The 56,922-nt window shown below is 69.6% G+C and carries 52 protein-coding genes (1 of these 52 only partly in view); 21 read left to right on the top strand and 31 right to left on the bottom strand.

Annotated elements, in window-relative coordinates:
• The 9 genes from LVJ59_RS11920 to LVJ59_RS11880 all read right to left on the bottom strand — a co-directional run.
• Positions 1-1,043 carry the 5' portion of an ABC transporter ATP-binding protein gene (locus tag LVJ59_RS11920; protein WP_134352388.1) on the bottom strand. The gene continues 586 nt to the left of window position 1, outside the view, so 1,043 of the gene's 1,629 nt are visible here — the first part of the coding sequence; the start codon lies at positions 1,041-1,043; the stop codon falls past the left edge of the window.
• Positions 1,040-2,125 (bottom strand): serine hydrolase, encoded by a 1,086-nt coding sequence (locus LVJ59_RS11915; protein ID WP_232763220.1) that lies wholly within the window; start codon positions 2,123-2,125, stop codon positions 1,040-1,042. Before LVJ59_RS11915 ends, LVJ59_RS11920 begins: the two co-directional genes overlap by 4 nt.
• Entirely contained in the window at positions 2,122-3,297 is a 1,176-nt protein-coding gene (locus LVJ59_RS11910; protein ID WP_232763219.1) for an enolase C-terminal domain-like protein, read from the bottom strand. Before LVJ59_RS11910 ends, LVJ59_RS11915 begins: the two co-directional genes overlap by 4 nt.
• Positions 3,294-3,797, bottom strand: coding sequence for a GNAT family N-acetyltransferase (locus LVJ59_RS11905; protein ID WP_232763218.1), 504 nt, complete (start codon positions 3,795-3,797; stop codon positions 3,294-3,296). The genes LVJ59_RS11910 and LVJ59_RS11905 overlap by 4 nt, the downstream gene beginning before the upstream one ends.
• Entirely contained in the window at positions 3,794-4,984 is a 1,191-nt protein-coding gene (locus LVJ59_RS11900; RefSeq protein ID WP_232763217.1) for an anhydro-N-acetylmuramic acid kinase, read from the bottom strand. Before LVJ59_RS11900 ends, LVJ59_RS11905 begins: the two co-directional genes overlap by 4 nt.
• Positions 4,984-5,889, bottom strand: a complete 906-nt coding sequence (gene murQ / locus LVJ59_RS11895; RefSeq protein ID WP_232763216.1) for an N-acetylmuramic acid 6-phosphate etherase — start codon at positions 5,887-5,889, stop codon at positions 4,984-4,986. Before murQ ends, LVJ59_RS11900 begins: the two co-directional genes overlap by 1 nt.
• On the bottom strand, positions 5,886-6,773 hold the full coding sequence (locus LVJ59_RS11890) for an ABC transporter permease (RefSeq protein WP_232763215.1): 888 nt from the start codon (positions 6,771-6,773) through the stop codon (positions 5,886-5,888). Before LVJ59_RS11890 ends, murQ begins: the two co-directional genes overlap by 4 nt.
• The gene (locus LVJ59_RS11885; RefSeq protein WP_232763214.1) at positions 6,770-7,741 is read right to left on the bottom strand and encodes an ABC transporter permease; all 972 of its coding nucleotides are present in this window, start codon (positions 7,739-7,741) and stop codon (positions 6,770-6,772) included. The genes LVJ59_RS11890 and LVJ59_RS11885 overlap by 4 nt, the downstream gene beginning before the upstream one ends.
• A 67-nt stretch (positions 7,742-7,808) precedes the next feature.
• Entirely contained in the window at positions 7,809-9,353 is a 1,545-nt protein-coding gene (locus tag LVJ59_RS11880; protein WP_047521081.1) for an ABC transporter substrate-binding protein, read from the bottom strand.
• Positions 9,354-9,517: 164 nt separating this feature from the next.
• Here LVJ59_RS11880 and LVJ59_RS11875 point away from each other — a divergent pair, with 164 nt between their 5' ends.
• From LVJ59_RS11875 to LVJ59_RS11865, 3 genes are all read left to right on the top strand, one after another.
• Positions 9,518-10,420, top strand: a complete 903-nt coding sequence (locus LVJ59_RS11875) for a MurR/RpiR family transcriptional regulator (protein WP_232763213.1) — start codon at positions 9,518-9,520, stop codon at positions 10,418-10,420.
• The gene (locus LVJ59_RS11870; protein WP_232763212.1) at positions 10,417-11,562 is read left to right on the top strand and encodes an MFS transporter; all 1,146 of its coding nucleotides are present in this window, start codon (positions 10,417-10,419) and stop codon (positions 11,560-11,562) included. The genes LVJ59_RS11875 and LVJ59_RS11870 overlap by 4 nt, the downstream gene beginning before the upstream one ends.
• Positions 11,563-11,683: 121 nt before the next feature.
• Positions 11,684-12,085 (top strand): apolipoprotein A1/A4/E family protein, encoded by a 402-nt coding sequence (locus tag LVJ59_RS11865; RefSeq protein ID WP_232763211.1) that lies wholly within the window; start codon positions 11,684-11,686, stop codon positions 12,083-12,085.
• A gap of 17 nt (positions 12,086-12,102) precedes the next feature.
• Here the strand turns inward: LVJ59_RS11865 and LVJ59_RS11860 are convergent, their stop codons facing one another.
• Entirely contained in the window at positions 12,103-13,005 is a 903-nt protein-coding gene (locus LVJ59_RS11860) for an ROK family protein (protein ID WP_232763210.1), read from the bottom strand.
• Positions 13,002-13,562 carry an orotate phosphoribosyltransferase gene (pyrE, locus tag LVJ59_RS11855; protein WP_232763209.1) on the bottom strand — a complete coding sequence of 187 codons (561 nt, stop codon included), beginning with the start codon at positions 13,560-13,562 and terminating at the stop codon, positions 13,002-13,004. The genes LVJ59_RS11860 and pyrE overlap by 4 nt, the downstream gene beginning before the upstream one ends.
• 37 nt (positions 13,563-13,599) lie before the next feature.
• On the opposite strand from pyrE, the gene LVJ59_RS11850 reads away from it, so the two are divergent.
• Positions 13,600-14,460, top strand: a complete 861-nt coding sequence (locus tag LVJ59_RS11850; protein WP_047521093.1) for an exodeoxyribonuclease III — start codon at positions 13,600-13,602, stop codon at positions 14,458-14,460.
• An 11-nt stretch (positions 14,461-14,471) separates the two neighbouring features.
• Positions 14,472-15,281 carry an HAD family hydrolase gene (locus LVJ59_RS11845; protein WP_232763208.1) on the top strand — a complete coding sequence of 270 codons (810 nt, stop codon included), beginning with the start codon at positions 14,472-14,474 and terminating at the stop codon, positions 15,279-15,281.
• 3 nt (positions 15,282-15,284) lie between these two features.
• Here the strand turns inward: LVJ59_RS11845 and LVJ59_RS11840 are convergent, their stop codons facing one another.
• From LVJ59_RS11840 to LVJ59_RS11830, 3 genes are read right to left on the bottom strand one after another with little or no spacing between them, the layout of a single operon-like run.
• Positions 15,285-15,938 (bottom strand): dihydrofolate reductase family protein, encoded by a 654-nt coding sequence (locus LVJ59_RS11840; RefSeq protein WP_232763207.1) that lies wholly within the window; start codon positions 15,936-15,938, stop codon positions 15,285-15,287.
• Between the two features lie 10 nt (positions 15,939-15,948).
• Entirely contained in the window at positions 15,949-16,626 is a 678-nt protein-coding gene (locus LVJ59_RS11835; RefSeq protein WP_232763206.1) for a helix-turn-helix domain-containing protein, read from the bottom strand.
• Position 16,627: 1 nt separating this feature from the next.
• Positions 16,628-17,065, bottom strand: a complete 438-nt coding sequence (locus LVJ59_RS11830) for a VOC family protein (protein ID WP_047521098.1) — start codon at positions 17,063-17,065, stop codon at positions 16,628-16,630.
• Between the two features lie 182 nt (positions 17,066-17,247).
• Here LVJ59_RS11830 and LVJ59_RS11825 point away from each other — a divergent pair, with 182 nt between their 5' ends.
• The 5 genes from LVJ59_RS11825 (at position 17,248) to LVJ59_RS11805 (ending at position 22,472) form a co-directional block, all read left to right on the top strand.
• A complete protein-coding gene (locus tag LVJ59_RS11825) occupies positions 17,248-18,513 on the top strand; it encodes a sensor histidine kinase (protein WP_232763205.1) in 1,266 nt (421 codons plus the stop codon).
• A complete protein-coding gene (locus tag LVJ59_RS11820) occupies positions 18,510-19,196 on the top strand; it encodes a response regulator transcription factor (protein WP_232763204.1) in 687 nt (228 codons plus the stop codon). The genes LVJ59_RS11825 and LVJ59_RS11820 overlap by 4 nt, the downstream gene beginning before the upstream one ends.
• A 36-nt stretch (positions 19,197-19,232) precedes the next feature.
• The gene (locus tag LVJ59_RS11815; RefSeq protein ID WP_232763203.1) at positions 19,233-20,405 is read left to right on the top strand and encodes a benzoate/H(+) symporter BenE family transporter; all 1,173 of its coding nucleotides are present in this window, start codon (positions 19,233-19,235) and stop codon (positions 20,403-20,405) included.
• Positions 20,406-20,502: 97 nt separating this feature from the next.
• Complete coding sequence (locus tag LVJ59_RS11810) at positions 20,503-21,387, top strand: ABC transporter ATP-binding protein (protein ID WP_047521115.1); 885 nt, start codon at positions 20,503-20,505, stop codon at positions 21,385-21,387.
• Entirely contained in the window at positions 21,384-22,472 is a 1,089-nt protein-coding gene (locus LVJ59_RS11805; RefSeq protein ID WP_232763202.1) for an ABC transporter permease, read from the top strand. The genes LVJ59_RS11810 and LVJ59_RS11805 overlap by 4 nt, the downstream gene beginning before the upstream one ends.
• Positions 22,473-22,569: 97 nt before the next feature.
• Here the strand turns inward: LVJ59_RS11805 and LVJ59_RS11800 are convergent, their stop codons facing one another.
• The gene (locus tag LVJ59_RS11800) at positions 22,570-26,040 is read right to left on the bottom strand and encodes a bifunctional proline dehydrogenase/L-glutamate gamma-semialdehyde dehydrogenase (protein WP_232763201.1); all 3,471 of its coding nucleotides are present in this window, start codon (positions 26,038-26,040) and stop codon (positions 22,570-22,572) included.
• Between the two features lie 134 nt (positions 26,041-26,174).
• Here LVJ59_RS11800 and LVJ59_RS11795 point away from each other — a divergent pair, with 134 nt between their 5' ends.
• The gene (locus LVJ59_RS11795) at positions 26,175-27,083 is read left to right on the top strand and encodes a LysR substrate-binding domain-containing protein (protein WP_232763200.1); all 909 of its coding nucleotides are present in this window, start codon (positions 26,175-26,177) and stop codon (positions 27,081-27,083) included.
• Between the two features lie 28 nt (positions 27,084-27,111).
• Here the strand turns inward: LVJ59_RS11795 and LVJ59_RS11790 are convergent, their stop codons facing one another.
• A complete protein-coding gene (locus LVJ59_RS11790) occupies positions 27,112-28,821 on the bottom strand; it encodes an amidohydrolase (RefSeq protein WP_232763199.1) in 1,710 nt (569 codons plus the stop codon).
• Positions 28,818-30,275 (bottom strand): APC family permease, encoded by a 1,458-nt coding sequence (locus LVJ59_RS11785; RefSeq protein ID WP_232763198.1) that lies wholly within the window; start codon positions 30,273-30,275, stop codon positions 28,818-28,820. The genes LVJ59_RS11790 and LVJ59_RS11785 overlap by 4 nt, the downstream gene beginning before the upstream one ends.
• Positions 30,276-30,375: 100 nt before the next feature.
• Between LVJ59_RS11785 and LVJ59_RS11780 the strand changes: the two genes are divergently transcribed.
• The 3 genes from LVJ59_RS11780 (at position 30,376) to LVJ59_RS11770 (ending at position 33,239) form a co-directional block, all read left to right on the top strand.
• A complete protein-coding gene (locus tag LVJ59_RS11780; RefSeq protein ID WP_232763197.1) occupies positions 30,376-30,978 on the top strand; it encodes a TetR/AcrR family transcriptional regulator in 603 nt (200 codons plus the stop codon).
• A gap of 102 nt (positions 30,979-31,080) precedes the next feature.
• Positions 31,081-31,668 carry a nitroreductase family protein gene (locus LVJ59_RS11775; protein ID WP_047521123.1) on the top strand — a complete coding sequence of 196 codons (588 nt, stop codon included), beginning with the start codon at positions 31,081-31,083 and terminating at the stop codon, positions 31,666-31,668.
• Between the two features lie 83 nt (positions 31,669-31,751).
• Complete coding sequence (locus tag LVJ59_RS11770) at positions 31,752-33,239, top strand: glycosyltransferase (protein ID WP_232763196.1); 1,488 nt, start codon at positions 31,752-31,754, stop codon at positions 33,237-33,239.
• A gap of 239 nt (positions 33,240-33,478) precedes the next feature.
• On the opposite strand, the gene LVJ59_RS11765 is transcribed toward LVJ59_RS11770, so the two are convergent.
• Both LVJ59_RS11765 and coaBC read right to left on the bottom strand, forming a co-directional pair.
• Complete coding sequence (locus LVJ59_RS11765; RefSeq protein ID WP_232763195.1) at positions 33,479-35,695, bottom strand: ATP-dependent Clp protease ATP-binding subunit; 2,217 nt, start codon at positions 35,693-35,695, stop codon at positions 33,479-33,481.
• A 98-nt stretch (positions 35,696-35,793) separates the two neighbouring features.
• Positions 35,794-36,993, bottom strand: coding sequence for a bifunctional phosphopantothenoylcysteine decarboxylase/phosphopantothenate--cysteine ligase CoaBC (gene coaBC, locus LVJ59_RS11760; protein ID WP_232763194.1), 1,200 nt, complete (start codon positions 36,991-36,993; stop codon positions 35,794-35,796).
• 67 nt (positions 36,994-37,060) lie between these two features.
• Here coaBC and LVJ59_RS11755 point away from each other — a divergent pair, with 67 nt between their 5' ends.
• Positions 37,061-37,762 (top strand): NRDE family protein, encoded by a 702-nt coding sequence (locus LVJ59_RS11755; RefSeq protein ID WP_232763193.1) that lies wholly within the window; start codon positions 37,061-37,063, stop codon positions 37,760-37,762.
• Positions 37,763-37,944: 182 nt separating this feature from the next.
• Here the strand turns inward: LVJ59_RS11755 and LVJ59_RS11750 are convergent, their stop codons facing one another.
• Entirely contained in the window at positions 37,945-38,919 is a 975-nt protein-coding gene (locus tag LVJ59_RS11750; RefSeq protein ID WP_047523817.1) for a GlxA family transcriptional regulator, read from the bottom strand.
• An 87-nt stretch (positions 38,920-39,006) separates the two neighbouring features.
• Here LVJ59_RS11750 and LVJ59_RS11745 point away from each other — a divergent pair, with 87 nt between their 5' ends.
• On the top strand, positions 39,007-39,168 hold the full coding sequence (locus LVJ59_RS11745) for a hypothetical protein (protein ID WP_165875520.1): 162 nt from the start codon (positions 39,007-39,009) through the stop codon (positions 39,166-39,168).
• A gap of 58 nt (positions 39,169-39,226) precedes the next feature.
• Positions 39,227-39,793 (top strand): hypothetical protein, encoded by a 567-nt coding sequence (locus tag LVJ59_RS11740; protein WP_232763192.1) that lies wholly within the window; start codon positions 39,227-39,229, stop codon positions 39,791-39,793.
• 74 nt (positions 39,794-39,867) lie between these two features.
• Here the strand turns inward: LVJ59_RS11740 and LVJ59_RS11735 are convergent, their stop codons facing one another.
• Both LVJ59_RS11735 and LVJ59_RS11730 read right to left on the bottom strand, forming a co-directional pair.
• Positions 39,868-41,097: a glycosyltransferase gene (locus LVJ59_RS11735; protein ID WP_232763191.1), complete on the bottom strand. Its 1,230-nt coding sequence runs from the start codon at positions 41,095-41,097 to the stop codon at positions 39,868-39,870.
• Between the two features lie 5 nt (positions 41,098-41,102).
• Positions 41,103-42,335: a glycosyltransferase gene (locus LVJ59_RS11730; protein WP_131494462.1), complete on the bottom strand. Its 1,233-nt coding sequence runs from the start codon at positions 42,333-42,335 to the stop codon at positions 41,103-41,105.
• Between the two features lie 125 nt (positions 42,336-42,460).
• On the opposite strand from LVJ59_RS11730, the gene LVJ59_RS11725 reads away from it, so the two are divergent.
• Positions 42,461-43,048 (top strand): hypothetical protein, encoded by a 588-nt coding sequence (locus tag LVJ59_RS11725; RefSeq protein ID WP_131494463.1) that lies wholly within the window; start codon positions 42,461-42,463, stop codon positions 43,046-43,048.
• Here LVJ59_RS11725 and LVJ59_RS11720 read toward each other — a convergent pair.
• The 6 genes from LVJ59_RS11720 to LVJ59_RS11695 form a co-directional block, all read right to left on the bottom strand.
• Positions 43,016-44,734 carry an amidohydrolase gene (locus LVJ59_RS11720; RefSeq protein ID WP_232763190.1) on the bottom strand — a complete coding sequence of 573 codons (1,719 nt, stop codon included), beginning with the start codon at positions 44,732-44,734 and terminating at the stop codon, positions 43,016-43,018. The two genes, LVJ59_RS11725 and LVJ59_RS11720, sit on opposite strands and share 33 nt — an antisense overlap.
• 2 nt (positions 44,735-44,736) lie before the next feature.
• Entirely contained in the window at positions 44,737-45,582 is an 846-nt protein-coding gene (locus LVJ59_RS11715) for an ABC transporter permease (protein WP_047523802.1), read from the bottom strand.
• On the bottom strand, positions 45,579-46,463 hold the full coding sequence (locus tag LVJ59_RS11710) for an ABC transporter permease (RefSeq protein WP_232763189.1): 885 nt from the start codon (positions 46,461-46,463) through the stop codon (positions 45,579-45,581). The genes LVJ59_RS11715 and LVJ59_RS11710 overlap by 4 nt, the downstream gene beginning before the upstream one ends.
• Entirely contained in the window at positions 46,456-47,634 is a 1,179-nt protein-coding gene (locus LVJ59_RS11705; RefSeq protein WP_131494466.1) for a spermidine/putrescine ABC transporter substrate-binding protein, read from the bottom strand. Before LVJ59_RS11705 ends, LVJ59_RS11710 begins: the two co-directional genes overlap by 8 nt.
• On the bottom strand, positions 47,631-48,791 hold the full coding sequence (locus LVJ59_RS11700; RefSeq protein ID WP_232763188.1) for an ABC transporter ATP-binding protein: 1,161 nt from the start codon (positions 48,789-48,791) through the stop codon (positions 47,631-47,633). Before LVJ59_RS11700 ends, LVJ59_RS11705 begins: the two co-directional genes overlap by 4 nt.
• Before the next feature lie 148 nt (positions 48,792-48,939).
• A complete protein-coding gene (locus LVJ59_RS11695; RefSeq protein WP_017202671.1) occupies positions 48,940-49,212 on the bottom strand; it encodes a metal-sensitive transcriptional regulator in 273 nt (90 codons plus the stop codon).
• A 69-nt stretch (positions 49,213-49,281) separates the two neighbouring features.
• On the opposite strand from LVJ59_RS11695, the gene LVJ59_RS11690 reads away from it, so the two are divergent.
• Positions 49,282-50,559 carry a DUF445 domain-containing protein gene (locus LVJ59_RS11690; protein ID WP_232763187.1) on the top strand — a complete coding sequence of 426 codons (1,278 nt, stop codon included), beginning with the start codon at positions 49,282-49,284 and terminating at the stop codon, positions 50,557-50,559.
• 2 nt (positions 50,560-50,561) lie between these two features.
• Positions 50,562-51,494: an agmatinase family protein gene (locus LVJ59_RS11685; protein WP_232763186.1), complete on the top strand. Its 933-nt coding sequence runs from the start codon at positions 50,562-50,564 to the stop codon at positions 51,492-51,494.
• 115 nt (positions 51,495-51,609) lie between these two features.
• Here LVJ59_RS11685 and hutI read toward each other — a convergent pair whose 3' ends face one another.
• The 3 genes from hutI to hutH are packed head-to-tail and all read right to left on the bottom strand — an operon-like array spanning position 51,610 to position 55,996.
• Positions 51,610-52,785 carry an imidazolonepropionase gene (gene hutI, locus LVJ59_RS11680; RefSeq protein ID WP_232763185.1) on the bottom strand — a complete coding sequence of 392 codons (1,176 nt, stop codon included), beginning with the start codon at positions 52,783-52,785 and terminating at the stop codon, positions 51,610-51,612.
• A gap of 12 nt (positions 52,786-52,797) precedes the next feature.
• Positions 52,798-54,462 carry a urocanate hydratase gene (gene hutU / locus LVJ59_RS11675; RefSeq protein WP_232763184.1) on the bottom strand — a complete coding sequence of 555 codons (1,665 nt, stop codon included), beginning with the start codon at positions 54,460-54,462 and terminating at the stop codon, positions 52,798-52,800.
• The gene (gene hutH, locus LVJ59_RS11670) at positions 54,455-55,996 is read right to left on the bottom strand and encodes a histidine ammonia-lyase (protein ID WP_232763183.1); all 1,542 of its coding nucleotides are present in this window, start codon (positions 55,994-55,996) and stop codon (positions 54,455-54,457) included. Before hutH ends, hutU begins: the two co-directional genes overlap by 8 nt.
• A gap of 52 nt (positions 55,997-56,048) precedes the next feature.
• On the opposite strand from hutH, the gene LVJ59_RS11665 reads away from it, so the two are divergent.
• The gene (locus LVJ59_RS11665; RefSeq protein WP_374199074.1) at positions 56,049-56,822 is read left to right on the top strand and encodes an IclR family transcriptional regulator; all 774 of its coding nucleotides are present in this window, start codon (positions 56,049-56,051) and stop codon (positions 56,820-56,822) included.
• The last annotated feature ends 100 nt before the right edge of the window (positions 56,823-56,922 follow it).

Here is a 56,922-nt window from a genome sequence, read left to right as displayed (position 1 = left end):
GATCCCGACGTGGCGTCTTCGAGCCCGAGCACCATGTTCGCGGTGGTCGACTTGCCGGACCCCGACTCCCCCACGATCGACACCGTGGTGCCCCGCCGGATCTCGAAGCTCACCCCGTCGACCGCGGTGAACGTCTGCGGTTCCCCCGCTTTGGGGGCGCGGAGCGCGAACTCCTTGCGGAGGCCACGGATCTCCACGAACGGAGTGCCCGTGGCGGCCTCGCGCTGCGGCAGGGCATCCCGGCGGGACGCGAGGCTGGGTGCCGCGGCGAGCAGCTGCTTGGTGTACTCGTGCTGCGGGGCGCCGAGAACCTGGGCGGACGTCCCCTCCTCCACCACCCGGCCACGGAACATGACGACGATGCGGTCGGCGCGCTCGGCGGCGAGGGCCAGGTCGTGGGTGATCAGGAAGACCGCGGTGCCGAGCTCATCCGTGAGCGTGTCGAGCTGGTCGAGGATGCGTCGCTGGACCGTCACGTCGAGAGCGGAGGTGGGCTCGTCGGCGATGAGCAGGCGCGGCTTGCAGGCGAGGCCCATCGCGATCAGCACGCGCTGCCGCATACCCCCGGAGAACTCGTGCGGGTACTGGTGAGCGCGCTGCGCGGCGTCCGCGATCCCCACCATCTCCAGAAGCTCGACGACCCGAGCCTTCGTGGCGTCTCCGTGCGTGTGACCGTGCACCTCGAGGGCCTCGCCGATCTGCTCGCCCACGCGCATGAGCGGGTTGAGGTTCGACATCGGATCCTGCGGCACGAGACCGATCCCCGCGCCGCGCAGCGAGATCATCGCGTTCTCGGGCAGATCGGTCAGCTCGCGCCCGTCGAAGCGGATGCTCCCGGCTGTGATCGCGCCGTTCTCCGGCAGCAGGCGGTTGACCGCCGCGGCGGTGGTCGACTTGCCCGATCCCGACTCCCCGACGACCGCGACGGTCTCACCGGCGGCGATGTCGATGTTGACGTCGCTGATCGCGGTGACCAGCTCGGAACCGGTCCGGAAGGCGACGGCGAGACCGCTGATGCTCAGCACGGGCTCGGTGATGCTCATGATGTTCTCGTTCCTTCGTTATCGTCCAGGAGGGCGGGGAGCACCGTGCGCCAGAGCGCCTCGGTCGGTGCGGGTTCGGGGGCGAAGAGGCGGGTGCTCAGCAGCACCGCGGCGGTGCCGGTGTTCGGGACGATCCCGAGGGCACAGCCCGTGAAGCCGGGGTGCCAGAGCACGCGGGTCGGCCGGCCGGCGACGGCGACCGTGTCGCTGCGCCACCCCAGCGCCTGTCCGGCGTCCGGTCCGTCGCGGAAGAGCTCGGCGACGTCGTCCGGGCCCCACAGCGCGGGATGGCGCTCGGGTGCGGCGAGCGCCGCCCCCAAGGTCAGCAGGTCGGTCGCGGTGCTGAACAGCCCCGCGTGGCCGGAGACGCCACCGAGAGCATGGAAGCAGTTGCCGTCGTTCACGACGCCGGTGATCTCCTCCTCGCGCCAGGTGAAGTCCCGCGCCGCCGTGAGGATCGGGTAGGGCTCCCCCGTGGCGACCATGCGGCGTTCGGCGACGTCACCGATCGCGGACGAGGCGACGGGCTGGCCGACGGGTCCGTATGCCGTGCGATCCAGGCCGAGGGGCGCGGTGACGAGCTCGCGGACGGCGGCGTCCAGAGGCAACCCGGTGACCGCCGCGACGATGCGGCCCAGGAGCATGAAGCCGAGGTCGGAGTAGTGGCGGGCGTCGTCGAGGGCGTATCGCAGCGGGATCGCATCTGCCGCGGCGGCGGGGTCGCCGGCGTGCGCTCGGTCGAGGTAGAGAGGCTGCCACTCCCACAGGCCCGTACGGTGCTGCAGGAGGTGGCGCACGGTCGTTCCCGGAGCGCACGCGGTCCCGGAGACGAAGCGGTCGACCGGATCATCGAAGCGCAGGTCGCCCCGGCTGACCAGTCTGAGGATCGCTGTCGTCGTCGCCGCGACCTTCGAGACCGAGGCGATATCGAACGCGGTCTCGGTGGTCATCGGGGTTCCGGCGAGGTCGGCCAGGCCGCCGGCCGTGACATCACGTCCCGCATCGGTCACGACGCCCGCGACGACTCCGCGCGGGGCGGCCTCCATCCCGAGGACGGTGGCGACGGCTGCGGCGGCGGTCATACGCGCACCTCCGTACCGCGGCCGAGGTCGCGATCGAGGTCGAGGTCGCGGTCGAGGAGGATGTTGGTCTGCGCGTCGGATGCGAGCCCGAGGATGCCCAGTCCCGTGCCCGCCCCGAGCGTCAGCACCTCACCGGACGGGGCGACCCCGCCCACCACGGGCGAGCGACGCAGCCAGGACGCCGCGTCCAGGTCGTGCACGACATCGGGGGCGACGGCCGCTGCGAGGTGGGCTGCGGCACTCACTCCGACGTGGGACTCCATCATGCAGCCGATCACGACCCCCAGACCCGCCTCTCGTGCGGCCTCCGCGGCAGCGAGCGCCTCGGCCGGACCGCCCGTCTTGGCGAGCTTGATGTTCACGAGGGCGGCGGCTCCCCGATCGGCGATCACGCGCACGTCCTCGGCCGTCCGTACCGACTCGTCGGCCATGATCGGGGTGTCGACGGCCGCCGTCACCGCGGCGAGCGCGACGAGATCATGGGCGGCGACCGGCTGCTCGACGAGTTCGAGCCCGAGATCCGCGTCCTCGGCGGTACGGATCACGCGGATCGCGGTCTCGGCGTCCCAGGCCTGGTTCGCGTCGATGCGCAGGGTGATGTCGGGCCCGACAGCCGCGCGGACGGCCCGCAGTGCGGCCACGATGTCGTGCGCGGCCGAGGCCTTGAGCTTGAGGCAGCCGAAGCCTGCGGTGACGTACTCCTCAGAAAGCGTCGCCACCGCCTCCGGCTCTCCCACGGACAGGGTCATGTCGGTGCGGACGTGCGACGTTCTTGAGGAGTTGTGCACCGCGTGCGCGCGAGACAGCTCGGCCACGAGCGAGACCTTCCGCTGCTGGGCGGCGAGATCGGCGACCGCGCACTCGACAGCGCTGCGGGCGGCCGCATTGCCCCAGATCGACCGCGCGATGTCCCCCGGGAGCCCGGCGTCGCCGGCATCGCGACCGAGCACGGCGTCGGCGAGCGGACCTGCGACCGCGGCGGCGACGCTCTGCGGACTCTCCCCCGTGACGCGCCAGCTCGTGGCGGCTTCCCCGTATCCTCGGCGCCCCTCCGCATCGGTCGCCTCGACCAGCACGACGTCGAGACGGTCCGTCTGCCGCACGGCGGTGATGAAGGGGCGCACCAGCGGTGACGACACCCGGAGCACGCGCAGACGCACCACGGCGCTCATGTCCACTCCTTGCGCATGCGCTGCTCGGGCTCGCCGAACTCCGGCTGCGTGCGGGTGGCCCCATCCGGATGCCAGCCCTTCGCCTCGTAGAAACCGATCGACGGCGCATTCGCTGCGAACACCCACAGTGTCGCGGCTTCGGCCCCGGCCTCCCGCAGCTCTGCCGTCGCCCGGGTCAGCAACGCTCCACCGATGCCGCCGCCGTGGGCACGGGGCGACACGTACAGGGAGTGCACGGCCCCGTCGATCCGCCCGTCGGTGTTCGACGTCGCCGCGTACCGGGTGATCCCGACGATCCCGCCGTCCCGCTCGGCCACGAGCACGATGCCCACCGGGTCGGAGAGCACCCGCCGCCACAGCGTCTCCGCGCGCGCGTCGGTCATGGCGTCGATCGCCGCATCGGGGAGGACGCCGCGGTAGCTCTCCCGCCAGCAGGCGAGGAACACCTCGAGCACCCCGGACAGGTCGTCCGGGGTGGCGGGGCGCACCTGGAGGGTCACGATGTCGCGGCCTCCGTGAGCACGAGGGAGTCGATGGCGGCGACGGGTTCCGGCATCTGCAGCGGACCGTCGCCCGGGGTGATCGTGCCCAGGATGCGCGGCTCGCGAGCACCGGTGCCGCCCGGGACGATCGCGGGGACGCCGTGCATCGTGGACCAGCCGATCAGGGCGAGGAGGAGCGCCTCCTTGCTGTCGGCCGCAGCCCCCAGCTCGTCGGCCAGCACGACCTCGGTCGCGGGCAGGGCGGCGCGCAGTCCGTCGAGGATCAGCGGATTGCGGCAGCCGCCGCCCGACACGGCGAGGAACCCGATGCCCGCGGCCTCCACGTCGCGTGCGACCGTGCGGACGGTGAGTTCGGTCAGTGTCCGCACGACATCCGCCACCGCGATCTCGCGCCCCTGCGCGGCGAGGTGCTCGTGCACGTAGCCGAGGTGGAAGTGCTCCTTGCCTGTGCTCTTGGGCGGGGTGAGCGCGTAGTAGGGGTCTTCGAGCAGAGCGGCCAGCAGCGTCTCGTCGACCTGTCCGGTGCGGGCGATCGCGGCGTCGTCGTCGTAGCCGAGCGGGTTGAGGTCGTGCTCCACGATGACCGCGTCGACGAGTGCGTTCGCGGGGCCGATGTCGTAGGCGACCAGGCCGTCCTGCCGCACCACCGTCATGTTCGAGATGCCGCCCAGGTTCAGGGCGGCGGACACCCCGGCGCGTGAGCGCAGCAGCAGCTCATCGAGGAACGACACCAGCGGCGCACCGTGGCCACCGACCGTGATGTCGCGGATGCGGATGTCGGAGACCACGGGGGCACCCACCTTCTCCGCGATCCAGGCGGGCTGCCCGATCTGCAGGGTGCCCCGCGCGTGCGCGCCGTCGACCCAGTGGTACACGGTCTGTCCGTGCGAGCAGACCGCGTCGATGCCGCCCACTTCTGCGGCGATGTCGGCCGCGACGTCGGCGAACGCCTGACCGATGAGCGTGTCGAGCTCCGCGACCTCGGCGAGCGTCGTCTGCGCCGGTGGCAGCGCCGCGATCAGCCGTGACCGCAGTTCGGGGGCGTAAGGCACACTGGTCGCCGCGAGCACCGTGCCGCGCAGGTCTACGCCGTGCGCGGTGAAACCGCCACTGGTCGTGAAGTCGACGACGGCGGCATCGATCCCGTCGTGCGAGGTGCCGGAGATCAGTCCGAGGACGCGCATCAGTTCTCCTCCAGTGCGGTGCGCAGCCGGCCGTCGGCGGCATGCAGTCGTGCGGTCGCCGCCGCGAGATCCTCCCCGCGGCGGATCATGATCGACGCGAGCTTCACGTCGTAGGCGGCCGATTCCAGAGCGGCCAGCGCCGCGTCCCGGTCGACCGCCGCGATGGTCTGCACCATCCGGATGGCCCGCTCACGCAGCTTGTGATTGGTGGCCTTCACATCCACCATCAGGTTGCCGTACGCCTTGCCGTTTCGCACCATCGAGATGGTCGAGAACATGTTGAGCACGAGCTTCTGGGCCGTGCCCGACTTGAGCCGGGTCGAACCGGAGAGCACCTCGGGGCCGACCTCGACCTCGATCCCGTGCTCCGCCGTGGCACTGAGCGCGGTGCCGACGTTGCACGAGAGACCGATGCTGAGCGCTCCGAGCTCGCGCGCACGGCGGACGGCCGCGATCACATAGGGCGTGCGTCCGCTGGAGGCGATGCCGATCACGGTGTCGAGCGGACCGATGCCGGCCGCGTCGATCGCTGCAGCGCCCGCGTCCGCGTCATCCTCCGCACCCTCGACGGGGTTCACGATAGCGCCGGGGCCCCCGGCCATGATCGCGAAGACGAGCTCCGGCGCAGTGCTGAACGTGGGCGGGCACTCCGAGGCGTCGAGCACACCGATGCGTCCGGGGGTTCCCGCGCCGACGTAGACCAGGCGGCCACCCTGCGCCATGCGAGCGGCCGTCTCCTCGATGGCGGGCACGATCTGCGGCAGGGCGCGCTGCACTGCGGCGGGCACTGTGGCGTCCGCCTCGTTCATGGTCTGCGCGAGTTCCGCCACGCTCATCAGGTCGAGTTCCGCATAGCGCGGATCGCTGGCTTCCGTGGCCAGTCCGCCGAGATCCTCCCGGGTCATCGCTTTCCTCTGTTCCGGGGGTCGAGACTGTCGCGCAGCCCGTCACCGAGCAGGTTCAGGCCGACGACGAGGAGCACCACGATCACACCGGGCGCGATCATCGTCCACGGCGCGATCGCCACGAGCGTGCGCGCCTCGAAGATCATCGAGCCGAGCGAGGGTGCCGGCGGCGGTGTGCCGAGACCGAGGAAGCTCAGCGAGGCCTCGGTGAGCACGGCCCACGACAGGGAGAGCGTGACCTGCACGATGATGATCGACGTGATGTTCGGCAGCACGTGCCGGAACATGGTCGCCATGCGACTCTGACCCGTGCTCTTGGCAGCCTTGACGTACTCGACCTCGCGCAGCGACAGCACGGGCCCTCGGGTGACGCGGATGAAGATCGGCACGTACACGATCGCGATGGCCACGGCGATGGTGAACCAGTTGCGGTCGAACACCGACGCGAGCGACAGGGCCAGCAGCAGCGGCGGGAACGCGAACAGCACGTTGGTCACCGCCGTGATCGCGCCGTCGGAGATGCCGCGGTAGAAGCCGGCGATGAGTCCGCACACGGTTCCGACGACGGTGGCGAAGGCCACCGCGACCACCGAGATCAGCGCCGAGTTGGCGACACCGGCGGCCACGCGGGAGAATACGTCGCGACCGAACTGATCGGTGCCGAACCAGTGCACGGCGGACGGCGGCTGCAGGCGGGACGGCGGATCCTGCGCGAGCGGGTCGAACGGCAGCAGCCCGAACGCCGAGACGAGGCTCAGCACCGCGAGCAGGACGACGATGATGAGGCCCGTGAGTCCACTGCGACTGCGCAGCAGGAGACGCACGCGCTCCATGCTGCGCCCGCCGCCGGGGGCGAGGGTCGGAGTCTGAGAGATGTCGGTCATGCGGCACGCACCCGAGGATCGATGACCCGGTAGAGCAGGTCGGTGAGCAGGTTGACGATGACGAAGGCGAGCGCGATCACGAGGACGGTGCTCTGCACGAGTGCGTATTCCTTCTGCTGGATGCCGAGGAGCACCTGTCGCCCGATGCCGGGGAGCGAGAAGATCTGCTCCACCACCACGGCGCCGCCGAGGAGGTAGCCGAACTGCAGGCCGGTCATCGTGACGATGGGAACCAGGGCGTTGCCGAGCACGTGATGCACCTGCAGCCGCCGCGGCGGGACGCCCTTCGCCCTGGCCGTGCGGATGAAGTCGTTGGCGCGGATCTCGAGCACCGCGGTGCGGGTCGTGCGCATGATCGGCGCGGCGATGCCGAAGCCGAGCACGATCGAGGGCAGCAGCATCTGCTGGAGGTTCAGCAGCGGGTCCTCGAACAGCGTGGCGTAGGCCTGACCGTTCGGGTTGAAGCCGAACGAGGAGGCGAGGATCGCCAGGAGCGCCGTCCCGAGCAGGAACGCGGGGATCGAGAGACCGGCGAGGCCGACGACCTGTCCGACGCCGTCGCGGAACGAGTCGGGCTTCGAGGCGGAGAGCATTCCGAGGGGGATGCCGATGGCCAGGGCGATCACGATCGAGAAGATCGCGAGCTCGAAGGTGACGGGAAGAGCGGCGGCGGTGAGATCGAGGACGCTGGTCTGTGCTCGAGAGGAGAAGCCGAGGTTGCCGGTGAAGATGTTGCCCAGCCAGGAGAAGAACTGCACGAAGAGCGGCTGGTCGAGGCCGTAGTAGGCCTCGAGGGCTGCGCGTTGCGACGGCGTGAGGGCGGCCGCCTCCGTGCCGAGGCCCGAGCTGATCTGATCGCCGGGGATGGCCCGCAGCATCAGGAAGACGAAGATGGCGACGCCGAGGAGCGTGCCGAGTGCGGCGACGATGCGTCGCAGCACGCTGTTGCGGAGGAGCTGTCTGAACATGCGCGTGTGGGGGTGCCTGTCGTCGGGGAGGGAGGGGGCGCGGGGTGGCCGCGCCCCCTCCGATCCGCTACTTGATGGAGGTGGTCCGCAGGTACTGCAGCGAGCCGTTCGCCATCGGGACGAAGCCGTCGACGGTCGCGGAGGTCGCGGTGTAGGTGTAGCTCGTGAACAGCCAGATCCACGCGGCGTTGTCCTCGAGGTTCTCGGAGACCTGCGCGTAGATGTCCTTGCGCTTCTCCGGGTCGGCCGTCTGGCGACCCTCGGCGAAGAGCGCGTCGAGCTCGGGCGAGGAGTATCCGGCGACCTTGTTCAGGTTTCCGGTGCTGGTGAAGTAGCGGCCGTACATGCCGTCGGGGTCGGGACGACCGCCGTTGAGGGCGACGGCGGCGTCGAAGTCGGCCGCGATCCAGCGGTCGACGAACGCGCCGGACTCGAGCACCTCGAGGTCGAGCGTGATGTTCGCGTCGGCCAGCTGCGCCTTGAGGTTCTGGGCCTCGTTCACCGACGTCGCGTACTCACCCTGGGAGACGATCGTCTTGATGGTGACGCCGTCCTCCTTGCCCGCCTTCTTCAGGTACTCGGCGGCCTTGTCGAGATCGCGCTCGGGGCACGGACGCGCCTCCGGGTCGGACTTGTACGCGGGAGAGGTGATGGGACCGGTGACTTCGCCCTCGCCGAGAGCTGCCGTGTCGAGCACCTCCTGGCGGTCGATCGCGCACTGCATCGCGAGTCGCACGTTGACGTCGGTCAGGTCACCGCGCGTGGCGTTCAGCTGCAGCGCGTGGTAGCTCAGCTGCGGGGTCGTGGCGACCTCGACGTTCGCGCCCTCGGCGGTCTGCGCGACCAGCGGGTCGTCGAAGACGGCCAGCTGCACGTTGCCGGACTGCATCGCCGACACGATCGATGACTCGTCGGGGATCACCCGGAACTCGACCGTGTCGAGCAGCGCCGCGTCGCCCCAGTAGTCCTCGTTCTTCGCCAGCGTGATCGACTGGCTCGCCTTGCGGTCGTCGAGGATGAAGGGACCGGTGCCGTTGGGCGTGGTGTTCAGCCCCTCTTCGGTGTCGTCCGAGGAGAGCATCGCCATGTTGATCACGGCGAGGTTCGCGGGAAGCGCGGCGTCGGGAGCGCTCAGGGTGAGGGTGACGGTGTTCTCGTCGGTGGCCTCCACCGCGGTGACGGAGGCGAGAGAGCTCGCTGCGACGGCCGCCGTCTCCTCGGCGGCGATGGCGTCGAGCGAGTACTTCACGTCTTCGGATCCGAAGGTGCTGCCGTCCGCGTAGGTGACGCCCTCGCGCAGGTGGAAGGTCACGGTGAGACCGTCTTCCGAGACGTCCCACGACTCGGCGAGGCCGGGGACCACGTTGAGGTCCTCATCGAACTCGGTCAGCGTGCCGTACAGGTTCTGCAGGACGTTGACGGCCTGGAACTGCGTCGCCTTCCAGGGGAAGAGCGTGTCGGGATCGCTCGTGACGCCGATGACGAGGTCGCCGCCGGCCTCACCCGTCGACGGAGTGTCGGACGCGGGTGCGGAACAACCGGTGATCACGAGCGCCAAAGCGACACCCGTGGCTGTGAGAGCGCCGAATGACGCCCGCCGTGCTGTGCTCATTGCTGATTCCTCCTGGCTGGGACGCGTCGCCGTGGCGTCGGGTCAGGCTCTGTTGCCTGCCGCCCGCGAACATCGTCGGTCTGGGTTGGTACTAAAAGTACACGACAGACACTACTGATGTAACAGAAGTTCCTCTACTGTTATGAACAGCGATCGGAGACCCTATGCCCCACGAAGCCGCCCGCGACGATGCCGGCGCACACCCCGTGCTCGTCCGCATGCGTGCGATCCGTCCCGAGCTGCGTCCGAGCGAGCAGCGCATCGCCGACCTCTTCCTCTCCGATCCGGCGGGGACCGCCGGACTCTCCATCGCCGAACTCGCCCAGCGCTGCGACACCTCGACCACCTCGGTGGTGAGGTTCTGCAAGCGCCTCGGCTACGAGCACGTGCGCGAGCTGCGCAACCACGTGCTGCGCGACGTCGAACGCGAGACGTTCGACACGGCCGCGCTCCCTGCCGTCTCCGGCGACATCGACCGCAACGACACGCTGTCCGACATCGTCGCGAAGGTGTCGCTGGCCGAGACCCTCTCGCTCGCGGACACCGCCAAGGTGCTCGACACGGAGTCACTGCGCGCTTCCGTCGACGCCATCACGTCCTCGACCAGGGTCGACATCTTCGGTGTGGGTGCGAGCTCCATCGTCGGACTCGACCTGCAACGCAAGCTCACCCGGATCGGGCGCACGGCACTGGACTGGTCGGACCCGCATGCTGCCTGGACCTCGGCGGCGACGCTCGGCCCCGGCAACGTCGCGATCGCGGTGTCGCACACCGGCACCACGACCGACACGATCGAGTTCCTGCTGCTCGCCCGCCAGACCGGGGCGACGACGATCGCGATCACGAACCATGCCGGCGCTCCACTGGCCGACCAGGCGGACATCGTACTGACGACCGCCGCGCGCGAGACCGGCTTCCGGTCGGGTGCCCTCGGCAGCCGGATCGCCCAGCTGATGGTGGTCGACTGCATCTTCATCGGCGTCGCACAGTCGAACTACGACCGCTCGATGGAGGCTCTGCGCGACACCTTCGCCGCCGTCCACCGCGTGCGGAAGACGGGGGCGTGACCGCCCGCACGCGGCGAGCGCGAGCGGGGCTGTTCACCGCCTTCGCGGGCCTCGGGGTCACGGCCGCCTTCGTCCCCGCGGTCCTGCCCTCCACCGAACGCGCGATGGCGACCGACCTCAGCGCCGCGGTCCCCGCTCTCTTCGGCGGGCTCTTGATCGGAGTCTTGACCTCGGGCCCGCTCTTGGTGCGCCGTCCACCGCGCACCACGCTGATGCTCGGCAGTGCACTCCAAGCCGTGGCGATCATCGCCGCATCCGTGGCAGACGCCCCCGCCGTGTTCATCGCCGCGGCCGCCGTCGCCGGATTCGGGTTCGGTCTGGTGGAGGCCTCGGGATCCGTGGCGGCGAAGTCCGCGGCCGCCGGCAGCGCGACGGGGCTGCTCAGTGCTCTGCTCGGCACGGTCGCGGTGTGCGCCGCGGTCACGCCCCTGCTCGTCGCCGTGGGGTCCGGGATGCGTCCGCTGCTCGGCATCCTGGCGATCGTGCCGCTCCTGGCTCTGGCGATGCTCGCGGGACCGGCGGCCCCGACCTCCCCCGCCGAGACTCCCGCGCATCGGGACGTTCGCGGGCTTCTCACGCTCCTGCCCTTCGCCGTCGCACTCCCCCTGTACGTCGGCGTCGAGACCGTGCTCTCCGGGTGGTCGGCGGTGATCCCGGAGCGGATCCTCGCGGTCGATCCGGGCCTCGCCGCGCTGGGGACCTCGGCGTTCTGGACGCTCATGGCCGTCGGGCGGTTCAGCGCAGCGGGACTGCGCCGCCTCTTCATCTCACCGATCGTGATCCTCGTGTCCGCGACGGGTGCCGCGGCGGTCCTGATGGCGACCGCGGGGATACTGGTGGAGTCCGCGCCGGGAGTGGCGCTCGGTGCGCTGGCCGCCGTGGTCGTCCTTCTCGCACCCAGCTACGGCCTCATCCTGGGACTCGCCCTCGATCATCTCGATCCCGCGCGCAGCGCTGCGGTGACCGGCGCGCTCGTCGCCTGCGGGGCCGTCGGGGGGACGTTCGTGCCGACGGTGATCCTCCTGATCGGACGGGATCCGGCATCGAGTACGACGTTCCTCGTGTCCGCCGGGCTGTGCGCGCTCATCCCGGTGCTGATGCTGGTCGCCGCACGTTCCCCTCGTCGGGCTTCCGTACGCTGACACCTCCTGCACACCCGCCGATATCGTCGATCCCTTCACGGATGCCGGAATACCGGAGCACCCACCCGCGAGTCCGGCGTAACGTCGACGACACACCCATCCGCAGCGAGGAGAGCACGCGTTGTCCACCGAGGTCCTGGCGATCATCATCAGCGCGATCGGCGTCGTGCTGACGATCACCGCGAGCCTCTTCGCTGCTGGCGCCTGGATGGTCCGCCGCATCGATGACCGCATCGATGCCGTCGACGAGAAACTCAGCACCCGCATCGACGCCGTCGACGAGAAGCTCAGCACCCGTATCGATGCCGTCGACGAAAAGCTCAGCACCCGCATCGACGCCGTCTCCGAAACTCTGACCGCCCGCATCGACGCCGTCTCCGGAACTCTGACCGATCGCATCGATGCCGTGTCCGGAACTCTGACCGCCCGGATCGATGCGGTCGCGGCCGATGTCACCGACCTGAAAGTCGCCGTCGCCCGGCTCGAAGGACCACCCCGACACCTGCTCACTGCGCGCCGGTGAGCCGGGCGTGCGGGGGCCTACCGGAGCACGAGAGCAGCGGCGCCGATGAGCGGCCCTTCGTCGCCGAGCCCCGAGCGCACGACGCGGGTACGGCGCGAGTACTCGTGGGCCGCGCTCGCGGTGAGTGCCTGCTGCACGAGGTCGATGTAGTCCGCCGACACGCGCGAGAATCCGCCGCCGATGGCGACCACGTCGAGGTCGACGAGGGTCGCGGCATCCGCCAGCGCCTCCCCCACTTCGCGGGCCGAACGCTCGATCGCCGCCCGCGCGAGGGGATCGCCGGCCGCCGCGTCCCGCGCGAGGTCTTCGCCGGTGGCGCCGGTCCACCCCTGTTCCTGGGCCCACGCTGCGCTCGCGGGACCCGAGGCGATCTCCTCGAGCGTCAGGCCGCCTTCACGACGCACCTGACCGAGGTGACCAGCATTGCCGGTGGCTCCGGGAATGTAGGCGCCGTTCGCGACGAAGCCGCCGCCGACACCGGTCGAGACCACGATCGACAGCGAGGCGCCGGCGCCCTGCGTGGCGCCGAGCCACGATTCCGCGAGCGCGAGGGCACCGCCGTCGTGGCCGAGCACGGTGCGCACGTCGCCCCCGAGGACGGTGGACGCCGCGGCGCGGACCGCCTCTTCCAGGACGAAGCCGCGCGCGAGCGGCATGTTCACCGGCATGATCGCGCCGAGGGAGCGGTCGACGGGACCGGCACTGCCGATACCCGCACCGACGAGCTCCGCGTCGGCCGGAAGCGCAGCGAGCGCGTGCTCGACGATCGCGACGACGGCCGCGTCCAGAGACTCGAACGTGGCGTCCCGACCGGTCGGCTGGCGACTGCGACTCCCGGGGAGCAGCCGGCCGTCCTCCGCGACGAGTGCGGCCTCCATCTTCGTGCCGCCCACATCGACGGCGAGCGCGTAGCGCGTCACTGGGGGTCGAGCCCGAGGTCGTCGAGGTCGAAGGCCGCGCGCCATTCCAGACCCTCGGCTTCGATCGCGGACTGTGCGCCGGTCTTCCGGTCGACGATCACGGCGACCGCGACGATCTCGGCGCCTTCTTTGCGCAGGGCCTCGACGGCCTTGAGCGCGGACTGGCCCGTGGTCGAGGTGTCTTCGAGCACCACGACGCGCTTGCCCTTGACGTCTGCGCCCTCGATCTGACGACCGCGACCGTGGTCCTTGGGCTCCTTGCGCACGACGAAGGCGTCGAGCGGGGTGTCGGTGGCGACCGACGCGTGCAGCACCGCGTTCGCGATGGGGTCGGCGCCGAGTGTCAGCCCACCGACCGCCACGACGTCGAGGTCGCCGATCAGGTCGAGCATGATGCGGCCGATCGCGGGAGCGGCACGGTGGTCCAGGGTGAGCTTGCGCATGTCGACGTAGTACGTCGCCTGCTTGCCGCTGGAGAGGGTGAAGTCGCCGTGGAACACCGCCTCATCTTTGATGAGGTCGAGGAGTGTCTGGCGGTCTGCGTCGAGTGCGGTCACGGCATCCAGTGTAGGAGGCACACCCTAGGCTTGAGGCATGCGCTTGGCCACCTGGAACGTCAACTCCATCCGCACCCGCGTCACCCGCACCGTCGAATTCGCCGTCCGCGAAGACATCGACGTGCTGGCGATGCAGGAGATCAAGTGCAAGCCGGAGCAGTTTCCCTACGCGCCGTTCGAGGAGGCCGGGTACCACGTCGAGGTGCACGGGCTGAACCAGTGGAACGGGGTCGCGATCGCGAGCCGCCTGCCGATCACCGATGTGCGCACTGCCTTCGACGGAATGCCGGGCTTCGCCAAGGGCCATGAGGGTCCGGATGCTCCTCTCGAGGCGCGCGCGCTCGGCGTCATGGTCGACGGAGTCAGGGTGTGGAGCCTCTACGTACCCAACGGCCGCTCCCTGGAAGACCCCCATTACCTGTACAAGCTGCACTGGCTGGAGCAGCTCAAGAAGTCGACGGCGGCCGAGCTCTCGGCGAACCCCGACCTCCCGCTCGCCCTGGTCGGCGACTTCAACATCATCCCGTTCGATCACGACAACGGCGACCCCGACATCGTGATCGGCCGCTCCACCCACGTCTCCCCGCAGGAGCGCGACGCGTTCTTCGCGTTCCAGGATGCCGGGGTCACCGATGTGGTGCGCCCGCTGATCCCCGAGGGCTTCACCTACTGGGACTACCAGCGGCTGAAGTTCCCCCGCAACGAGGGCGTCCGCATCGACTTCGTCCTTGGCTCGCGCACGCTGGCCGAAGCGGTCACCGGAGCCTCCATCCACCGTGACGAGCGCAAGGGCGAACAGCCCAGCGACCACGTACCGGTGGTGGTCGACCTCGATGGGCGCCGGTTGGGCACCGGTGGCGCTGAGGACGACGACGACCTGCCGATGATCTTCTCCTGAATGCCGATCCGATGAGCGTGCGGCTGATCGCCACCGACCTCGACGGCACCCTCCTGGACTCGACGTCGTCGGTCAGCACGCGCACCCGCGCGGCGCTCGACGCGGCACGGGAGCGCGGCATCCACGTGGTCCCCGTGACGGCCCGCCAGCCGATCGGGCTGCGAGCCATCGCCGCGGATGCGGGTTTCGACGGATGGGCCCTGTGCAGCAACGGCGCCTACGCCGTGCGCCTCGACGACGGACGGATGCTTTTCGCGGAAGAGCTTCCGCCCGAGACGATCCGTGCCCTCGCCGAGGCCCTGCGCGCGAGCATCCCTGGCCTGTTGTTCGCGAGCGTGCGCGAGGCCGGCGAGACGTTCGTGGCCGAAGACGGTTACGCCGCGATCGCTGCACTCACCGACCACAAGCGCGACCCCGCCACGATGGGCGGTGTGCCGTTGGAGCAGGTGCTCGCCGCCCCCAGCCTGAAGTTCGTGATCCGCCACCCCGAGCTCGCGCCCGACGCGCTGTTCGACACGGTACGTTCCCTCGGGCTGACCGGCTTCGAGGCGACGCTCTCGGGCGCTCCGTTCGTGGAGGTCATGGCCGAGGGCGTCACCAAGGCCACCGGCTTGGCCCGACTCTGCGAGCACCTCGGTATCGACCGCACCCATGTGGTGGCCTTCGGCGACGCGCTCAACGACGTCGAGATGCTCCGCTGGGCAGGGCGCGGCGTCGCGATGGCCGACGCCGAAACCCTCGTGCAGGATGCGGCCGACGAAACGACCTCCTCCAACGATCAGGACGGTGTGGCGCGTGTGATCGAGCGGCTTCTCGGCTGAGACTCACTCGAACGTCCCGACCTGCGGCACCCGATCGGTCCGCGCGTAGCGGAGCAGCATCACTCCGGCCTCGTCGGCGATCGGCGGCTCCGACAACCGCAGCACCGAGGGAAGCGCATCGTCGTCGAACACCTTCTTGCCCGCGCCGAGCAGCAGCGGATACACCCAGAGGTTCAGCTCGTCGAAGAGCCCCTGGGTGAGCAGCGTGTGGACGAAGTCGATGCTGCCGATCACGTGCACTTCGCGGTGGGCCGCCCTCATCGCGGCGACCTCCGCGGCGAGGTCGGCGCCGACGCGCGTGCTGCCCTCCCAGTCGAGCGTGAGATTCGCATCCCGGGTCGCGACGTACTTGGGCACGCGGTTGAAGAGCCTGCCGATGTCGCCCGACTCGCCCGAGGTGTGATGCGGCCAGTATGCGGCGAAGATGTCGTACGTGCGCCGGCCGAGCAGCAGCGCGTCGAGCCCGCGAATTCCCTTCTCGATCTCGGGCCCGACACCGGACGAGGGGTATCCGGCCTGCCAGCCGCTGAACCGAAAACCGCCGGAGGTGTCCTCATCGGTGCCGCCCGGCCCCTGAGCGACGCCGTCGAGGGAGGTGAAGAGATCGATCAGGATGCGGCCGGATGCCTGTTGTTCATCGGGATACGGGCTGTTCATGTCGTGCTCCCTAGGTCAGTCGTGCGATGCGGAAGGTGTCGGCGAACGAGTCCAGCAGCGATTCGTCGCCCCGGACGACCGCGACGATGTCCTGCGCGAGGGCCTCTGCCGGAGTGACATCGCCGCCGATGAGGCGACGGATGCCGGGTCCGGCGACGATCACCGCGTCCGGCGCACCGTCGGGAAGACGTCCGCCGACCGGCGGCGCCGGAGGTGCGATCTGCGCGACCCGGAGCTCGCCGTCGTGCACGGACGCGCGGAGGGCGACGTCGCCGACATGCAGCTCGTACTCGGCATCCACGGCGGATTCCGCCTGGAACGCCGTGCGCAGGGCCATCGTGAGCGAGTCGGGCGTGACGACCTCACCCTCTGCGGGATCCCCCATCGCCTGGAACCCCCATCGTCCGAGGGCGAGCATGATCGGCTCGAACGAGCGCCCGTACGGGGTGAGTTCGTACACCAGCCCGCAGTTGAGCAGCGGCACCCGCCGTACGACCCCGCCCTCCTGGAGGTCCTTCAGCCGGGTGGACAGGATGTTGGTCGGAATGCGCGGCAGGCCCTGCTTGAGGTCGGTGTAGCGACGGGGTCCGACGAGCAGATCACGGACGATGAGCAATGCCCACCGCTCCCCGATCAGCTCGACCGCCGTCGTCACACCGCAGTATTGGCCGTAGCTGCGCGCCGCCATGTCAGGCCGACGCGGCGGTATCGGCCACGTGGTCCGGCCCGTTCTCGACGGCTTCGGGGGTCATGTAGAGGAAGCCGAGGGAGTTGCCGTCCGGGTCATCGAGGTCGCGCGAATACATGAAGCCGTAGTCCTGCGCGGGCTTCGGCTCGGATCCACCGGCGGCCAAGCCCTTGGCGAGGATCGCGTCGACCTCCTCGCGCGAATCCTGGCTGAACGCGACCGACACCTGCAGAACGTCGTTCGGGTCGGCGATGGGCTTGTCGGTGAACGTCTCGAAGTACTCACGCCGGAGGATCATGAAATAGATGTCCTCGCTCCACACGACGCACGCGGCGTTCTCGTCGGTGAACGGAGGGCTGATCTCACAGCCCAGCGCCACATAGAAGGCCTTGGCGCGTTCGAGGTCACGGGTGGGCAGATTCACGAAGACCTTGGTCATGTCGACTCCCTTGTCGGTGTGGATATCGGTGTTGACCCATCGATCGTGAGCCCCTGTCGACAAGCTTGTAAAAAACAACTGTGCTTGTCAATAGCAAGTGATCGTTAGCAAGCAATCGTTCCTACCCACCGATCCGCCCTGCGGGGGATGCCGCGGCGGACGCCCCGCCCTACGGTGGAGGGATGGCCGCCGAACCGTTCACCCGCACGCCGACCGAACGCGAACGGCGCAACGACCTCTTCCTGGCGCTCGCACTCTTCGTCGGCGCGATCCTCAGCGCAGCCCTGTCGTCGATCGCGCAGGTGTACGGCGACGAGCAGGCCGACCTGTGGACCGCGCTCGTGTACGCGGTCGTCGTCGCCATTCCTCTCGCGTTTCGTCGTCGTTGGCCCGGCACCGTCGCGGTGGTCGTCTCCGTCGCCTACTTCGCCGCCGTCACCGTGCGGGTTCCCGAGATCTATGTCGGGAACATGGCGATGTTCATCGCCCTGTACACGGTCGGCGCCTGGATGAACGACCGCCGGCGTGCACTCATCGTGCGGGTGGCGATCATCGTCGGCATGTTCGTGTGGCTGTTGATCACGATGTACCGCGATGCGATCACGGAGGCGGACGACGCCGATGTCATCGCCGGGGCCATGTCACCCTACGTCGCGTTCATGCTCATCCAGCTCCTGCTGAACGTGCTCTACTTCGGCGGTGCGTACTACTTCGGCGAGCGCTCGTGGGCGGCCGCGGAGCAGCGGTCGGTGCTCGAAGATCGCACGGTCGAGCTGGAACGCGAGCGCGAGGTCACGGCGGCACAGGCCGTCGCCCTCGACCGGGTGCGGATCGCCCGCGAGCTGCACGACGTCGTCGCCCACCACGTCTCGGTGATGGGCGTGCAGGCGGGGGCGGCGCGTCTGGTGCTCGATCGCGACACCACCGAGGCCGCACGCATCCTCTCCGGCATCGAGGGGTCGGCGCGCGACGCGATCCACGAGCTGCGCCAACTACTGGAGACTCTGCGTACGCCCGGCGGCGAGGCCACCGACACCGCCTCCACGCTCACCCTCGACGACATCGCCGAGCTCGCCGAAGCATCGACCGAGGCGGGGCTGCCGACCGACTATGCCGTGATCGGCGACCCCGTCCCGGTTCCCTCCCTCGTTGCCGTGAACCTGTACCGGATCGCACAGGAGTCGCTGACGAACGCCCGTCGCCATGCGGGCTCCGGTGCCACCGCCGATGTCCGTGTGCGCTACGACGACGACGGCGTCGAGGTCGAGATCGTGAACACGGGGCGCGCGGTCACCCACGTGCGTCCGGGGCTCGGTCAGCTGGGAATGCGAGAACGCGCCGCGGCGTCCGGCGGTACTCTCGAGGTGACCTCCCGGCCGCTCGGCGGGGTGCGCGTGCGGGCCCGCGTGCCGCTTCCGACCCCGGAGAGGGCGGGAGCGCGCCGATGAACGGCCCGATCCGTGTGCTGCTGGTCGATGACCATGCGCTGCTGCGCGCAGGCTTCCGCACCATCCTCGACACCCAGCCCGACATCACCGTGGTGGGCGAAGCATCGTCGGGCGCGGAGGCCGTCGCTCAGGCATCCGCGCTGCACCCCGACGTCATCACGATGGACGTGCAGATGCCCGACATGGACGGTATCGAGGCGACCCGACGAATCGTCGCCGACCCGGAGATCACCGCGGCCATCGCGATCGTCACCACGTTCGATCGCGACGACTACCTGTACCAGGCACTGGATGCGGGAGCCAGTGGCTTCCTGCTCAAGAACGCCGGTGCCGAAGACCTGATCGCCGCCGTCCGCGCGCTCGCCGCCGGCGACGGGATGCTCGCCCCCGAGGTCACACGCCGCGTCCTGGCACGGTTCGCCGCCGCCCCCGCACAGCCGATCGCGGCCCCCTCGATCGAGAGCGCCGCGATCCCGAAGCTCACCCTCGCCGAGCCCCTCACCGAGCGCGAGGCCGAAGTGCTGACGCTGCTCGCCGACGCCCGCAGCAACTCCGAGATCGCCAGGGCGCTGTTCATCGGTGAAGCCACGGTGAAGACGCATGTCTCCCGCATCCTGCAGAAGCTCGGCGCGCGCGACCGGGTGCAGGCGGTGGTCCTCGCGCATCGCATGGGTCTGGCGTGAGCACCGCGGCCCACCGCGCGCGCTAGCCTCGGAGCCATGCCCGAAGCCGCACCCCTGTCCCGTCCGATCCTGGCGGGGGTCGTGACGGCACTCGTCGGATTCACCAGCTCCTTCGCCGTCGTGCTGACCGGGCTCGACGCCGTGGGAGCGGACGCGGCGCAGGCGGCGAGCGGACTCCTCGCGGTCAGCCTCACGATGGGACTCGCGTGTGTGGTGCTCGCGTGGCGGTATCGGATGCCGATCACGGTCGCGTGGTCCACACCGGGTGCGGCACTCCTCGTCGCGACCGGCACCGTCGAGGGCGGCTGGTCGGCGGCGGTCGGCGCGTTCCTGGTCACCGCCGCCCTGATCCTGCTCACGGCTCTCTGGCCCGCGCTCGGCGCCCTGATCGCGCGCATCCCTCCATCGATCGCGCAGGCCATGCTCGCCGGTGTCCTGCTGCCGCTGTGCCTGGCGCCGATCACGGGCATCGTCGCGAACCCCTGGGGCGTGGTGCCGGTCGTGCTCACCTGGCTGGTGTTCGCCCGCCTCGCGCCGCGCTGGGCGGTACCGCTCGCCTTCGTGGCGGCGACCGTGGTGGTCGCGGTGTCACTGATCGGCGCGGGCAGCACGTTCGACGCCGCGCTGCTCCTGCCGCGCCTCGAGTTCACCGCCCCGACGTTCACGGTCGGCGCGCTGGTCGGTCTCGCCCTCCCCCTGTTCATCGTGACGATGGCCTCGCAGAACGTCCCGGGGATCGCGATCATGCGCAGCTTCGGATACGAAGTGCCGTGGCGTCCGGCGATGCTCGTGACGGGTGTCGGCACCGCGCTCGGCGCCACCGCCGGTGGGCACGCGATCAACCTCGCCGCGATCAGCGCCGCCCTCGCCGCCTCACCGGATGCCGATCCCGACCCGAAACGTCGCTGGGTCGCCGGCCTCTCGACCGGGGCGTCGTACCTCGTGCTGGCGGTGTTCTCCGCCGCGTTCGCCGCGCTCGTGGTGCTCGCGCCCACGGCGGTGATCCCCGCGGTGGCCGGTCTGGCGCTCTTCGCCGCTTTCGGATCGTCGGTGCAGCAGGCCATCGACGATCCCGGAGAGCGCATCCCCGCCGTGGTGACCTTCCTGGTGGCCGCCTCCGGGATCGCGGTGCTCGGCGTCAGCGCCGCGTTCTGGGCGCTCATCGCCGGGCTCCTGGTGCGCACGGTGCTGCACGCAGGGCGCTCCTGATCCCCTCCTCCCCCGGACGGGTGATCCCACGGACTCCGCCGCAGGGGGGATGCCCTGGAATGCCCACGGTCCGTAGCGTGAAGACATGACCACAGGAATGCTCGAACTCTCCGGCATCACCAAGAGCTACGGCTCTCGGCGCGTGCTCGATGACGTGTCCTTCACGGTCGCCCCCGGGCGACTGACGGGCTTCGTCGGCGGCAACGGCGCCGGCAAGACCACCACCATGCGCATCGTCCTCGGCCTGCTCTCTTCGGACGGTGGCGACGTCACCCTGGACGGGGCGCCGGTCACCGCGGAGGATCGCCGGCGCTTCGGCTACATGCCCGAGGAACGCGGTCTCTACCCCAAGATGAAGGTGCTCGAGCAGATCGTGTACCTCGCGCGGCTGCACGGCTTCGGCAAGCAGGATGCCACCGAGCGAGCGACGACTCTGCTCACCGAGCTGGGCCTCGGCGAACGGCTGAACGACACGATCGAGTCCCTGTCGCTGGGCAACCAGCAGCGTGCGCAGATCGCCGCCTCCCTCGTGCATGACCCCGAGGTGCTGATCCTCGACGAGCCGTTCTCCGGCCTCGACCCCCTCGCGGTCGACGTGGTCGCGGGCGTCCTGCAATCCAGCGCGGCGAAGGGTGCGTCCATCCTCTTCTCGTCCCACCAGCTCGACGTGGTCGAACGCCTGTGCGACGACCTCGTCATCCTCGCCGGTGGCACGATCCGTGCGGCCGGTTCCCGCGACGCACTTCGCGCCGAGCACGCCCGTGACCGCTATGAGTTGGTCTCGGCAGGTGACGCCGGCTGGTTGCGCACCGAACCCGGCGTGACGGTCGTCGACTTCGAGGGCGGGTACGCGCTGTTCGACGCGGACGGTCCCGAGACCGCTCAGCGTGTGCTCCAGTCCGCGGTGCAGCGCGGTGACGTCGCGAGCTTCGCCCCCAAGCATCCGTCCCTCGCCCAGATCTTCAAGGAGGTCATCCGATGAGCGCTCCGACCCCCGTCCGCAGCCCCAACGGCATCTGGCTCGTCGCCGAACGCGAGATCGGATCGAAGCTTCGCAGCAAGGCCTTCCTGATCTCCACCGGCATCCTGCTGGTGCTCGCCCTCGCCGGCATCATCCTCGGTGGCTTCGCGAGCAAGAACACCGACGCGATGCCGGTCGCCGCGACCGCCGAGACCGCGGCCGCCGTGTCCGCCCTCCCGAACGTCGAAGTCACCGAGGTGTCCGACCAGGCCGCCGCCGAGAAGCTCGTCCGCGATGACGAGGTCGATGCCGCGGTGCTCCCGGGCGACGGCCCCTCCGGCTACACGATCATCGCGCTGCAGGACGCCCCGGGCTCGCTCGTCTCGGCGCTGTCGATCTCACCCGAGGTCGTCATCCTGGAGCCGGCGACGACCAACCCTCTCCTGCGCTACTTCATCGCGATCGCCTTCGGACTCGTGTTCATGATGGCCGCGGCGACGTTCGGCGGCACGATCGCACAGAGCGTCGTGGAGGAGAAGCAGACGCGCGTGGTCGAGGTGCTGCTCTCCGCGATCCCGGCGCGGACGCTGCTCGCCGGGAAGGTGATCGGCAACACGGTGCTGGCGATGGGGCAGATCCTCGCCCTGGCGGCGGTGGCGACGATCGGTCTGATCGTCACGGGTCAGCGCGAGGTGCTCACCACGCTCGGGTCGCCGATCATCTGGTTCGCGGTCTTCTTCCTGTTCGGGTTCATCCTGCTGGCGGCGATGTTCGCGGCTGCAGCGTCGATGGTCTCGCGACAGGAGGACATCGGCTCCACGACCACACCGATCACGATGCTGATCATGGCCCCGTACATCCTGGTCATCGTCTTCAACGACAACCCGCTGGTGCTGACGATCATGTCGTACGTGCCGTTCTCCGCTCCGGTCGGTATGCCGGTGCGCCTGTTCGTCGGTGAGGCGCAGTGGTGGGAGCCGCTGCTGAGCCTGGTGATCCTGCTCGCCAGCTGTGTGGCGGCGATCGTCATCGGCGCGAAGATCTACGAGAACTCGCTCCTGCGCATGGGCTCACGGGTCAAGCTCTCGGAGGCCCTGCGCGGCTGACGCGCACCCACCGCCGACACCCCGTCTGAGTGCCGAAACCCCCTGCTGCCGACGTCGGCAGCAGGGGGTTTCGGTGCTCAACGGGGGTCTCGAGCGATCAGATCACGTCGTCGCCGAGGGTGGTGGGGTTGCCGAAGCGGTGGTTCGTGATCGACACGGCCTGCTCGTGCAGGAACGGAAGCATCTCGACGCGGCCGGCACCGGTCACGGCATGCGACCACACCGCCACGTCCGGGCTGCCCTCGAGCGCCTCGAACAGCGCCGAGGCGTCGCCACCGACCAGACGGACCCGCTGCCACGTGTTCGCCGCCTTGGCGTAGCGCTTGGTCCACGCGGCATCCGACTCGCGCTTCACGGTCACGCCCTGCGCACGCAGCATCTTCTCGATACGGGCGGGCAGCGACGGAGCCGACACCGTGAACGGGCTGCCACTGCGGAGGGCGGCGGCGAGCACACGGACCCCGTCGGCGAGCACCGCGTCCTCGGAGATGCGCACGTCGACCGCGACCGGGCGGTAGCGGAAGAGGTTGCGCTCGACCCCGAGGCCGGACTTGTCCGACACGGCGCCGAACTCGTCGATCCAGGCGCGCTCATCGGATGCGGCGGCGCGCCGCAGCCAGTCCAACGCGGTCGCATCGACATCCGCCCCCACGGCGTCGAGCAGGGCGGCGACGGCCGGAGCGACGGCGGCACCGGGGGAGACAGCGGGAAGCTCCGCCGGAACCCACTCGCCGAGGCCGTGGAGATAGTTGGGTCCCCCGGCCTTCGCCCCTGCCCCCACGGCCGAGCGCTTCCACCCGCCGAACGGCTGACGCTGCACGATCGCACCGGTGATGCCGCGGTTCACGTAGAGGTTGCCCGCCTCGACGCGGTCGAGCCACGTGGTGACCTCACCGGAGTCGAGCGAGTGGATGCCGGCCGTGAGGCCGTAGTCGACCGCGTTCTGCAGGCGCAGCGCCTCGTCGAGGTCCTTGGCGTGCATGATGCCCAGCACCGGGCCGAAGAACTCGGTCAGGTGGAAGTACGATCCCTCGCGCACACCGGTCTTCACACCCGGCGTCCACTGCGTGCCCTCGGCGTCGAGCTTTCGCGGCTCGACGAGCCAGCGCTCACCCTTCTCCAGCGTCGTGAGCGCCCTGAGCAGCTTGCCGTCGGCGGGCTCGATGATCGGACCCATCTGGGTGGCAGGGTCATCGGGCAGACCCACGCGCATCGACGTGACGGCATCGACGAGCTGACGCTCGAACCGCTTCGAGTCGGCGACCGATCCGACGAGGATCGCGAGGGATGCCGCGGAGCACTTCTGCCCCGCGTGTCCGAACGCGCTGCGAGCGACGTCGGCGGCGGCCAGGTCGAGGTCGGCGGACGGCGTGACGATGATCGCGTTCTTCCCGCTCGTCTCGGCGAGGAGCGGCAGGTCGGGGCGGAAGGAGCGGAACAGCTGCGCCGTCTCGTATGCCCCCGTGAGGATCACCCGGTCCACCGCGGGCCCGGCGACCAGGCGGGTGCCGAGGTCGCGGGAGGCCAGGTCGACGAGGGCGAGCAGATCGCGCGGCACACCGGCGGCCCACAGCGCCTCGACCATCACGGCACCGCAGCGCTGCGTCAGCTTCGCGGGCTTGATGATGGCGGCCGAGCCCGAGGCCAGCGCCGCGAGCACACCGCCGGCGGGGATCGCGACCGGGAAGTTCCACGGCGGCGTGACCACGGTGACCTTCGAAGGCACGAACTCCGCACCCGAGACGGTCTCGAGGTCCTTCGCGCGCTCGGCGTAGTAGTGCGCGAAGTCGATCGCCTCGCTCACCTCCGGGTCACCTTCGGCGATGGTCTTGCCCGCCTCGTGGGCCATGATCTCCAGGAGCTGCCCGCGACGAGCCGCGAGTTCGTCTCCGGCGCGGTGCAGCACGGCGGCGCGCTCGGCCGCGGGGAGGGCGGCCCACTTCTCGGCCGCGGCGGTCGCCGCGGTGAAGATGCCGTCCAATTCGGCTTCCGTCTCGACCTTGGCGATCGCGATCGTGTCCAGCCCCAGAGTCGATCCGACCGATCGACCGAGAATCGCCCGTCCCCATGCGCGGTTGGCGGCGATCGCGGGATCGGTGTCGGCCTGGTTCCGGAAGCCGTCGGTCGTTGCGGCGTCTGCCTCTGCGGTGCGGTCCTGCACACGGTGCGGACCGGGGACGAACCCGGGCTCATCCATCGCGAGCGCAGCCAGCGAGCGCTCGAAGCGCTCCCGCTCCCGGGTCAGCAGGGTCGGGTTCGAGGCCAGTTCGAACACCGCCGACATGAAGTTCTCGGAGCTGGCGTTCTCCTCGAGACGACGCACCAGGTAGGCGATCGCCACATCGAACTCGGCCGGGTTCACGACCGGCGTGTAGAGCAGGAGGCGACCGACGTCCTTGCGGACGGCCTCGGCCTGCCCGGTCGCCATGCCGAGCAGCATCTCGTACTCGACCAGCGGGTCCGCACCCGTCGGATCCGCCACTCCTCGTGCCTGGGCGAGCAGCCACGTGTAGGCGATGTCGAACAGGTTGTGACCCGCGATGCCGATGCGCACGGCGTCCAGGCGCTCCGGCGTCATGGCCCAGTCGAGCACCCGCTTGTAGTTGGTGTCGGAGTCCTGCTTGGTGTCGTAGGTGGCGAGCGGCCAGCCGTGGATCGCCGCGTCGACCTCTTCCATCGCGAGGTTCGCGCCCTTGACCACGCGCACCTTGATCGGCGCTCCGCCCTTGGCGCGGCGGGCGGCGGCCCACTCCTGCAGGTGCTGCATGGCACCGAGTGCATCCGGCAGATATGCCTGCAGCACGATGCCGGCTTCGAGGTTCTCGAGCCCCGGCTGGTCGAGGATGCTCGTGAAGGCCGCGATCGTCAGGTCGAGGTCGCGGTACTCCTCCATGTCGAGGTTGATGAACTTCGCCTTGCCCTCGGCCTCGGCCGCAGCCGCCAGTTCGTAGAGCGGGGTGAGCTTCTCGACGACGTCTGCGACGGCCTCGTCGAACGACCACATCGAGAGCTGGCTGACGACGCTCGAGACCTTGATCGAGACGTAGTCGACGTCGTCGCGGGCGAGGAAGTCACGGGTGCCGCGCAGACGGTGCCCTGCTTCACGCTCGCCCAGCACGGCTTCGCCGAGGAGGTTCAGGTTGAGGCGGTTTCCGCTCTTGCGGAGCTTCGCGATCGCGGGGCCCAGCTTGGCGGGGGTCGCGTCGAGCACCAGGTGCCCGACCATGGCGCGCAGCACACGGCGGGAGATCGGCACGACGACACCGGGCAGCTTGGGCGCCCAGAAGCCGCCCGTCTTGATCGCGGCGCGCAGGTAGCCGGGCAGCAGACCCGGGGTGATGTCGCTCAGCTCGGCGAGCGTGCGCCCGGCGACGCGCAGATCTTCGGGACGCATCACGCCGTCGACGAAGCCGACCGTGAACGCCAGCCCGTTCGGGTCTTTCAGGACCTCGGAGAGGCGCTGGGCGGCAGGCTCGACGGGGTGAGTCTCGCTCTCGGCGAGCCAGCGCTGCACGAGGGCGGCGACCTCTTCGGTGCGGGGAGTGGTGGTGTCGGCGGCGACAGGCATCGGTGGGACCTTCCAAGTGATCGCACACCGGGGTTTCGTGTGCGGCTGGATCATTGTCCTGCCAGTCAGTAGGCTCCGTCTATCAACCGATTCGAGTGGATTCTGTTCACTCTGACTGAACGGATGGAACGCGCGTGCTGGACGTCAATCGGCTGCGGATGCTGGTCGAGCTGTCTCGGCGCGGAACGCTGTCGGCCGTCGCCGACGCCCTCTCCTACAGCAAGGCCTCGGTGTCGCAGCAGTTGAGCGCCCTGGAGCGCGATGTGGGGGTGCCCCTGCTGCGTCGAGTGGGGCGCGGGGTGCAATTCACCCCGCAGGGGAACGTGCTCGTCGCCGAGGCCATCGGCATCCTCGACCAGCTCGAACACGCCGAGGTCGCCGTCGCCGAATCGCTCACCGAGGTGACGGGCACCGTACGCGTGGCGGTATTCCAGTCGACGGCGCACTCCCTCCTCCCCCGCGCCCTCCGCGCTCTGAAGGACCGGCATCCGGCGTTGCGCGTCGAGGTCACCGAGTGCGACCCGGAGACCGGCCTCGTCGGGGTGTCCAGCCGGGACTTCGACCTGATCCTGGCCGAGCAGTACCCCGGACGCACCCGCCCGATCCACGCGGATCTCGACAGGGTGGAGCTCGCGCATGATGCGATCGCGCTCGCCCGGCGCCCCGGAGCCCCGACCCCCGCCGATGCCTTCGCCGCACTGTGGTCGACCCGCGGAGAGCCGTGGGTGCTCGAACCCGCCGGCACCGCCTCGCGAGCCTGGGCGGAACAGCTGTGCCGCACCGCCGGCTTCGAGCCCGACGTGCGCTACGAGATCGCCGACCTCACGGCGCATGTGCGACTGATCCACGCAGGGCTCGCCGTCGGGTTGCTCCCGGATCTGGTGTGGGCGGGAGACACCCCGACCGTCGACCTCACCCCGCTCCCCCACGACCCACGGCGCGAGATCTTCTCCTCCGCGCGACGCGTGTCGGCGGATGCCCCGTCGATCCGTGCGGTCCGCAGCGCGCTGGCCGACGCAGCCACCCACAACCTCCCGGACTGAGGCGCCAGAAGCGTGATCCCGAAGAGGATCAGTGCCGGTGCACGTGCTTTTCGCCCGTTCCCGCCGCCACCGGATCCGCCGACCGGGGGGCGGTCGACGGCGCGAGCGCTCCCGCGGAGTGAGCGATCCGCCCACCGACCACCGTGAGCTCAGCATGCTGATCGAGCAGGCCTGCGGGGTCGTTCTCATGCCGGTAGAGGTCGTCCGACCACACCACCAGATCCGCGAGCATTCCGCGCCGCACCCGCCCCCGGTCGCTCTCAGCGTGCCAAGCCCGCGCACCGTGCACGGTGTATGCCTCCAGCGACCGGTCGATACCGACCCGTTCGGCCGTGGTCCACGCCTCCCCACCGTCCAGACCCGCCCGCGTGGCGGCCGAGTACAGCCCGACGAGCGGATCCATCTCCCCCACCTGCCAGTCGCTCGAGAAGGCGACGGTGGCACCGCTGTCCAGAAGGCTCCGGAACCGCCACGCCCGGTCCCAGCGATCCTCGCCGATGTTCTCCATCCACGTGCCGGCGACGAGGTCCGGGGAGCAGTGCCGGGGCTGCATCGCCGCTGTCACGCCGAGTTCACGGAACCGGGGCAGATCATCCGGATGCAGGCACTCGACGTGCACGACGCCGTGTCGACGGTCCTTCGTGCCGTTGCGCTGGGCGGCTTGCTCGATCGCGTCGAGCGCCAGACGGATGCCTGCATCCCCTGTCGCATGCGTGTGGGTCTGGAACCCCAGCCGATCGAGCTCGCTGATCACCTCCACGAGTTCACGACCGGGATAGCTCGGTCGGCCGCGCACACCGGGCCGATTGGCGTAGTCGTCGAGCATGAGGGCTGTGTGCGGTTCGATCACATCGTCGGCGTACAGCTTGAGCGGACCGAGGCGCAGCAGTCCCTCGGCGTCGGCATCCGCCTCGGCACCGCGCACCGCGTCCCGCAGCTGTCGACGAAAGTCGCCGTCGGCCCCGACCGGGTGGAACAGTGCCGTGATGACGCGCGACGACAGCTCTCCTGCAGCCAGGGCACGCTGGAAGAGCCCGAGCTCTGCGAGCGGAACCTGCGGCTCGACTGCCGTGGTGATTCCACTCGCCGTCGCCATGCGCATGCTGGCGAGTAGCTTGCGGTAGCGGCGCTCCGGCGAGTACATCGGGATGTCGCGCTGAAGTTCCGCGAGTCCGGCGATCGTCATGGCGCTCGTGTAGAAGTCGGTCACCCATCCCGTCGGCTCCCCCGTCCGCTCCTCCCGCTCCGGCCGACCCCACGCGATGTCGACGCCGGAGGCGATGCCGAGGATGCCGAGCGCCGGCCTGTTGAGCCACACCGAGTGCTGATCGTAGGTCGTGACGAAGACCGGGCGATCGGTGAGCCCCTCCAGATCCGCCGCGTTCGGGCGGCGGCCATCGACGATCGAGTACACGGCGTTCTCGGCGCAGATCCAGGTGAGATCCGGTCTCCGATCGGCGAACTCGGCGATGCGCCGCCGTACCTCGGTCAGCGTCGAGGCCCCCTCCAGCGATACCGCATCCTCATCGAATCCGAGGAGGAGGTGGTTGTGGCTGTCGATGATGCCCGGCGTGAGCAGCCGCCCCTCCGCATCGATCGTGCGGCGTGCCGCGGGGGCGTCCGAGGCCGGCCCCACATAGGCGATGCGGTCGCCATCGATGCCGACGACTTCAGCCCACGGCTGCACGGGGTCGAAGGTGCGCACGCGCGCACCGGTGATCAGAGTGTCGACGGTCATGCGTTGTGCTCCTCGGTCTCGTCGACGGATGCGTCCGCCTCGAGCAGATGGATGGCGCCCGGGTGTGCCCGCAGGTACAGCGCGTAGTACAGGAATCCCGCCGCGACGATGCCGGCGGCGACGCCGAGGCTCAGCCACTGAGCGGGATCGAGGAGGCCGATCACGAAGATCGTGGCGATCGCGGCCAGCGCCACGAGGGGTGGCACCGGCCACAGCGGCATGCGATAGCTGCCTCCGGCTTCGTCGCGCTGGCGCCGAACCACGAACGCGGCGAGCGCGATGAAACCGTAAGAGAAGGCGAGGGTCGAACCGGTCGCGTTCAAGAGCACGTCGAACGGGACGAAGCAGCCGACCAGGGCGATGACACCCATCGTGATCGTCGCCACGACGGGCATCTTGGTCCGCGGGGAGATGCGGGCGAGGGGGCGTGCGAGCGTAGCCGGGAGCGCCTGGTCACGCGCCGCTGCGAACAGCAGGCGCCCGGCCTGCAGGGCGATCGCGATGATCGCATTGATGATGGCGAGAGCGATCGCGATGAGGATGATCATCGTCACCGTGTCGCCGCTGCGCTGGGAGAGGAACGATTCCACCGGAAGGTCTGCACCGAAGAGCTCCTCCAGCGACTCGGCTCCCAGCAGGATCGCCGTCAGGGGGATGATCTCGGCGAGCACGGTGATCAGCGCGCTCCACAGCAGAGCCCTGGCGATGGTGCGGCGGGCATCCTTCGTTTCCTCCGCGAAGTAGATCGCGCCACCGTAGCCGTTGTAGGCGAAGATGCCTTGCGTGACGGCGAGCACCAGTCCGGCGATGCCCAGCGGAGCGAGGCCGCCGGCGGCATCGAGTGCTTGCGGATCGAAGAGGTCGGTGATGGGCCGCTCGATGCGGATCACACCGAGGATCGAGAGGTAGGCGAGCGCCGCCATCTCGATGAAGAGGAAGAGCCCGGTGACCCAGGCGTTGGTGCGGATGTTGAAGCAGGCGGTGATCGTGGCGAGCACGATCACCACGACGGCTGTCCACAAGGGGTCGAGCCCCGCGATGGCGACGCCGAGGTAGTCGGCGACGCCGAGCGCGAAGATGGCGATGATCAGCGGCAGCGTGATGAGGCTGATGAAGAACACCGCAGCACCGGGCGCCGGCCCCAGCACCCGGCTGACCAGGGTGTAGTCCCCACCGGCGAGCGGATGCCGCGACCCGAGCTCCGCGTAGCACAGGGCGATCAGCAGGCTGATGACGCCCGCAAGGATGAACCCCCAGAACACGCCCGTGCCGTATCCGGCGAAAGCCGCGCCGCCCAGGATGAAGACGCTGGAGGCCGGGGAGATGCCGGAGAGCGTGATGAGTACGTTGCCCCCGACTCCGAGCGAGCGCGAGAGCTGACCACCGTGCGTGGTCGTCGCTGCCGTGTCGAGCGCGGGCGCCGGGACTCTCGAGGGTGGAATCGGGTGGGACATCGTCGGGACTCTCTTCATCGTGATCCGAGGCGAAGCATTCTTTGACTCCAACGTCAAAGAATTCCTCGAGTGTGCCATGCAGCTCGGGTAGTGTCAAGGAATGGCGCGACCACGACGGCAGGAAGAGCGACGCGCGGCACTCATCGACGCGACGTACGCGGCAGGCAAGGAGCACGGTCTGCGCTCGCTCTCGCTCACCGATGTCGCGGCTGCCGCCGGCCTCACTCGCGGGGCGATCCTGTACTACTACGAAGACCTCGACGCCCTTCTCGTCGAGGCTCATGCCGCAGGAATCCAACGGTTCTGCGACGAGCGGGATGCAGCGATCGCCGCTCTCGCCGACCCTCGAGAACAGCTCGCCGCCGCCATCGACGCCGGCCTCCCCGACGGCGCGGACGACGCACTGATGAGCTTGCTCTACGAGTTCGACGTGCTCGCCGGCAACTCCGCGCTTCACGATGAACTCGTACAGAAGCTCTATCTCCGCCAGCTCACGACCTACCGTGGCGTGATCGCGGCCGGACGCGAGAGCGGAGTCTTCGCTCCGGCACTCGACGACGAGCAGCTCGCGATGACCATGGTGGCCCTGGAGGATGCTTACGGACTGCACATCGTGGGCGGCAACGCGCTGATGAACGTGCCGAAGGCGGCCGCCGCGATGCGCGCTGTCGCTGACCGACTGGGTTGCCCGGTGAGCACCTGAGGGAGGCGCACACGAGTCCGGGAATATGCATGCACATGCATCTGTTCAGTCCCGTGTACCCGGACGATGGAGTCCGATCCACTCCGTCCGAAAGGCACTTCTGTGAGCACTCCCGTCATCGACCGCACCGCACCGACCGAGCACCCCGTCCTCGACGTCCTCGCCGGCCGCTGGAGCCCCCGCGCTTTCGACGCGCAGAACACGATCGACGAGGCCAAGCTCGCCACCGCGCTCGAAGCGGCCCGTTGGAGCCCGTCCGCCAATAACACGCAGCCCTGGCGCTTCATCGTCGCCCGCCGCGGCACCGCCCTTCACGCGCAGGTGGTCGACGCGCTGATGGGCTTCAACCAGGCCTGGGCGGGCAACGCCGCCGTGCTGGTCGTCGCCGTGGCCGAGACGGCGACCGCCGACGGCACGCCCCTCACCCACGCCCTCTACGACCTCGGCCAGGCAGTCGCGCACTTCTCGGTGCAGGCACACCACGACGGCCTGCTCGTGCACCAGATGAGCGGCTTCGACCCTGAGGTCGTCCGCGAGTTCGCCGACCTCGAACCGCGCTTCGTCCCGGTCACGGTCTTCGCGGTCGGCGAGTTCGGTGACGTGAGCGCGCTCCCCGAGGTGCTGCAGGAGCGCGAGGTCGCGCCGCGCGTCCGTCGCCCCATCGCCGAGTCGGTCATCCTCAGCGCCTGACACCCGGTGGGGCACCCGCTCTGGGGGTGCTGCCACAGACATCCCCCAGGCTGCGCAGAAGCGTCGAACCTATGGTTGCTCGGGTGCTCCGCCCTCGCCCACAGCTTCCTCCCGCTCGGCACTTCGCGCTCACCTGGGGGATCGCCGATCAGCACGGGGGGATGACGAGCGCGATGCTTCGGCGCTCGCGGGCGTTCCGCCGCCTCGGCGGAGTCGACGTGGACATCCTGACGCTGGACGACCGACCCGACTATCCCGAGTTCGCGGATCGTCTCCACGCCGCAGGTGAACTCATCGACGGGCTGCGCATCCGCAACCTCTGGGACGAGCTGCGTCGGGAGTCGCCCCGGCCACGCGGGATCACGCCGACCGCTGCGGAACTGCTGGTGCCGCAGGCGGGCGACGTGGTCGCGTCCCACGACGGCACCGTCCTGAGCCGCGCACGCCGCGACGATGCCGGCCGGATGCTGGTGGATCGGTTCCGCCGCGACGGCTCGCTGCTCGCCACCGAGCGCCCCGGCGACGACCGGAAGGTCGTGCTCTATTCGACGGACGGCGCACCGCTACGGGACTGGCGCACGACGTGGGGCCTGTACCGCTGGTGGTTCGACCGCCTGACCGGCAAGGCGCCCAGCTTCCTGCTGGTCGACTCGAAGACGGCCGCGCGCTCGGTCGCAGGCTATCGGCGGGACAACGTCGTCACGGTGCACATCGTCCATGCGTCTCATCGCGTGGGCGGGCGGCCGGGGACGCTCCGGGCGACACGCGAATCCGTGCTGCGTCGCGCCGGGGAGTTCGACGAGATCGTCGTCCTCACGTCGAGACAGCGCACCGATCTCGTCGAGGATCTCTCCGCGCTCGACGTCACAGCCCGGATCCGCACGATCCCGAACGCCGTAGCCCTGCCCCCGCGCGCTGCCGTGACCCGCGACGCGTCGCACGGCGTGGTCGTCGCCTCGCTCACCCGCCGCAAGCGACTCGAACACGCGGTGGAGGCCGTCGCGGTGGCGCACGCCGCCGATTCGACGATCGATGCCGACATCATCGGAGAGGGCCCCCGCGAAGCAGCCCTGGAAGCGCGCATCCAGCACCTGCACGCCGACGGTCATGTGCACCTGCGCGGATACGACCCCGACGCACGCTCGGCGTTCCGTTCCGCGGGATTCAGCCTGCTCACGTCGACCTCCGAAGGGCTGCCGCTCGTGCTCGTGGAGAGCATGGCCGCCGCTTGCATTCCGCTCGCCTACGACATCCGCTACGGGCCCGCCGACATGATCAGCGACGGGGTCGACGGCTTCCTCGTCCCGGACGGCGACGTCCAGGCCCTCGCGCGACGCATCGTCGACCTGCAGGCCATGCCACCCGCGGCAGTCGAGGCGATGCGTCGTCGCGCGGTGGCCCGCGCCTCGGAGTTCTCCGATGACGCCGTCACCCGACGCTGGTCGCGGGAGCTGCGGGCCGTGTACGACACGAAGCTGTTCGCCGCCGCACGCGATCAACCCGCGCCCGTGCGCCTGCGACGTCGTGCGGGCGCGCTGCGACGCCGGGCGCTCTGGATGCTCGGCCGCTGAGCGGTCGGTGCCGCACGGTCGGTGCCACCCACATACACACTTCCCTCATCCCCCACGCGCGCACACGCCGCGAAGGAGAACTCACGCTTTGAAGGAGGCTTTGACGCATCTCCTCCTTCGTAGCGTGAGTTCTCCTTCAGACAGTGCGGCGCGCGAACACCACGGCCCACGCAAATCAGTCCTGATACCACTCAGTCCTGATACCACTCAGTCCTGATACCACGCAGTCCTGATACCGCTCAGTCGTCGAGCAGCTCGGCCTCGATCACCTCGTCGTCTTCCGGCTCCGGCTCCGGGTCCGGTGTCGTCGCGGTGAGCACGAGGCCCGAGCCATCTGCGGCCACGTCGACGCGGACCGTGTCGCCGTCGTGCACGCCGCCCGAGAGCAACGCCGTCGCCAGCTTGTTCTGCACCTCGCTCTGGATGAGGCGGCGCAGCGGTCGGGCTCCGAACATCGGGTCATAGCCGCGCTCAGCGAGCCAGGCCCGCGCATCGGGGGTGACCGCGAGCGTGAGGCGACGGTCGCGCAGCCGGTCGTGCAGCTGGTCGACGGAGAGCTCCACGATCTGCGCGAGGTCGTCTTCGCTCAGCGCCGAGAACATCACGATGTCATCCAGTCGGTTCAGGAATTCCGGACGGAACGCCTGCCGCACGAGCGCCATGACCTGGTCACGCTTCTCGTCCGGCCCGAGCACCGGGTCGATCAGGATCGGCGATCCCAGGTTCGATGTGAGGATCAGGATCACATTCGAGAAGTCGACCGTACGACCCTGGCCGTCGGTCAGGCGACCGTCGTCGAGCACCTGCAACAGCACGTCGAACACCTCGGGGTGGGCCTTCTCGACCTCATCGAGCAGGATCACGCTGTACGGCCGACGACGCACGGCTTCGGTCAGCTGACCACCCTGCTCGTAGCCGACGTACCCCGGAGGGGCGCCGACGAGACGGGACACCGAGTGCTTCTCGCCGTACTCCGACATGTCGATGCGCACCATGGCGTGCTCGTCGTCGAACAGGAACTCCGCGAGCGCCTTGGCCAGCTCGGTCTTCCCGACACCGGTCGGGCCGAGGAACAGGAACGAGCCGGTCGGGCGACCGGGGTCGCTGATCCCGGCACGCGAACGACGAACGGCGTCGGACACGGCCTTGACGGCATCCTTCTGTCCGATCAGCCGCTTGCCGAGCTCGTTCTCCAGGTTCAGCAGCTTCTCGCTCTCGCCCTGCAGCAGTCGGCCGACCGGGATTCCGGTCCACGCGGCGATCACGGCGGCGATGTCCTCTTCGGTGACCTGCTCGTTGACCATGCGCGGCTCGGCGGGTGTCGCGGCTTCGGCCTGCTCCGCCTCGGCGATGTCGCGCTCCAGGCGCTTGATGGTCTCGTACTCGAGCTTCGAGGCCTTCGTGTAGTCCGCGTTGCGCATCGCGAGATCGCGCTGGGTGATCGCATCGTCGAGTTGCTTCTTCAACTCACCGACCCGGTTCAGGCCCTGCCGCTCGCGCGCCCATCGGGACTCGAGGCCGGCGAGCTCCTTCTCCATCTCGACCAGGTGCTCGCGGAGCACGCCGAGGCGCTCCTTGGAAGCAGCATCCTTCTCCCGCTTGAGCGCGAGCTCCTCGAGCTTCATCCGATCGACCTGCCGCTTGAGCTGGTCGATCTCGACAGGCGAGGAGTCGATCTCCATCTTGAGCCGGGACATCGACTCGTCGATCAGGTCGATCGCCTTGTCGGGCAGCTGTCGGGCCGGGAGGTACCGGTTCGAGAGCGCAGCGGCCGCCACGAGGGCGCTGTCGGAGATCGTGACCCCGTGGTGCGCTTCGTACCGCCCCTTGAGACCACGGAGGATCGCGATCGTGTCCTCGACCGTGGGCTCGCCGACGTAGACCTGCTGGAAGCGTCGTTCGAGCGCGGCGTCCTTCTCGATGAACTCGCGGTACTCGTTGAGCGTGGTGGCGCCGATCAGCCGCAGCTCACCACGGGCCAGCATCGGCTTGAGCATGTTGGAGGCGGCGACGGATCCTTCTCCCCCGCCGGCACCCATGAGCACGTGCAGCTCGTCGATGAAGGTGATGACCTGCCCGTCGGACTCGGTGATCTCCTTGAGCACCTGCTTCAGCCGCTCCTCGAACTGCCCGCGGTACATGGCACCGGCCACGAGGGCGGAGATGTCAAGGGTGACCAGCTCCTTGTCCTTGAGGGATTCGGCGACGTCACCCGCGACGATGCGCTGGGCGAGTCCTTCCACGACGGCGGTCTTGCCGACGCCGGGCTCCCCGATCAGCACGGGGTTGTTCTTCGTACGGCGGGTGAGGACCTGGCTGACTCGACGGATCTCGCTGTCGCGTCCGATCACGGGGTCGAGCTTGCCCTGGCGGGCGCGGTCGGTGAGGTTGATGCCGAACTGCTCGAGGGCGGACTGCTGTTCTTGATTCTGGCTACCGGTCTGCGGGGTGGTCATGCGCTCCTCCTGGAGATGCTCCTTCTGGTCGTCTCCCGCCTGCCGGGTCGGAAGGCGGGATCAAAGTTGAGTGGTGTTGACTCAAGTTTAGCATTCCTTCAGCGCGCGCGTGCGATCGCATCCCAGATCGCGGCCGCGACCGCGCGCTTCGACCCCGATGCACTGCCCGCGTCGGCACCGTGCGGTCCGAGGATGTGCACGGCGTTCTCGGGGCTCTCGAATCCCCGCTCCCACCCGACCTCGTTCACGATGAGCAGGTCCACGCCCTTGCGCTGCTGCTTGCGGCGGGCACGGGCGAGGAGCTCCGATGCATCCTCCGGGGTCTCCGCGGCGAACCCGACCACGAGCTGACCGGATCGCCGCCGCGAGGCGAGCGCCGCGACGATGTCCTCGTTCTCGACCAGCTCGATGGCGGGGATCCCGCCCCCCTCCTTGGTGAGCTTGCGCTCCGACACCGCCGCCGGTCGATAGTCCGCCACCGCCGCCGCCATCACGACCACATCGGCGAGGGAGGACTCGTGCTTCATCGCCTCGGCGAGCTCTGCCGCCGTCCCGACCGGCACGACACGGATCGACGGGTGCCGTACCTCGGCGAGCACCTCGCCCGAGATGTTGGCCGACACCAGGGTCACCTCGGCCCCTCGGGCGGCGGCCTCCGCAGCGAGGGCCGCCCCCTGCCTGCCACTGGAGCGATTGCCGAGGAAGCGCACCGGATCGATCGGCTCGCGGGTGCCCCCCGCCGAGACGACCACGCGCACACCGGCGAGATCGCCGGGAGTCAGCAGCGCCTGGGCGGCGGCGAAGATCTCCTCGGGCTCCGACATCCGGCCGGGGCCGCTGTCACCGCCGGCGAGCTCTCCGTCCGCGGGGCCGACGACGTGCACACCGCGCTCCCGCAGCGTCGTGATGTTCGCCTGCGTCGCGCGGTTCCGCCACATCTCCGCATGCATCGCCGGGGCGATCAGCACCGGAGCCTCGGTGGCGAGCAGGGTCGTGCCGAGGAGGTCGTCGGCGAGCCCGGCGGCCATCTTGGCGATCGAGTTCGCCGTCGCCGGCGCGACGATCACCAGTTCGGCGTTCTGCCCCAGGGCGACGTGCCGCACCTTCGCGACGTCGTCGTGCACGCTCGTGGTGACCGCATGACGACTGATCGCCTCCCAGGTCGGGAGCCCCACGAACCGCAGGGCGTCCTCCGTGGGCACCACGGTCACGTCGTGCCCACCCTTCGTGAGCAGGCGCACGAGGTGCACCGTCTTGTACGCGGCGATGCCGCCTGTGACTCCGACCACGATGTTCACGTCTCGATTCTGCCCCAGCATCCGCCGCCATGGGCCGACACCTCTTGCTCGACCTAGACTTGGATGCGTGTGCACGGTTGTCATCGATGTCGAGAAGGCCGGTTCTGCACGACTCCTCGCGGTCCGCGACGAAGATCCGCTGCGGGCGTGGGACTCCCTCGGACCCTGGTGGCCGGCGGACCATCCCGGTGTGATCGGGATCCGCGATCGCCGTGCCGGGGGCGCCTGGCTCGCCGCGAATCCCGCCGAACGCCGGCTCGCGGTGCTGCTGAACCGGGCGGACGTGAGCGACCTCCCCGCCGCGCGGGCCGTCTCCCGCGGCGCCCTGGCCCTGGAGTCCGTGCAGGGGCGCTCGCCCGTCGCCCCCCTGTCCATGCACGGCTTCAACCTGCTCGAGGTCGGCCCCGAAGGCGCGCGCGTGCTGTCGTGGGACGGCGTCGAGCTGCGCGAGACACGCATCGATCCCGGCACACACATGATCGCGCACGATGACCTCGATGATGCCACCACCCCGCGGATCGAAGCCTGGCTGCCGGAGTTCCGCGCCCTGGGCCCGACCGCCGACAGCGCCGACTGGACGGCTGAGTGGACCGCGCTCCTCGCCTCCTCCGCCGAGCTGCCGCCCGAAGACGACCGGGCCATCATCCGCGACAACCGCCCGCACGGCTATCCCACCCAGTCGCTGCTGTACTGCATCGCCACCGTGACCCCCGAGGGCGTCGAGGTCCGCGACGTGACACTCCCCTCCCCCGCGCACTTTCCGGAGTGACTCCCCCCTCGCCCCCCACTCCCGCACTCCCGCCGAGACCCCCGCCTGTCGTCGACACCCCTCCCGTGTCGCGCCGCCCAGCGGGGGCTTCGACACTCAGCGGGGGCGTCGACCTGATCTTGCACCGCAGAACCCCGCACCGCAGAACCCCGCACCGAGGAGGGGGAGAGGGAAGTGCGGGGTCAGGCGGCGGGAAGCGCCGGCTCCTCGACGCAGGAGAATCGTGCGCGGTAGGCCGTGGGGGTGAGGCCGAGGACGCGGGCGAAGTTCTGCCGCAGCACCGCCGCCGACCCGAAACCGCATTCATCCGCGATGTGCTCGAGCGGAAGACCGGTGCGCTCCAGCATGCGCTGCGCGTGGATGATGCGCTGACGGGCGAGCCAGGCCGCGGGTGTCGCACCGTACTCGGCCTTGAACCGCCGGGCGAAGGTGCGCGGTGACATCAGCGCCCTGGCGGCGAGCTGCTCGACACCCAGATCGTCTCGCAGGTGTTCGACGGCCCAGTCCGCCACCGCGGCGAGTGAGTCGGTGGGGACCTGCGGGATCGGTCGGTCGATGAACTGCGCCTGTCCGCCGTCACGCTGCGGCGGAACGACCATGCGCCGTGCGATGCGGTTGGTGAGCTCGGCGCCGACCTCCTGACGGAGCAGGTGCAGGCAGGCATCGATCCCCGCAGCCGTGCCCGCGCTGGTGATGACCTTCCCGTCCTGCACGAACAGCACGTCGGGGTCGATGTCGATCTGCGGGTACATGTCCGCCATGGTGTGCGCGTACATCCAGTGCGTGGTGGCTCGACGGCCGTCGAGCACTCCGGCCGCCGCGAGGATGAAGGATCCGCTGCAGACGCTCATCACCCAGGCGCCACGCGCGACGGCGTGCCTGGCGAGGTCGAGCAGCAGCGGATCGATGTCTCCCCAGTGCTCCCGGGGAAGGGGGCAGAACACCACCAGATCCGCCTCGTAGGCGAACGTCAGATCGTGCTCGACGTTGACCGAGAAACCGATCTTCGACGCCACGACGCCCGCGCGGGGGGCGACGATGCGGAAGTCGAAGTTCGGCACACCGTCGTCAGCGCGATCGAGGCCGAACGCCTCGCACGCGACGCCGAACTCGAAAGGTGCGAACCCGTCCTGGATGACGCAGGCAACCGTCTTCATGTACACGCTCCCGAATGGCAGTTTTCATACGCTCAGAGTCTTCTCTGCCACTCGTGGCGGTTCAACGATGAACGTAGCGTTTCTGCCATGATACTCGTCATCGCACTTCTCGCCCTCGCCGCCTGGGCGACGATCGCCACGTTCGTCGAGCTCCGCCGCGACGGCTACCGTCGCGTGCCGACGGACTGGAGACGCCTCGCCGGCCGCGACCTCCACCAGGAAGCGGAGTCCGGACGCCTCTACCGGTGACCTCGGTGCAAGGCGAGGCGCGGCGTGCATCCGGCACCCCACGGCTACGCTCGACCTCATGAGCGAGCCCGTGCAGCCTCCCGTCCCGCCTTCCGGACACGACCTCCCGGCCGCTCCGGCGGCACCGCCGCCAGCCGCCACGCCTCTGCCCGCCGCACCTCAGTATCCCGCCGCGGCGCAGGGATACCCGAGCGCTCCTCCGTATCCGACAGCACCGCAGGCGGCCGCCCCGCCACAGGCGTATCCGACGGCGAACCCGGCTCCCCAGGCCTATCCGCTGGCCTCTTCCGGCGCACCGGCGCCCGTCCGCGAGAGCAATCCGCTCGCACGCGCGGCTTTCATCATCGCCGTGGCCACCTTCGCGATCAATCTGTTCGGATCCATCGTGCGGCCGTTCGTCTACAGCGGTGGCGGCGTCGGCGGATACGAGTTCATGCTCGCCTTCGACAACGGGATCGGCATCCTGAGCTTCTTCGTCTACGTCGTGGCGCTGATCCTGGGTCTGATCGCGATGCGCCGCGCCGGGTCGAGACTGCTCACCGGCATGGCGATCGGCATCGCGGGAGTCGGCGCCATCGGGTTCGTCTTCACCAGCATCGCCATCACGCTGCTCCAGTTCATCTGAGAGCGGATGGCGTCTCCTCTGAGAGCGGATGGCGTCTCCCCGTCACCTCGACGCGTGCTCGGGATCGCGAGCTCTCAGGACCTCGCGAGCACCCGCTCGTAGACGGCGATCATGGCGGCCGTGCGCGAGGACTGCCGGAACGCCTCGGCGACCTCGGGGACCGGAACGGGGGCGGTGCCGCCCGCGATGTCGGAGGCGGCCCGCCGCAGGGTTTCCGCGAGTGCGGTGGCCCTCTGCACCTCGAGGTCCCGGCTCGACGCCGCAGGGTCCGCATCCGGTACCGCCCAGAGTCCGCCGCCGAGTTCCGCGCCGATGTCGGGGTCGCAGATCACGGAGGGCGTGCCGAGCGTGGCCGCCTCGAAGGGGGTCATCCCCTGGGTCTCGAAGCCGATCGACGTCTGCACGAGCGCGTCGGCGGCGGCGATCCGCTCCAGCGTCTGCGCGTAGGTCAGCCGTCCGGCGAATCGCACGCCGTCGACCCCGCGGACGACCTTCTCGGCGGCCGCACGCTGAGCGCCGCCACCGATGATCTCCAGGTCCGCATCGACGCCCGAAGCGACGAAGGCCTCCAGGAACGGGAGCAGGCGCTTCTCCGGACTCATCCGTCCGAGCCACACGAATCGCGGCCGTCCCGGTTCCCGAGTCGCGGGACGCGCGGCAAGCGTCTGCGCGCGGAGGTCGTCGTCGATGCCGTTCCAGATCACGTCGACCTGCGGGAAGACGTCGTGCTGTTCCAGGCGCCGGGCGAAGTGGGTCGACGGCGCGGTCACGGCCGATGCCCCGGCAGCGAGTCCGCGCAGGAACGCCCACCCGTCCCGCCCGCGCACGGGTCGCCCGATGCCGCGCATCGCGATGCCTCGCCACGTGTTCAGCACCGCGAGCACGGGCCGGTGCAGCGGGGTGACCGCGGCGATCCCGACGTCCACGCGGTTGTGCATGGTGTGCACGACGGGGAGTCCGTGCCGCTGCGCGTAGCGATGCCCGATGAACGCACCCCAGAAGTCGGCCTGCACGTGCACCAGGTCGACGGGGGGACGGCGGGTCATCGCCCGGTCGAGGAAGCGGTCCGTCGCCCGGCCCGGCCAGCTCATCGAGTACTCGCGATCGACCGTGATCGGCATCGACGGCAGATCGACGAAGGCGCCGCCGTGAGAGCCGGATGACGCCCGCGAGCCATGCATCTTCGGCGCGACGACCGTGACGGTGTGCCCGGCTCGTTCGAGGAACTCGCGCTGAAGCCGCATCGACACCTGGGCCCCGCCGAGGGAGTCGAGGTGCTGATCGCCGAAGAAGACGATGTGCATGGCCGCTACTCCGGCAGCGGCTCGTCGCGGTACAGCGCCTCGAAGGTGTCGAGGGTGCGGTTGATGTCGTGGATCGCGACGCCGTCGAGCGAGGCCCGCTGCATCCGCTCGTACTCCGCAGGCTCCGCCGTGAGCACGTCGGTCAGACGCGCGGCGAGCTCGTCGACGTTCCCGGGCTCGAACAGGTAGCCGTTCTCGCCGTCGTGCACGAGGTGCGGGAGGGCCACGGCGTCCGCGGCGACGACCGGCAGGGCCGAGGCCATCGCCTCCATCGTCGCGATGGACTGGAGCTCCGCGATCGAGGCGATCACGAACAGGCTGGCACGGGACAGCAGGGCCCGGAGCTCCTCATCGCTCGTGCGCCCGTGGAAAGTCACTCGATCGGCGAGTCCGAGCTGAGCGGTCAGGTGCTCCAGCTGCTTGCGCTGGTCGCCGCCGCCGACGATGTCGAAGGTCGTGTCGAGCGCGGGGTCGAGCTTCGTCATCGCCTTGAGGATGACCTCGACCTGCTTCTCGGCCGTGAGCCTGCCGACGAAGATGATCCGGTTCTCGTCGCGCGGGGCGAGGACAGGCGTGTACTGGGTGCGATCGATACCGCAGCTGACCGGGATCACGCCCTTCACCTCGACCGTCTTCTCGAGGAAGTCGGCGGCACGGCGGGTGGGTGTGGTGATCGCACGGGTCTTGTCGAACGTGCGCTTGGCGTCCGCCCACGCGAACTTCAGCACGAGGTCGTCGATGAACTTCGGCATGGTGGTGTGGTCGAGGATGTTCTCGGCCATGACGTGGTTGGTCGCGATGACCGGGATGCCGCGCTCGTTCGCGATGTACGCGAGTCCGCGCCCGATCACGATGTGCGACTGGATGTGCACGACATCCGGCTGCACCTGATCCAGGACCTTGCGGGCATAGTGCTTCGATCGCCACGGCCACACGAACCGCAGCCAGTCGTGCGGCGCCCAGCGCACCGACGGCAACCGGTGCAGGGTCATCGGCTCGCCCTCGATGACCTCGGTGTGCGGCTGGGCACGGCGATACGCCTGGTTGGGCGCCACGACGTGCACGTCGTGGCCGCGCTGCACGAGGCCGGCGGCGAGGCGCTCGGCGAAACGGGCGGCGCCGTTGATGTCGGGCGCGAACGTGTCGCAGCCGATCACGATCTTCAACGGTCGGGGCGCGGATTCGGCGGCGGGGCCGCGCGACGGATCGGTCGGATCGTCGGAGGAGGTCACAGACATGCTGCCTTACGATGTGGCGGCCAAGGAGGAGCCCTGGTCGGGCGCTGGCCACTCTACCCGAGCGCCCTGATCCCACGGCCGAGGCATACCGGCATCCCCTCAGCCTCAGCCGTTAGCGTGGGAGCATGCGACTGACTGCCGAGGCCGATCCCCAGCTGTGGATTCCCGTGACGGACTCGCTCGGATGGAAGGGACGCCGGCACCGGAAGGCGGCGATCCGGATGCTGCTCGGCCAGGTCAACGCCGCCGTCGGTGCGACCGAGCGCCCCGGCTCGAGGTTCGGTGCCTGGGCGATGAGCCAGGCGGCACCGATGCTGATGAAGCGGGCCGACGGGCGCGTGCTGGTGTGGACGTGGAAGGCGGAGCCGGAACTGGTCGTGGCGATGGCGACGGCGCAGGTACTGACACCGGAGGTCCGCATCGCCCGTGCCTCGATGCCGATGGACTACGACGACACCGAGTCTTTTCCGAGCCGACTCGGCGTGGGCGAGAAGCTCCTCGTGCCGATGCCGCCGTCTCCCGCGTCTCCCCCGTTCGCCACCTACACCTGGGACACCGGGACGCATCTGGTCACGCTCACGGCGGTGTGCAGCGACAAGGAGCGGTTCGGCACGCTGACCGGCGCGCTCGACGACCTGGCCCGCAGCCTCCGCATCGCCGACGACCTCACGGGCGGCGAATCACCCGAGGTCCTGCGTCTCGATCCCGCCTGACCGACCGCGGGAGTCCCCCGCGGTCCCGTCGGCCGCGTCGTACACCCGCACGCCTTCGACCCAGGTGCCGCGAACCTCGGTGAGCCCGATCTCCTCGACGGGGTGCTCGAACGGGTCGCGGTCGAGCAGGGCGAGGTCCGCCTGCATCCCCACCGCGATCGTGCCGGTGTCGTCGAGGTGGTTCACGTACGCGGATCCCGAGGTGTACGCGGCGAGCGCGGTGCCGAGGTCGATCGCCTGCTCCAACAGGAACGGCGGATAGTCCCCCTCCCACTCGGTCGGAGCCGACCGGCGGTTCACGGCCACGTGCATCGCGGCGAGCGGATTCGGGGTGCTCACCGACCAGTCGCTGCCCGCGGCGAGCACGGCTCCCGAGCGCAGCAGATCGCCGAAGGGGTACTGCCAGGCGCTGCGCGTGTCCCCGAGGAAGGGGATCGTGAGGTCGACCATCTGCGGCTCCAGTGTGGCCCACAGCATCTGTATGTTCGCCGTCACGTCGAGCGCACGGAACCGGGGGACGTCGTCCGGGTGCACGACCTGGATGTGGGAGATGTGGTGCCGGTTCCCGCGCGGACCGTTGTGCAGGAGGGCGGCTTCGACCGCGTCGAGGCACTCGCGCACGGCACGGTCGCCGATGGCGTGGAAGTGCAGCGTGAACCCGAGGGCATCGAGCCGGGTCGCCGCTTCCTTGAGCAGTTCCGGCTCGACGAACGAGATGCCGGAGTCCTCACGCGGATGCCCGTGGCCGTCGCAATAGGGTTCGAGCATCGCGGCGGTGAAGTTCTCGGCCACACCGTCCTGCATGATCTTCACGCTGCGGGCACGGAAGCGACCGATCGAGCTGGCAGCGCGCCGTTCGACGATGTCCTCGATCTGCTCCAGGCCGCGCGAGCGGTCCCACCACAGGGCGCCCACAACCCGACCGGTGAGTTCTCCGGTGGCTGCCGCGGCACGGTACGCGGGCAACGGGTCACCCGCGTCGCCGTACTCCGTGCCGACGATCGCGTCCTGCCAGGCGGTGACGCCGAAGGAGTGCAGGTACCGCTGCCCCTGCACGAGCGCCTCCACCAGACGCTCGACCGGCTCGGCCGGGAGCAGTCGGTTCACCAGGCCCATCGCTCCCTCGTGCAGGGTTCCGCTCGGGGCACCGCCCGCGTCGCGTTCGATGCGTCCGTCCGCGGGATCCGGGGTCTCCGCGGTGATCCCGGCGAGCGCGAGCGCCCGCGAGTTCACCCAGGCACCGTGCCCATCGCGATTGGGGAGGAAGGCGGGGCGATCGGGCACGACCGCGTCCAGATCCGCGGCCGTCGGCGTACCTCCGGGAAAGGCCGACATCTGCCAGCCACCGCCCAGGATCCATTCGTCGTCGGGGTGCTCCGCGGCGTACTCCGCGATCCGCGCCAGATACTGCTCACGCGTCGCGAGGCCCGAGAGGTCGCACCGGAGCATGTCCAGTCCGCCCCACACCGGGTGCACATGCGCGTCCTGGAACCCGGGCACGAGGAGCCCACCGGCCAGATCGACGACCTCGGTGTCCGGGCCGATCATCTCCGACAGGTCGTGGCCGATCGCACTGATGCGGCCATCGGTGACCGCGACGGCGCGGGCGGTGGAGCGCGCTGCATCGGAGAGGAACGCCCTCCCGCCGCGGAAACCACCGGTGAAGACGAGGTCTGCCGCTGCCATGCTCAGCCTCCCGCCATCGTGCGGGCGATCTCGGTCGCCGAGTCACCGGCACGCTTGAGCACCACCGCCACCAGCGCCAGAGCGAGGAGGGTGAGCACGAGCATGATGGTCGACACCGCCGCGATCTCAGGACGGAGTCCGCTACGCAGTGCACTGAGCACGTACACCGGCCACGGTGTCGTGCCGGACACCTGCACGAACGCCGACACGACCGTGTTGTCGAGGCTCAACGTGAACGAGAGCAGGAACCCGGCGAGCACGGCCGGCATCGCCAGCGGCAGCGTGATCTTCAGGAAGGTCCGCACCGGCGGGGCGTACAGGTCGGCGGAGGCCTCTTCCAGGCGGGCGTCGAGTCCGACCAGTCGCGCCCGGACGATGTACGACACGATCGCGATCGAGAACAGCGACTGCCCGACCACGAGCCTCATCGTTCCGTCGTTGAAGATCCCGATCCCGGCGTCCTGGCCGAGGAAGACCAGCCAGGGCAGCAGCGCGACGGCATCCACGATCTCCGGGGTGACCGAGACGAGCAGCAGGAGCCCGAGGAACCACCACACCCACTTGCCGGGGTTGCGGGCCATCGCGATGCCGGCCAGGGTTCCGAGCGCGGTCGCGAGCAGGGCGGCCAGCAGGCCGGTGCGCACCGACACCAGCACCGCGTCGCGGATCGCCGGCTTGTTGACGATCGCGAGGAACGAGTCGAAGCCGAAGTGGTCCCACGAGACCAGCAGACGGCCGACGTTGAACGAGTAGACGATGATCACCAGGATCGGCAGGAAGAGGAACAGGAAGACGAGTCCTGCCCAGATCGGCAGCAAGAGACGTGCTGCTCCACGACGTGAACTCATGAGCCCTCCCCCAGGACGAGTCGGTTGCGTTGTCTGAGTGGCAGTGTCACGAGCCAGAGGAGCCCGGCCGCGACGGCGATCGAGATCATGATGACGATGATCAGCAGCACCGCCATCGCCGAACCCAACGCCCAGTTCTGCGCGGTCTGGAACTGACTCGCCACGACCTGCCCGATCATGTTGCCCTTCGCGCCACCGAGCACGGTCGCGGTGATGTAGTCACCCATGAGCGGGATGTACACGAGCAGCACACCCGCGATGATGCCGGGTCGGGCCAGGGGCACGGTCACCCGGAGGAAGGTCGTCGCGCTGTTCGCGCCCAGGTCCTTGCTCGCCTCGCGCAGCGGACCCGACACGCGGTCGAACGCGACGAACAGCGGGAGGATCATGAGCGGCAGGTAGTTGTAGACCACGCCGAGCAGCACCGCACCCCGCGAATACAGCAGATCGAGGGGACCCGGGATCACACCGATGCCCTGGAGCAACTGCGACAGCCAGCCCTCCGGAGCGAGGATCACCTGCCAGCCGATCGTGCGCACCAGGAAGTTCGTCCAGAACGGCACCATGACGAGGGCCAGCAGCAGTCCGCGCTTCGACGGCGGCGCCTTCACGGCGATCCAGTACGCGACCGGAGCCCCGATCACCAGGCACAGCAGCGTACCGAGGATGCCGATCCACAGGGTGTTCAGGAAGGTGCTGAAGAACGTGGGCGAGAGGGCCTCGAGGTAGCGGTCGAAGGAGAGGTGGTCGAGGGCGTGGGTGGCGAAGATGCTCGGCTTGTAGCCGAAGCTGAAGACGATGACCATGCCGATGGGGGCGACGAAGAAGACCAGCAGCCACACCCAGGCGGGGATCGCGAGACCGAACTTGAGCTTAGGCACCGGCGGCCGCCTTCATCGAGTTCCAGATCGCGACGACCCGGTCCTGAGCGTCCGTCAGCTTGCCCTCATGCATGGTCTGCACCTGCTCCTCGTCGAAGAACACCATGTCGAGCCGTTCCAGACCTGCGGCCTCCGCGGCTTCGCGGACGCCGGAGATGCCCGTGTCATAGCCGATGTAGTCGACCTGCGCGAGCTGCACATCGGGCTGCAGGACGAAGTTGATGAACGCGTGCGCCGCCTCGGGGTGCGGCGCGCCCGCGGCGATCGCCCAGTTGTCCATCCACAGTTCGGTGGCCGGACTCCCGAGCACCCATTGCCAGCGGTCGGGATCGTCGGACTCGAAGATGCCCAGGCGCGCGTCACCGTTGTAGGACTGCAGCAGAGCGTGCGACGCCTGCGGGATCGACGAGCCCCCCGGGTAGGAGTCGAACGCCGAGATGTGCGGCGCGAGATCCTTCACCAGGAAGTCCTCGACCGCGTCCAGGTCGTCGGGGTCGGTCGTCGTCCAGTCGATGCCGTTCGCCCAGAAGTAGATGCCGAGCAACGGCGCCGGGTCATCCAGCACCGAGGTGGAACCGGACGCCTCGTTCTGCGCGGCGTCGATGAAGTCGTTCCAGGTGGTCAGCTCCCGCGAGATCACCCGCTTGTCGTAGACGAACCCGGTGGTCCCCCAGGCCTTGCACACCGAGTACTCGTTGCCCGGATCCCAGGCGCGCCCGCGGAACTCCGGGGCGACGTGCTTCATGTTCGGCAGCAGGTCGAGGTTGAACTTCTGCAGCAGCCCGTTCTCGGCCATCGGCCCCACGAAGACTCCGGTCGGCACGACGATGTCATACCCCGACGTGCCTCGGGCCGCGACCAGCTTGGCGATCAGCTCCTCGTTCGAGTTGAAGGCGTCGAGCACGATCCGCGGACCGTTCTCGGCCGTGAACTGCTCGAGCACCTCCGGCGCGTCGTAATCGCCCCAGCTGTAGATGGAGAGCTTGTCCTCCAGCGGTCCGCCCTTGGCGTGTACCGCTGCGGCGTTCTGGCCGGGGGCGCAGGCGGTGAGCACGACGGCTCCGCCCGCCAGCAGCGCGGTGGCGAGGAACCCGCGACGGGAGAGTTCGGTGCGGATCACCCGGGCGGCGCTCCGGTGCGCGAGCACGCGGACCGGAGGAGCGCCCGTCACCGGCCTCCCTCCTTGGGAAGCGCGATCACGTGCGTGGCGGTGGTCGGGATGCCGTCGGCGGCGAAGAGTCGCACGTCCGCGGGATCCCACACGCAACGCACCTCCTCGTCGACCCCGACGCGCGGCGCGGTGGGCGCCGGCATCCTCGAGAGGAACGTCGCGTCTTCGCCGACGCGCACGGCGACCTGCATGGTCTCGCCGAGATGCGAGACACCGAGCACACGACCGCGCGCGCCCGTGCCTTCCCCCTGCTCGAGCCGCACATACTCCGGGCGGATCGCGGCGACGGCGGGCTGCCCGCCAGCGACCCGCTCCCCGCCCCAGCGCCCGGAGATCGCACCGATCGCGGTGTCGACGGCATCTCCGTCGGAACGGACGGTGCCGTGCACGAAGTTCTGCTGGCCGATGAACGAGGCAACATACGCGGATGCCGGTTCCGCGTAGATCGCCGCCGGCTCGTCGAGCTGCTCGATCCGGCCCGCGCGCATCACGGCGATCCGGTCGCTCATCGACAGCGCCTCGGCCTGATCGTGCGTGACGAAGACGAACGTGGTGCCGAGTCGCGCCTGCAGGAGCTTCAGCTCGAGCTGCATCTCCTCGCGCAGCTGCCGGTCGAGGGCGGCGAGCGGCTCATCGAGCAGGAGCACGCTGGGGCGGTTGATGAGGGCTCGCGAGAGGGCGATGCGCTGCTGCTGACCGCCCGACAACTGGGTGGGCTTGCGATCGGCGAAGCTGCGCAGCTGCACCATGTCGAGCGCCTCGCTCACCCGGGTCCGCTGCTCCGACTTGGGAACGCCTCGCTGCTGCAGCCCGTACGCCACGTTCTCCGCGACCGACAGGTGCGGGAACAGCGCGTAGGCCTGGAAGACCGTGTTCACCTCGCGTCGATACGGCGGCAGACTCAGCACGCTCCGGCCCGAGATGCTGATGTCACCGGCGTCCGGATACTCGAAGCCCGCGATCATGCGCAACGTCGTGGTCTTGCCGCAGCCCGAGGGCCCGAGCAGCGAGAGGAATTCCCCCGGCTGCACGTCGAGGGTCAGATCGTCGACCGCCACGGCGGTGCCGTAGCGCTTGGTGACGCGGTCGATGCGTACCGCACCAGTGGCTGTGGGTGTGTCGAGCGTCGCCGAAGACGCGGGCAGAGTGCCGGGCATGGAGCCTCCCCATTGAGAATCGCTTGCGGCGAGTCTGTCACAGGAAGGGCCTCAGGTATAGCGAAATCGGAAGTCTCTTGATCACTTCGCAACGGTATCCGTTGTGATTCTCGAAACCTGCGACCGATTAGCGCCTCGGGGCGATCTCCTACTTGCGGTCGAAGTCGAAGGCCTTGAGCAGTTCGAGGACGGCCTTGTCGCGCTCCTCGCCACCCTCATCGAACATGTGGGTGACGTGCGTGCGCAGGTGGTTCTCGAGCAGCAGCCGGTTCAGCGATTCGAGGGAGCGCTGGATCGCCCGGGACTGCGTGATGATGTCCATGCAGTACTCCTCGTTCTCGATCATCCGCGCGACACCGCGCATCTGCCCCTCGAGGATGCTGGTGCGGTGCAGAGCACGCTTCTTGATGTCTTCGATCACCCCTTGAGGGTACTCCGCCCGCTGCGAAGCGAGACCTCCCGCCCACGCCCACCGTGAAAGGATGACGTCATGCCGCGAACACCGATGACGCAGCTCTCGCCCTCCGACCAGGAGCGCCTCCGCGCGCTCCGGCGCATGAAGGCGGTCGCGCTCGGAGCGCTGCTGTTCATGGCCGTCGTGTTCGTGATCGCGTTCGCCTTCCAGCAGCGGGTCGGCTGGCTCGGCTATGTCCGCGCCGCCGCCGAGGGAGGGATGGTCGGTGCGCTCGCGGACTGGTTCGCCGTCACCGCGCTGTTCCGCCGCCCGCTCGGGCTGCCGATCCCCCACACCGCGATCATCCCCAACCGCAAGGACGAGATCGGCCGCACGCTCGGAGAGTTCGTCGAGACCAACTTCCTGGCCGGAGACGTCGTGCGCACCAAGCTGTCCAGCACGCACATCGCGCTGCGCGCCGGAGAGTGGCTGCGCGAGCCTCCGCATGCCGAGCGGGTGGGCGCCGAAGGAGCCACGATCGCGACCGCCGTCCTGGGCGCGCTGAGTGACGACGACGTGCGCGACCTCATCACCGATCTCGCCCGCGAGCACCTGGTGGCTCCGGAGTGGGGTCCGCCGGCCGGCGCATGGCTCGAGAAGATCGTCGATGCGGGGGCCCACCACGGCGCGGTCGACCTCGCCGCCGACAGCATCGCGCGGTGGCTCGACGCGAACGCCGCATCGTTCACCGGACTCGTCTCTCGGCGTCTCCCCGGCTGGGTGCCGAAGCTGGCCCATCGCTTCGTCGACGACACGGTCTACCACGAGGCGGTCAAGTTCGTGCACGCGGTGCAGGCCGATCCGCATCACCCCGCGCGCATCGCGGTCGACGGCTACCTGACCCGCCTGGCGGACAACCTGCAGAACGATCCGGCCACGCGCGCCAAACTCGAGAACGCCAAGGCCTCGCTCTTCGACAGCCCGCGGGTCGGCGCTCTGGCGGCTGAAGCGTGGAACACCGCGAAGAACGGCCTGCTGACCGCTCTCGCCGACCCCGACAGCGGGCTGCGTCGTCGGGCGGTGCAGGCGCTGCAGGAAGTCGGCGAGCGCCTGACCACCGACGTCGCCCTGCAGCGCCGCGTCGACACCTGGGTATCTGACGCCGCCGTGTTCCTCGTCGACCGCTACCGGCACGACATCGCCTCGATCATCACCGATACCGTCGAACGCTGGGATCCCGCCGAGACGACCGAGAAGATCGAGCTCATGGTCGGCCGCGACCTGCAGTACATCCGCCTGAACGGCACCTTCGTCGGCGCCCTCGCGGGTCTCGCCATCTTCTCCCTCGCCCACGCCCTGATCCCCGGAGTCTGACCATGACGCCCACTTCCCGACCGTTGAGTCACGACCCGCTCTGGCCCCGCGCCGGCTCCTGGCCCGCTTTCACGGCTGCGGCCGATGCCGTGCTGCTCGGGGTGCCGACCTGGCGCACGTCACTCTCGCCGACCGGAGCCCACGCGACGCCGGCCGCCATCCGCGAAGCGCTTCCCCGCTACGGGACGACGCTGATGGGTCCGCCGGTGCTCGAACTCGACGAGGTTCTGCGCATCGCGGATGCCGGCGATGTGAGCGATCCGGACGGCGCGGACGGCGAGGCGAGGGTCATCTCCCGCGTGCGTGAACTCGCCGAGGCGACCAAGCTCGTGATCGCACTCGGCGGTGACAACTCACTCACGTATCCGGTCGCGCTCGGCGCCGAGGCCACGGGCCTCATCACGTTCGACGCGCACTTCGACCTGCGCGACGGCGTCTCCAACGGCACGCCGGTACGACGCCTCGTGGAAGACGTCCCGACCGCGTCCGCACTGACGACCACCCGGGTCGACCCGACCAGGATCGTCCAGATCGGCATCGCCGACTTCGCGAACTCCGCCGCCTATGCGCGGCGCGCGGCCGACTGGGGCATCCGCGTCGTCACGCTCGACGAGGTGCGCCGTCGCGGCATCGACGACGTCGTCGCCGAAGCGCTCGAGATCGCCGGTGCGGGGGCGGCCCCGCGTGTGCACCTCGACATCGACGTCGACGTCTGCGACCGGTCGGTCGCGCCCGGCTGCCCGGCGAGCGTCCCCGGTGGGCTCCACGCGTGGGAGCTGCGCGCCCTCACGCGTGCCGTCGCCGCGGATGGGCGCGTCGTCAGCGCCGACCTCGCCGAGGTCGACGCGACCACGGACGCGGAGGACGCCCGCACCGTCCGTCTGGCGGCGCTGTGCGTGCTCGAGCTGCTGGCCGGCCTCGCGTCCCGGCGATGAGGATCGTCGTCTCCGTTACGCCCGCGAGTGGCAAGAGCACTCTGATCGCGGACTTCCTCGCCGCGCGTCCGGAGTATCTGTCGCTCGGTGACCCGTTCATCGTGGAGTGACGGCGTCACCCCACCCGGTCGCCGTCCTTCCACACCTGCCGCACGAGCGGCACTCCCGGCCGGTACGCGAGGTGGATCCTGGTCGGTGCGTCCAACAGCACGAGATCGGCCCTGGCACCGGGGGCGATCACCCCGACGTCGCCCCGGCGGAGTGCCTTCGCTCCGCCGGCCGTCGCCGCCCACACGGCTTCCCCCGGGGTCATCCCCATGTCCCGGACGGCCACGGCGATGCAGAACGGCATCGACGAGGTGAAGCTCGACCCCGGGTTCGTGTCGCACGCCAGCGCCACGGTCACGCCCGCGTCGATCAGGCGCCGCGCGTCCGGATACGGCTGCCGCGTCGAGAACTCGACGCCCGGCAGCAGAGTGAGCACGGTGTCGGAGCCGGCGAGCGCTCCGACATCGGCATCCGTCAGATAGGTGCCGTGATCGATCGACGCCGCACCGAGCTCGACCGCCAGGCGAACGCCGTCGCCCGGGCCGAGCTGGCTCGCGTGCACCCGGGGCGCGAGTCCACGCGCGATGCCGGCCTCCAGCACCCGACGTGACTGCGCCACTGTGAAGGCTCCGGTCTCGCAGAACACGTCGATCCACTTCGCGTGTGGAGCGCAGGCATCGAGCATGGGCCCGGTGACCAGATCGACGTACTCGTCCGACCGCTCGGCATACTCGGCGGGGACCACATGCGCGCCGAGGAACGTCACCTCGGGCGTCACCTCGGCGGCCAGGCGCACCAGGCGCTCCTCGTCCACGACGCTCAACCCGTAGCCGCTCTTGATCTCGACGGTCGTCGTGCCCTGCGCGAGCATCTCGTCGAGGAAGCCGCGCAGACGTGCACGCAGCTCGTCCTCGGTCGCGGCGCGGGTGGCGGCCACGGTCGAGCGGATACCACCGGCGGCGTACTTCTGCCCTGCCATGCGGGCCTCGAACTCGGCCGCGCGGTCGCCGCCGAAGACCAGGTGGCTGTGACTGTCGACGAACCCGGGGATCACGGCGCGCCCACCGGCATCGATCACCTCCTCGGCCACGGGCGCATCCGCAGCGGCGCCCACCCAGGCGATCCGTTCGCCCTCGATCAGCACGGCCGCATCGGTCAGGGTTCCGGTACGGTCACCGGACCCGTCGCCGTGCAGGGCGACGTTGGTGGTCAGTTCCGCGATGTTCGTGAGGAGCGTTGCCATGTCCTGACCCTCTCAGAGCATCGGTATGTTCAGGCCACGCTCACGCGCGATCTCGCGGGCGTGCTCGTAGCCCGCATCGACGTGACGCATCACCCCGGTGCCGGGGTCGTTCGTCAGCACGCGCTCCAGCTTCTCCGCGGCGAGCGCAGTGCCGTCGGCGACGGTGACCTGACCGGCGTGGATCGAGCGGCCGATGCCGACGCCGCCCCCGTGATGCAGCGACACCCACGAGGCGCCGGAGGCCGTGTTGAGCAGCGCGTTCAGCAGAGGCCAGTCCGCGATCGCGTCCGAGCCGTCCTTCATCGCCTCGGTCTCCCGATACGGCGATGCCACCGACCCGGAGTCGAGGTGGTCGCGACCGATCACGATCGGCGCCGACAACTCACCCGAGGCCACCATCTCGTTGAACCTGAGTCCGGCGAGGTGACGCTCCTTGTAGCCGAGCCAGCAGATGCGGGCGGGCAGCCCCTCGAAGTGGACCTTCTCGCCGGCCTTCTCCAGCCAGCGGTGAAGGGCGGCATCGTCGGGGAAGAGCTCGGCAATCGCACGGTCGGTCTTGTAGATGTCCTCGGGATCGCCGGAGAGGGCCGCCCAGCGGAACGGTCCGCGTCCTTCCTCGAACTGCGGGCGGATGTATGCCGGCACGAACCCGGGGAACTCGAACGCCCGATCGAAGCCTCCGAGCTGAGCCTCGGCACGGATCGAGTTGCCGTAGTCGAACACGGCTGCACCGGCATCCTGGAATGCGACCATCGCCTCGACGTGCGCGGCCATCGACGCACGCGAACGGCGCGTGAAATCTTCGGGGTCGCGTTCCGCCTCGAACTTCCAGTCCGCCACGGTGATGCCGACCGGGAGGTAGGCGAGCGGATCGTGCGCGCTGGTCTGATCGGTCACGATGTCGATCGGAACGCCCCGACGCCGCAGCACGGGGAACACCTCGGCCGCGTTGCCGACCACTCCGACCGAGAGAGCTTCGCCCGACTCCTTGGCCGCGACCACTCGGGCGACGGCCGCATCGAGGTCGGTCGTGTACTCGTCGAGGTAGCCGTGCTCCACGCGCCGGGCGAGACGCGACTCGTCCACGTCGACGATCAGCACCGCGCCGTCGTTCAGGGTCACGGCGAGCGGCTGAGCGCCACCCATCCCGCCCGCGCCGCCCGTGAGGGTGAGCGTGCCACGCAGAGAGTCACGACCGAGGGAACGGGCCACGGCGGCGAACGTCTCGTAGGTCCCCTGCAGGATGCCCTGCGTGCCGATGTAGATCCACGATCCGGCCGTCATCTGTCCGTACATGATGAGCCCGAGTTCCTCGAGCTTGCGGAACTCCGGCCAGGTGGCCCAGTCCCCCACCAGGTTGGAGTTGGCGATCAGCACGCGCGGCGCCCACTCGTGGGTGCGGAAGACACCCACCGGCTTGCCCGACTGCACCAGCAGTGTCTCGTCCGGTTCGAGCTCGTCGAGGGTGCGCACGATCGCGTCGTATGCCTCCCAGCTGCGTGCCGCCTTTCCCGTGCCGCCGTAGACGACGAGGTCTTCGGGGTGCTCGGCGACCTCGGGATCGAGGTTGTTCATCAGCATGCGCTTGGCGGCCTCGGCACCCCAGCTCTTCGCCGTGCGCTGATTGCCCCGGGCGGCGCGGACGACGCGGGACCCAGTAGCGGTGGACTCAACCATGGACGTGCTCCTTTGCGATGCGGGCGACGGCGCCCGATTGGACGAGGGCGGTGACGGCCTCCATCTCCGGGGAGAGGAAGCGGTCGGGTCCGGGACCCGCTGCGACGGTGCGGACGAGATCGCGCACGGCGCCGGTCATCGGTCCGGCTTCCAATGGTGCCCGCAGGTCGAGAGCACGCGCGCCGGTGAGGATCTCGATGGCGAGCACCCGGCCGAGGCCGTCGATCGCGCGCCGCAGCTTGCGGGCGGCGGCCCATCCCATCGAGACGTGGTCCTCCTGCATGGCGGAGGACGGGATCGAGTCCACCGACGCCGGCACGGCCAGGCGCTTGAGCTCGGAGACGATACCGGCAGCCGCATACTGCGCGATCATCAGGCCGGAGTCGACACCGACCTCGTCCGCGAGGAAGGGGGGCAGACCGTGATTGCGGGCGGGGTCCAGGGCGCGGTCCGTGCGACGCTCGGAGACGGAAGCGACATCGGCGACCGAGATCGCGAGGAAGTCGAGGACGGCCGCGACCGGAGCACCGTGGAAGTTCCCGTTGGACTCGATGCGTCCGTCGACGGTGATCACGGGATTGTCGATCACGCTGGCGAGCTCGCGGTCGGCGATCATCGCGGCGTGGGCCATCGTGTCGCGCGCCGTGCCATGCACCTGGGGCGAGCACCGCAACGAGTACGCGTCCTGGACACGCCCGTCATCCGGCCCCTTGTGGCTGGCGACCATCGGCGAGTCCGCGAGGAACCGGCGCAGGTTGCCGGCCGACTCCGCCTGCCCCATCTGCGGTCGCAGAGCCATCAGGTCGGCAGCGAACACCGCGTCGGTCCCCAACTGGGACTCCACCGACATCGCCGCGGCGACATCGGCGGTGACGAGGAGCGTCTCGAGATCGTGCAGGGCCAGCACCAGCATGCCAAGCATGCCGTCCGTGCCGTTGATGAGGGCGAGCCCTTCCTTCTCGACGAGGGTCAGGGGCTCGATCCCGGCGCGTGCGAGGGCAGCGGAGGCCGGTACCAGCTGCCCGGCGGCATCACGTACCTCCCCCTCTCCCATCGCGGCGAGGGCGATGTGGGCCAAGGGGGCGAGATCGCCCGAGCAGCCGAGCGAGCCGTACTCGCGCACGACCGGCGTGATGCCGGAGTTCAAGAGCGCCGCGTAGGTCTCGACGACGATCGGCCGGACGCCCGTGCGCCCCGAGGCGAGGGTCTGCAGACGCAGGAGCTGAAGCCCGCGGACGACCTCGCGCTCGACCTCGGCGCCGGTGCCCGCGGCGTGGGAGCGGATCAGACTCGCCTGCAACTGGAAGCGCCGGTCCGGCGCGATGAAGGTGGTCGCGAGGGCACCGAAGCCTGTGGAGACGCCGTAGTGGGGATTCGGATCGGCAGCGAGACCGTCGATCACTCGACGGGTTTCAGCGACACGAGTGAGTGCATCCTGGAATATCGACACGGGAGCGTCGTGGCGGGCGACGGCGACGACGTCGGCAGGCGACAGTGGAGCCGCTCCGACAAGCACGGGGGCGAGTTCGATCATGACTCGATTCCACACCCGGTGGGGCCTGCGGGGCACCCATTCGTGCCATGCTGTGTCTGTGATCCCAGACAAGCCAGAGGCCGCGAAAGTCCCCGCCGCCGACCAGACGCTACGCATCCTGAGCTATCTCGCCGGACGCCCCGCCCCGGTGGCGGCGTCTGCAATCGCACGGGAGCTCGAGCTCCCCCGCTCGACCGTGTACCACCTGCTGTCCACGCTGGCGGCTCACGGCTTCGTGCTCCACCTGCAGGAGGAGCGCCGCTGGGGCCTCGGCACATCGGCGTTCGAGCTCGCCGGCGGGTACACCCGACAGCAGCCGCTCGCTCGGCGAGGCGCTCCCCTGGTCGCTGCGCTGTCCGACCGCCTGGGCGAGAGCGCCCACCTGGCCGTGATGAGCGGTGGGGACGTGCTGTACATCGTCGAGGAACGTGCGCCACGCCGCCCCGCACTGGTGACCGACGTCGGGGTCCGCCTTCCAGCGCACCTCACCGCGTCGGGCCGGGCCATGCTGGCGGCGCTGCCCCGCGAGCAGGTGCGGGCGCTCTACCCCGATACATCTGCGTTCCCGGTTCGCACGGGCCAGGGGCCACAGACACCACGCGAGCTGCGGGAGCTGTTGCGCGAGGTTCGAGCGCGGGGATACGCGACCGAGGACGGTGAGGTCGCGGTGGGTCTGCGCAGCGTCGGCGCAGCCGTCCTCGATGCCTCGGGATGGCCGGTCGCAGCCGTCGCCGTGACCTGGGGCATCGAAGAGTTGGACGAAGCTCTTCTGGCCAGGGCTGTGCAGGAGACCGCAGCCCTGCTGGAGTCTCGACTGAGACGGTGAGACTTAACGCAAAATGGCCACCCAGCGTTGGGTGGCCATTTTGTTTAAAAGGAGTCCGGCGGTGTCCTACTCTCCCACAGGGTCCCCCCTGCAGTACCAT

Origin of the sequence: Microbacterium sp. KKR3/1 (assembly GCF_021272365.1) — a bacterium.
Taxonomy (GTDB): domain Bacteria; phylum Actinomycetota; class Actinomycetes; order Actinomycetales; family Microbacteriaceae; genus Microbacterium; species Microbacterium aurugineum.
Note: the sequence above shows the minus strand (reverse complement) of the source record. Positions and strands in the feature narration are given on the sequence as shown.

Coding starts and splice junctions, on each gene's coding strand:
- LVJ59_RS11915 (WP_232763220.1), bottom strand. CDS start 2,125: ATGACCGCCGCCGCAGCCGTCGCCACCGTCCTCGGGATGGAGGCCGCC.
- LVJ59_RS11910 (WP_232763219.1), bottom strand. CDS start 3,297: ATGAGCGCCGTGGTGCGTCTGCGCGTGCTCCGGGTGTCGTCACCGCTG.
- LVJ59_RS11900 (WP_232763217.1), bottom strand. CDS start 4,984: ATGCGCGTCCTCGGACTGATCTCCGGCACCTCGCACGACGGGATCGAT.
- murQ (WP_232763216.1), bottom strand. CDS start 5,889: ATGACCCGGGAGGATCTCGGCGGACTGGCCACGGAAGCCAGCGATCCG.
- LVJ59_RS11890 (WP_232763215.1), bottom strand. CDS start 6,773: ATGACCGACATCTCTCAGACTCCGACCCTCGCCCCCGGCGGCGGGCGC.
- LVJ59_RS11885 (WP_232763214.1), bottom strand. CDS start 7,741: ATGTTCAGACAGCTCCTCCGCAACAGCGTGCTGCGACGCATCGTCGCC.
- LVJ59_RS11880 (WP_047521081.1), bottom strand. CDS start 9,353: ATGAGCACAGCACGGCGGGCGTCATTCGGCGCTCTCACAGCCACGGGT.
- LVJ59_RS11875 (WP_232763213.1), top strand. CDS start 9,518: ATGCCCCACGAAGCCGCCCGCGACGATGCCGGCGCACACCCCGTGCTC.
- LVJ59_RS11850 (WP_047521093.1), top strand. CDS start 13,600: ATGCGCTTGGCCACCTGGAACGTCAACTCCATCCGCACCCGCGTCACC.
- LVJ59_RS11845 (WP_232763208.1), top strand. CDS start 14,472: ATGAGCGTGCGGCTGATCGCCACCGACCTCGACGGCACCCTCCTGGAC.
- LVJ59_RS11840 (WP_232763207.1), bottom strand. CDS start 15,938: ATGAACAGCCCGTATCCCGATGAACAACAGGCATCCGGCCGCATCCTG.
- LVJ59_RS11835 (WP_232763206.1), bottom strand. CDS start 16,626: ATGGCGGCGCGCAGCTACGGCCAATACTGCGGTGTGACGACGGCGGTC.
- LVJ59_RS11830 (WP_047521098.1), bottom strand. CDS start 17,065: ATGACCAAGGTCTTCGTGAATCTGCCCACCCGTGACCTCGAACGCGCC.
- LVJ59_RS11825 (WP_232763205.1), top strand. CDS start 17,248: ATGGCCGCCGAACCGTTCACCCGCACGCCGACCGAACGCGAACGGCGC.
- LVJ59_RS11820 (WP_232763204.1), top strand. CDS start 18,510: ATGAACGGCCCGATCCGTGTGCTGCTGGTCGATGACCATGCGCTGCTG.
- LVJ59_RS11815 (WP_232763203.1), top strand. CDS start 19,233: ATGCCCGAAGCCGCACCCCTGTCCCGTCCGATCCTGGCGGGGGTCGTG.
- LVJ59_RS11810 (WP_047521115.1), top strand. CDS start 20,503: ATGCTCGAACTCTCCGGCATCACCAAGAGCTACGGCTCTCGGCGCGTG.
- LVJ59_RS11805 (WP_232763202.1), top strand. CDS start 21,384: ATGAGCGCTCCGACCCCCGTCCGCAGCCCCAACGGCATCTGGCTCGTC.
- LVJ59_RS11800 (WP_232763201.1), bottom strand. CDS start 26,040: ATGCCTGTCGCCGCCGACACCACCACTCCCCGCACCGAAGAGGTCGCC.
- LVJ59_RS11790 (WP_232763199.1), bottom strand. CDS start 28,821: ATGACCGTCGACACTCTGATCACCGGTGCGCGCGTGCGCACCTTCGAC.
- LVJ59_RS11785 (WP_232763198.1), bottom strand. CDS start 30,275: ATGTCCCACCCGATTCCACCCTCGAGAGTCCCGGCGCCCGCGCTCGAC.
- LVJ59_RS11780 (WP_232763197.1), top strand. CDS start 30,376: ATGGCGCGACCACGACGGCAGGAAGAGCGACGCGCGGCACTCATCGAC.
- LVJ59_RS11765 (WP_232763195.1), bottom strand. CDS start 35,695: ATGACCACCCCGCAGACCGGTAGCCAGAATCAAGAACAGCAGTCCGCC.
- LVJ59_RS11750 (WP_047523817.1), bottom strand. CDS start 38,919: ATGAAGACGGTTGCCTGCGTCATCCAGGACGGGTTCGCACCTTTCGAG.
- LVJ59_RS11745 (WP_165875520.1), top strand. CDS start 39,007: ATGATACTCGTCATCGCACTTCTCGCCCTCGCCGCCTGGGCGACGATC.
- LVJ59_RS11740 (WP_232763192.1), top strand. CDS start 39,227: ATGAGCGAGCCCGTGCAGCCTCCCGTCCCGCCTTCCGGACACGACCTC.
- LVJ59_RS11735 (WP_232763191.1), bottom strand. CDS start 41,097: ATGCACATCGTCTTCTTCGGCGATCAGCACCTCGACTCCCTCGGCGGG.
- LVJ59_RS11730 (WP_131494462.1), bottom strand. CDS start 42,335: ATGTCTGTGACCTCCTCCGACGATCCGACCGATCCGTCGCGCGGCCCC.
- LVJ59_RS11725 (WP_131494463.1), top strand. CDS start 42,461: ATGCGACTGACTGCCGAGGCCGATCCCCAGCTGTGGATTCCCGTGACG.
- LVJ59_RS11720 (WP_232763190.1), bottom strand. CDS start 44,734: ATGGCAGCGGCAGACCTCGTCTTCACCGGTGGTTTCCGCGGCGGGAGG.
- LVJ59_RS11715 (WP_047523802.1), bottom strand. CDS start 45,582: ATGAGTTCACGTCGTGGAGCAGCACGTCTCTTGCTGCCGATCTGGGCA.
- LVJ59_RS11700 (WP_232763188.1), bottom strand. CDS start 48,791: ATGCCCGGCACTCTGCCCGCGTCTTCGGCGACGCTCGACACACCCACA.
- LVJ59_RS11690 (WP_232763187.1), top strand. CDS start 49,282: ATGCCGCGAACACCGATGACGCAGCTCTCGCCCTCCGACCAGGAGCGC.
- LVJ59_RS11685 (WP_232763186.1), top strand. CDS start 50,562: ATGACGCCCACTTCCCGACCGTTGAGTCACGACCCGCTCTGGCCCCGC.
- hutI (WP_232763185.1), bottom strand. CDS start 52,785: ATGGCAACGCTCCTCACGAACATCGCGGAACTGACCACCAACGTCGCC.
- hutU (WP_232763184.1), bottom strand. CDS start 54,462: ATGGTTGAGTCCACCGCTACTGGGTCCCGCGTCGTCCGCGCCGCCCGG.
- hutH (WP_232763183.1), bottom strand. CDS start 55,996: ATGATCGAACTCGCCCCCGTGCTTGTCGGAGCGGCTCCACTGTCGCCT.